We start from the raw sequence: 57,197 nt of genomic DNA, 5'->3' as shown, positions 1-57,197 counted from the left end.
CCAGACGATTGGGGGCTGCCGGTAACATGAGCGCCTGCAGCCCCTTGCGCAGGGCAAGCGACGGGGTGCCAAAGGCATCGTGATAACTGGGAAGATCAAAGTTACGGCTTAGTAAAAGCACAGCCTCCTCGGGCATACAGATCTGGCCTTCGAACCGCGCAGGCGATGTTAAAACGATATCGCGGCCCAGATAATACTGCCCGCGTGGGACCGAAATAATGCGCCCACCTGCGGCAATATTGGCCGCTTCAAAGGCGGCGCTGTCATCGGTTTCACCGTCGCCGATGGCCCCAAAATCGCGCACATCAATTTGCGATATCATCTGCGATGCAAACACGTTGGTGACGTCTTCGATGGTGATCTGATCAACGCGCAGAATGGTGCCTTTTGGGCCCGTGATGTCCAACCCGAACTGCCCATATAACGCGGCGGGGCCCCACGCCATATCGACGCCCAACCGCGTGCCGGGCCCGACGATGGCATGAACCTCGGTGACCTGATCCAACGCAGTTAGACGCACCGCGGGCCCTGTCGATTGGGCGGGGTTCACCGCCACGCCCCCGGCGCCGCCGGCGAATCCGGCAATGCGCACCGACGTAAGCGGCCCGCCGGTGGCCTTGACCCGCGCCGAGATCCGCAAATAACACCCCGGCAGTAGCGGTGTTTCACCCTGATAGCGCAGGCGCAGGTTGCGCTCGGGGCTGTGCAATTCCAGACATGTGCCAAAATCGGGGTCATCCGCGATCAACGTGCCCAATGTGTCGATGGTTGTGGGGGTGCCCACGCCGGTCTCCACAAAATACGCCCCGAACGCCTCGTGAAACGCAGGAGGCATGAGCGCTGCCCCATCGGTGATCGCCTTGTTCATTCTCTACCCTTTGCCGCGCCAATCGCGGGAATGGCAGATGTACTGCGCAAGGGTTAATGCAGCCCTTGACCACCGTGACGGTGCCGGACGGGTCAGACCCCTAAGGGCCCGCTTTCAAGGATCTGGACCCCGTTGATACGCCAGCCCGCATCCGTGGAGATCATGTGATAGTCTAACAGGTGTACCTGGCCTGTCTGGTCGGTAATCTGCACCCGTTGTGTATAGGTTTCGCCCTGTTGGCGCAGGCCCAGAAAGTGGATCTGGCCGGAGCGCCAGACCATAGGGTAGCCCTGCGTCACCATCCGCTCGAAGGTTTGCGGGTCTCGCATTAATCGTTGAATGTTGGGGCTGGCGAATTCAAACGCGGTGTCAAAATCATCAGCCCGAAACGCGTCGAACTGGCGCGTGATTGTCGCCTGAATATCCGCCTGTTGGGCGGGCAGGGCTGTCGCCAGCCCCAGCGCCAGAATTAGCCCGATGAATACCTTACGCATAGCGCCACCCCCTTGTTGCCACCTAGCAAAAGGGTAAGGCGCGCCGGGCCTAAGGCAAGGCACTAGCCTTCGCAGGTCAACGCGCCAGCCAGCGCCTGATCAATCAACGCCACCGTTTCGGTCACGCCGTAAAGCGCGATAAACCCGCCAAACCGTGGCCCTTGGCTGGCACCTAAAAGGACCTCGTAAAGCGCTGTGAACCATGCGCGCAACGGGTCAAACCGTTCGCGACCACAGGCGTAAACAATGGACTGCAAGGCTTCGTCGTCCACGGGGCCATCATAGGCGGCCAGCTGCGTGCGCAGGTCTGTCAGGGCCTCGCGTTCCAGATCACTGGCCGCGCGATAGACTTTGTGGGGTTTCACAAAGTCATTGTAATATCGCACGGCAAACCCAGCTGCCGCATCCATATCGGGGTTGTTTTCTGCTGATGTTTCAGGGGCATAGCGCTGGATGAACCCCCACAAATGCGATTTGTCTTCGGCGGTAGACACACTTGCCAAGTTCAGCAACATTGAGAAAGGAACGACCATGTTTGACGTCGGAACATCGCCCGAATGAATGTGCCACACCGGATTGTTTAACCGTTGAACCACATCCTGCGTCGCATAGGCGCGCAGTTGTTGGTGGTATTCGTCCACCGCCTTGGGGATCACGTCAAAATGCATCCGCTTGGCCGTTTTGGGCTTTTGATACATGAAATACGACAGACTTTCCGTGCTCGCGTAGCTGAGCCATTGGTCAATCGAAATCCCGTTCCCCGAGGACTTGGAGATTTTTTGCCCACTTTCGTCAAGAAACAGCTCATAGCTGAAATGTTCGGGCTTTTTGCCCCCCAAAATCTCGCAGATACGGTCGTAAATCGCGGTGTTGGTGGCATGCTCTTTGCCGTACATCTCAAAATCGACGTCCAACGCAGCCCAGCGGGCGCCAAAATCGGGCTTCCACTGTAGTTTCACGTTGCCGCCCGTCACCGGCAATGTCCATTCGCGGCCGTCGGGGTCGTCAAACGTCACCGTGTGGTTAACCCCATCCACATGTTTCATGGGCACGTATAAAACACGCCCGGTTTCAGGGTGGATCGGCAAAAAAATCGAATAGGTCTGCTGACGCTCTTCGCGCAGACTTTTTAACATGACTTTCATCACTTGGTCATAGCGTTCCGCAGCGCGGCGCAGCACGTCATCGAACTGGCCGGATTTGTAAAATTCGCGGGCCGAATAAAAATCATAGTCGAACCCAAAGGTATCGAGGAACCGTCGCAGCATCGCGTTGTTATGGTCGCCAAAGCTGTCATGGGTGCCGAAGGGGTCAGGCACGCTTGTCAGTGGTTTGTGCATATGTTCGGCCAGCATGTCTTGCTGCGGCACATTGCCCGGAATCTTGCGCATCCCGTCCAGATCATCCGAAAAACACACCAAACGTGTTGGAATATCCGAGATTTGTTCGAACGCACGCCGCACCATCGTGGTGCGCAAGACCTCACCGAAGGTGCCGATATGGGGCAGGCCGCTGGGGCCATAGCCGGTTTCGAACAACACATACCCCTTTTCGGGCGGTGTTTTGGCGTAGCGTTTGAGGATACGGCGCGCCTCTTCAAAGGGCCATGCTTTGCTTGTCATTGCGGCGTCGCGTATCTGAGACATAACTCACCTAAATATAATCCTGGCGCCCATACGCCGGTTGCGCCTGTCCCTATTGCGTTGCAGCATTGGCGTCAATAATCTGGACGCCCAGACCAAATATGAAAGAGCCTGCCCCGTGCAAGATGACGCGCCCCATTCCTTTTCGCCCCAAGACTGCCTCGTGGCCCTGATGATGGCGGTTTCTGCGTCGGATGAAGACATTCGCACGGCCGAACTGGTGAAAATCCAGACGGCCGTACAGTTGCTGCCGATTTTTTCTGAATACGATCAAGACCGTATGAAGATTGTCAGCCAAACCGTATTTGATTTGTTCGAACAAGAAGACGGGTTGGATGCCTTGTTTGGTCTTATCCGCGAAGGTCTACCAGAGCGGTTGTTTGAAACCGGGTATGCGTTGGCGTGCGATGTCGCCGCGGCGGATGGTACGCTGGACGAAGCAGAGCTTCGGTTGCTCGAAGAGATTCGGTATGAGCTTGATCTGGATCGGTTGCATGCCGCCGCCATCGAACGTGGCGCACGCGCGCGGCATTTGACCTGATCGCGGTGTGGAACTGTCGGTTTCGGGCGGGACCATCGCGCATTGGGTAAATGGCGGCACCCCGACTGAGCCGGTCAAAATAACGGGCCGCGACATGCGGCGCTTTTTTTAATGGGCGCTGCATGCCGTTAGGCTGAGAACTGATTGCCCCATCGCTCGAGCAAGTCGCGCTGTAAACGCCGCGCGCGGTTGGCCCAAGGTCGTGCGCCTTTGGGGCGTTCACGGTTGGCGCGGGTGATCGTGGCGCGGATGTCTTCGTTGGCGCAAAAGATTGCAAAGACCATCTCGCGGCCGTTGGGGGCGGTAATGTACCCCGCCAAACCCGATACAAAATTTAGGGTCCCTGTCTTGGCATCGACCTTGATGGGGTGGTTTTTGAGCGGCCGCCCTTTGGCATCGCGCAAGGTGACGGGTTTTAAAATCGGGCGCAACGTTGCATTGCGCCGTGCCGCTGCGAGCCCGCGCACCATGTCTTGCGGGGTGATGCGGCTGGCCGCCCCCAGACCCGAATGATCAACAAAAGCGGGCTTTTGCATCCCTAATTTTTCTATCGCCCACAGGTTCATCTGCCGCGCGGACCCTGCCAATGTATGTGCCCGCCCGGTGCGGGCGCGCGTGGCTGCCAGCCCAACCATTTCGGCGGTTAGGTTGTTGGAGAACTTTAACATGCCGCGCAGGATGTCGCGCAAAGGCGGGCTTTGTATGTGGGCCAATGTGGTCAGGCCTGTCTGGGGCACCGTGGCTGTCAATTCGGGACGGGCCAGCACGATCCCGTGGGACCGCGCTAAGGTCGCGAACACATCCCCGGCGTAAAGCCCGGGCCGCCGCACAGGCAGCCAGCGCGCGCCTTCTTTGCCCAAAGCACCTTTGGCGACGGTCCATTGATCATGGCCTGCGATGTCTTCGTAGGTGAAAATTGGCACGGATCGGTCCACGACTTCCATCTGCGCCATGGTCACATCGGGGCGGTACCCCGCAGTGCGCGCGTCCATCGTGAGCGCGTATTTCCCGGCATTGCGCCGCCATTCAAAATGTACGCGGTTGTAGTTGAGGGCAATGCCCGACACCGCAGGGTTATAGCCTACGTGGTCGGGTTGTCCGGGGTCGATAGACGGCAACGGGCGCAGGGCGTTTTCATACACGATAAATCGGCCACGAACTTCGCGCAGGCCGGACGCTTTGAGCTGTGTGGCCAAATCGGCCAGCCCACGGGTATCAAGCGTTGGATCACAGCCGCCCACCAGAATAAGATCTCCGTCTAGGATGCCATTTGATATGGTGCCGGCGGCGGTCACCGTTGTCGAAAACCGGTGCTCTGCGCCCAAAGTGTCTTGGGCATAGACGGCTGTTATGGCTTTGGCGACGCTGGCAGGGGCTAGCCCGACCTGCGTTAGCCGCCCTTCGAGCACATCGCCGGTGTCTGCGTCTGCGACGGCAAACACGACCTGACCGGTGACCCCTGATTTGCTTAACAACGCATCAAGGCCGGATGAATTGGCACGGCGTAGATCCCGCAAACGGGGCCGTAAAGATACCGTCGGGGCCTGCGCCACTGCGGGCAGGGCCGTGCAGGCGAGTGCGCCTGACAAAAACGCGCGTCGGGGTAGGGATCGGATGTTCATGGTGCAACTAAACCTTAGCGGGGGGCCTGAGACAACCGATTGCCTACCCTACAGTGTTTAAAATTCCGTGAGGTGGCGTGTCTTGGCCCGTCCAGCCGCCCGTTGCGCGGATTGCCGTAGACGATTGCGCGACCATTGGAACGTTCACAAAACACCACGCAGGGGCCTGCGCATGGCCCAACAGCTGCGACGCGCGACCCGCCAACCGCGACGGGGCAAAAAGCCGGGCGGCGGGGCTCGTCCGGGCGGCCATCCGGTCGCCGGGGCGGGCCAAAACGCCAACCGGTACGGACCGCATGATCTGCCGCCAATTGCGCCAATGATGCAGCTGCGCCAGATTATCGGCCCCCATCAACCAGACAAACCGCACACCGGGATAGTATGCGCGCAACCGCACCAACGTCTGCGCCGTATACCGTGTGCCCAATTTTGCCTCAATGTCAGTGATGTTAACGCGGGGGTGGTCGATGACCCAGCGCGCCTGTGCCAAACGCGCGCCCAACGGTGCCGGACCGTGTGATTTCAAGGGGTTGCCGGGACTGACCAACCACCACACCCGTGTCAGCCCGAACCGTTTAAGGGCTTCGCGCGTGATATGGGCGTGGCCGACGTGCGCGGGGTCAAAGGACCCGCCCAAAAGGCCGATAACCTCGCCGGTGCGCGCGATGGGAAAACCTTGCCGCATATCTGATCGCCCTTTGGCTATTGCTGTTCTCTTCAAGATCCCCGCGCGGCGCTTGTCAATGGGCGGGTCATGCGTGCGGTGTCCGCCTGCGGCCCGGATCACGCATTGTGCCCCCGCGCGTGGCCCGGTATCAGGGGGCAAACCTCATCCCACGCGACAGGAGCATCCCATGGCCGCCTATCAATACGTCTATCATATGTCTGGTGTTTCCAAGACCTACCCCGGTGGCAAGAAATGTTTTGAAAACATCCACTTGAATTTTCTCCCCGGTGTTAAAATCGGCGTCGTTGGGGTGAACGGCGCGGGTAAATCCACGCTGATGAAGATCATGGCAGGGATTGATAAAGACTTTCAGGGCGAGGCATGGCACGCCGAAGGCGCAACCGTGGGGTACCTGCCACAAGAGCCCAAGCTGGATGAAAGTCTGTCAGTGCGTGAAAACGTGATGCTGGCGGTAGCCGATAAAAAGGCGATCCTTGATCGGTACAACGAATTGGCGATGAATTATTCGGATGAAACCGCCGACGAAATGGCCCAGTTGCAAGACCAGATCGATGCGGAAAACCTGTGGGATCTGGACAGCCAGATCGACGTCAGCCTAGAAGCGCTGCGCTGCCCCCCAGATGACGCCGAGATCGCCAACCTGTCGGGTGGGGAAGCGCGCCGCGTTGCCCTGTGCAAACTGTTGCTCGAAGCGCCTGATATGCTGTTGCTCGATGAACCGACCAACCACCTTGATGCCGAAACCATCGCGTGGCTGCAAAACCACCTGATCGCCTACAAGGGCACCATTCTGATCGTCACACACGACCGGTATTTCCTGGATGATATCACCACCTGGATCCTGGAGCTGGACCGGGGCAAGGGCATCCCGAACGAGGGCAACTATTCTGACTGGCTGGAACAGAAAGCCAAACGTCTGAGCCAAGAGGCCCGCGAGGATAAATCCCGTCAGAAAACACTGGAGCGCGAGCTGGACTGGATGCGCCAAGGCGCCAAAGCACGGCAAGCGAAATCCAAGGCGCGGATCAACGCCTACAATGAAATGGCCGACGTATCAGAGCGCGAAAAACTCTCGCGGGCGCAGATCGTTATCCCCAATGGGCCGCGTCTGGGCAACAAGGTGATCGAGGTCACTGGGCTGGCCAAACATATGGGTGACAAACAGCTGGTCGAGGGGCTGGACTTTTCGCTGCCACCGGGGGGGATTGTTGGTGTGATCGGGCCCAACGGCGCGGGTAAATCCACGTTGTTCAAGATGCTGACGGGGCAATTGGAGCCGGACGCGGGCACCATTGAATATGGCGATACGGTTGATTTGTCTTACGTGGATCAAAGCCGCGATGATCTGGCCGCAGACGAAAACGTCTGGCAGGCGATTTCGGGCGGGGCCGAGTTGATCCAACTGGGTGATGCCGAGGTGAACTCTCGGGCTTATTGTTCGTCCTTTAACTTCAAGGGCGGCGATCAGCAAAAGAAAGTCGGGCTGTTGTCGGGCGGGGAACGCAACCGCGTGCACATGGCGCGGCTGTTGAAAGAGGGCGGGAACGTGCTGTTGCTCGATGAGCCGACCAACGATTTGGATGTCGAAACGTTGCGCGCCCTAGAGGATGCGTTGGTCGATTTCGCCGGCTGCGCGGTGGTTATTTCGCACGACCGGTTCTTTTTGGATCGGATTTGCACCCACATTCTGGCATTCGAAGGCGAAGCCCACGTGGAATGGTTCGAAGGCAACTTTGAGGACTACGAAGACGACAAAAAACGCCGTCTTGGCGCCGATGCCCTAGAGCCGAAACGCTTGAAGCATAAGAAGTTCGCGCGCTGAGATCCCTTTGAAATCGAGTGGCGGCTAATATGGCCGCCATTCCTGTTGGCTTGATGGGGTCTCCACACCTATCAGCGGATGAACCGCATTGGGTTGGCGCATCGAGCCCGCAAAGTTAGTGCATGTGGACCAGTGCGCCCAACCATAGCCCTATTCCAAAGACGGTATGGGCCAGCAAACCCAACGCCCGTGCACGCCATGGGGCGGGTGTTTGTGATGCGGCCAACCCAAGGCCCATGCCGGGCTGCATCACGAGCCACCCAAAGCCGATCGTCAGAATTGCAAAGATCCACGCGGGCGCAAATGTCGGTGCGGCCAGCCAGTCGGGGCCCATGAGGGTCGCAAGGGCGATGCCGTAAACGAGGCCGACCGCGTAATGGAAAACCCAGCCGATGGGGCGTTCTCCCGGTACCTGATTCGCATCTGCCATGTTGGTGTGGGTAAACTGCCCGCGCGGCATATGCCCCACCCAACGCCCGACCATGGCCCAGTTTGGTGCAGGCACCCCCGCCGTACGTGTCAGAATTTGCGCCCAGATATCCATCATCACGGTTGCGAGCGTGCCCATCACAAGGCCGCTGAGTAATACTGCTGTCACACGATCCCCTTTGCACTGTGTTGGGAGAGTGGTGGCAGCATTCGATGTATTTGACCAGCCACGATTCGCGGACAGAGGGCGCTGTGACTGGGGGGCTTTGGGGGCGAAAAAGACGGGCCAGCGCAAACACCGACCCGTCAAAGACGAGAGAAACACAGGGGGAGAAAAACTGTGCTCCCGGTTGGTTAGAGATCAGCCCAGTCGGTGAAATGCCAAGCAGAAGGGCATGTCGGGCCAGGACGACGGCTGACTGGGCTGCACCCCGTTGCGCGCCAGGAAGAGGTGCGCGGAATTGGGGTAAGATCCGGAACAATAATCCGGCGGTCGTCATGAAATGTTGGTACTGTGGTCACAATCACTACTCCACTTCTGAGAAAGTCACATCTCCTCAGCTCACACCTTAACCTAAAGGTAAACGGGCCTACGGGTCTGTGACCGGGGTCACACTGGTGAATATTTCTGAGCGCTGGCGTGATTTATAAATGCAGGCATGTCTGAATTTTGGTGTAATATTATTTTATATCAATGGCTTACGTTTTTTAGACGTATCGCATGCAAGGCTGATTATTTCCCGAGTGTAAACGGGCGGGGCTATTGCCGTTCATGGCATGGGTCATCCACAGGCCGGTAGATGCCTTGATCTCGGCGAGGACGCCAAACTCATGCGTGATTGTCAGGTGGGTTTGGGGCGGTTACGTGGTTGTTTCAGTCGCGGGTGTCTCGCGCGGATCACCGGCTGATTGGCGATTGCACGCGGGCCGCAGCAGCATTGGGCCTTAAAATACCACGGTTTTGCCGAAACTGGGGTGATCATCTACCATGATCGCACAAAAAAACCGGCGCAGAACGCCGGTTTTCTCGATGAATGTCGCGTCGCTTATGCGAGTGCGATGTTCGATGCACTTTCGCGGCCGTCACGGCCTGCCTCAATGTCGAACGTCACTTTTTGGTTGTCGGCCAAGCCAGTCAAACCTGCGCGCTCAACAGCTGAGATGTGTACAAACACGTCTTTGCTGCCGCCGTCTGGTGCGATGAAGCCGAAGCCTTTTGTGGTGTTGAACCATTTTACGGTGCCAGTGGCCATATCCGTGGTCTCCTTGATTTGCGCCATCCGCATGAGTGCGATGGCCCGGCGTGGTCGGTCTGGATCGAAGACTGACCACCTTTGAAGGGAGACATCAGGTCGAAAAAGAATAACGTTTGCACGGGCGCGTATGACAGAGTTGTCGCGATCTGGCAAGAGAAACGATTACAACGTAGGCGAAACTGTGCTGTGCAAAGCTATAAATTTTGGGTGCTTAGCCGAGGTGTTTTTGTGCCGGGCTATTTGGGCTCAACCGGGTTTGGCAGGTCGCGATGAGGCGCCGCGGCGGCGACCGGTTTGCCATGGTGTACCAGATGTATGTGGTCAGCAAAGCCATGAGCGCAAACCCGACCCCGACCCCAACATACAAGACCAGCGCATACAAAAAGCTGGTGTCGAAAAATATCAATGCAATCAAGAAGGTGAAAAAGCCCAACAGACCGCCGATCAGCGTGGATAAGACTGCCATGTCACCGTTCCTCCTACTGAACGGTACCAAGAGGGTATTGACCAAATGTTAACGCGCGCGTGAAGAACCGCGTTTGGTTAACCTGTGCTTGGGGGTGTCGGCTGCACGGGGGCCTCGACGCCGCCTTTTTTGTCCCACGCGTTTAACAGCGCGGTGGGAACCTCGTCTGCCGCATAGGCATACAGTGTGTTTTGCACCGGTAATTCGCCCAATTGAGGCGCCACAGAGACGAGGTCCCCGCTTTCAAGTTCGCTCTGCGACATGCTTAGCGGGACCCACCCGACCCCGATCCCTTTCAACGCCAACTCTTTGATGCCGTTGGAAAATGCGGTCTCGCAGGCCACGTTGCGCGACTGGGGGCTGGTGCCGAAGGGTTTGGCCCGTTTGCCCAGGATCTCACCGAAATAACTGGTGGTGGGGTAAACAATGGCGGGCAGGTCATCTGGGATCGATCCGTCAGCCGCGACCATATTGCGCAGGTCGCCGCCAAGGACGGGCACGAGATAATCGGTGCCCCATACTGCCCGTTTGATGGCATCGCCAAAAGGCAGCGGGGGGTCACCTTCCGCTTCGTAACACAAAAGGATATCGGTATCGCGGCGCAAAAACATCGACACGCAGTCGCGGTGATCCCCTGCCTGCATCCGAAAACTCACCGTGGGGTACAGATGTTTTGCCCAAACGGCCATGTCGGGGAACGTCGAGTGGATCGGAGCATGTTGCGCGGCGATGGTGATGGTTGACCGGGCGGGTTCAAAATTGGCGATACGACCGCGCAATGCGTAGATGCGTTCGGACAGGGCGCGTATCTCTCGTTCGTTCGCAGCCAAAGCGGGGCTTAGGCCTATGCTGTTGCTGCCACGGTCCAAGACGGGTGTGCCCAGCCAGTCTTCGAAACTGCGAATGCGCCGTGAAAAGGCTGGTTGCGTTATGTTTCTGCGTGCTGCTGCGCGGGTCAAGTTCCGTTCTTCGAGCAACACCAACGCATCATCAAGCCACCGGAGATCCATGGCCATTCCTTCATTTGCCAATACTTTTGGTATGAGCACCCTAGGAAATCGGCAGTATCCAGACAAGCCCACCACGTGCAACGCTTTGGGAAACAGCGCAATGGGGGACGCATCTTGTGACCACAACCGAAGCATTCACCGATCCTATGCATGACGCGTGCAAGGCGCTGGAACGCGCTCTTGGGGCATTTCCACGGGTGAAGTTGGGGCATTGGCCGACGCCGTTGGAACCGATGGACCGGCTGAGCGAGATGTTGGGCGGGCCGCGTCTGTGGGTCAAACGTGACGATTGCACCGGGTTGTCATCCGGGGGGAACAAGACCCGAAAACTGGAATATTTGATGGCGGATGCCCGCGAAAAGGGTGCCACGACCATCATCACCCAAGGGGCGACCCAGTCGAATCATGCGCGTCAAACGGCGGCAGCGGCAGCAAAGCTGGGGCTGGGGTGCGATGTTTTGCTGGAAGACCGGACGGGGTCAAATGACCCAAACTATATTCTGAATGGCAACGTGCTATTGGACCGCCTGCATGGCGCGCGCGTGTCCAAACGGCCTAATGGGGCCGATATGAATGCCGAAATGGAAACATTGGCCGCGCATCTGCGCGACGCGGGCGATGTACCCTACATCATACCGGGGGGCGGGTCGAACCCAATTGGCGCGTTGGGGTATGTGAATTGCGCACGTGAATTGGTCGAACAATCAATGGAAATTGGGCTCGCGGTGGACGCATTGGTTCATGCCACCGGCAGTTCGGGAACGCAGGCAGGTCTGGTGACGGGCCTTGCCGCCCTTCAAAGCGATATTCATCTGCTTGGCATCGGGGTGCGCGCGCCGCGAGAAAAACAAGAACAGATGGTGTATGATTTGGCCACCAAAACCGCCGACCATCTGGGCACGGGCGTGGCCATCCAGCGCAATCAGGTGCGGGCAAATTGCGACTATGTCGGGCCGGGGTATGGGGTGCCGACGGAAGGTATGCGCAAAGCTGTGCGGCTTTTGGCGCAAACCGAAGGGCTGCTGTTTGATCCGGTGTATTCGGGCAAGGGGTTGGACGGTTTGATTGATCAAATCGCCAAGGGGTACTTCGACGGGATGAACAACGTCGTGGTTCTGCATACCGGGGGGAGTGCTGGGTTGTTTGGTTATGCCGATGCGTTCGATCTGCCGGGCTATGCCGGGTAAGGGTGGCAATTTCTGGCAGTTGCGTTGAAAACAACGACCCCAAACCTGCAACGCGGCGATATACTATTGATGAATATGAAGAAATAGAGGAACCTCCCGCAGGACGGTGGTGAACAGGGGGATCATCGGTGCTGCATATGCATGATGTTGTGACACGGCTAAGCCGGTGGATGGCTTGGCTTGCCGGGGCCGTTATCCTCTTTGGATGCGCGCTCCCGATCAGCATCGATGTCGTGTCGCGTGCGGTTGTTGGGCGCACCGTTCTGGAGAGTTTTGAGATCTCTAGTTACGCATTCGCGGCATGCATTGGTTTGGGCATGGGCTTTACCGTCACCAGCAAAGCCAACATCCGCGTGGATATCTTATCGGCGCAACTGCCCCGGCCGCTTCGGTTGGCGTTCGATATGACGGCGGCCATTGCCTTGGCGGTGACGGCGGTCGCATTGGCGTGGTATTCGTTTGATGTCTTGGCGCAAAGCTGGAAACTGGGCGCGCGGTCGCAATCCACGCTGCAGGTGCCCTTGCTGTTGCCGCAGGGTATCTGGTGGCTGGGCTTTGTCTGGTTCGCGACGGTCGCTTGTTTGACGCCTGTTTTTGCGTTGTCGCGATGGGTCGCACGGGACCTGAACGGGGTCGAGACCGTGATGTCCAACCCTGATCTCAAAGACGAGATGGCCGAGATCGGCATTGACCTAGAGGCCCCCAAACCATGATCAAGGCGTCGATTTTCTTGTTGTTGGTTGGTCTGGCCCTGAGCCTGCCGGTTGCGGCAGTGCTGGCGCTGACGGCGTTCTTTTTGTCGGAAAACTACGCGTTTATCCCGCTTACCCGCGCATCCGGCCCAATTTTCTGGAGCCACTCGAACGACTTCATCCTGATCGCGGCGCCGATGTTCATCATGATGGGCGAATTGATGCACCGGTCAGGCGTCTCAGAACGCCTGTTTGACGCGCTTGCACCGTGGTTCGCCCGCGTGCCGGGGCAATTGATCCATACCAATATCGCCTCCAGCGCTGTTTTTGCGGCGACGTCGGGGTCGTCGCTGGCAACGGCGGCCACAATAGGCACCGTCGCTGTCCCCAATATGGACAAGGGCGGCTACAATCGCCCCTTGTTTCTGGGCTCCATCGCCGCGGGCGGGACGTTGGGCATTTTGATCCCGCCGTCCATCAACATGATCGTCTATTCGGTATTGTCGCAAACATCGGTCACCGATCTTTATGCCGCGGGGTTCATTCCGGGTTTGATGTTGGCGATGTTGTTTTCCGGGATCGTATTGGTGGCGGTGCTGATAAAACCATCGCTTGTCGCGGGCGCACCGCAGGCGCGAGGGTCACTTTGGCCTGCGCGCATCGCAGGGTTGCCGCATTTACTGCCGCCGTTGGGGCTGTTTTTTGTCGTCGTCGGGTCGATCTATGTGGGGCTGGCCACGCCCACAGAGGCCGCCGCCCTTGGGTTGATGGCCACCCTGGGTTTGGTCGCGATCAACGGCAAATTGACGGTGCCCGTCTTGCTCAGCGCGTTTGAGGGGACGGTGCGCACCACCTGCATGATCATGCTGATCGTTCTGGCCGCGTTTTTCCTGAACCTTGTGATGGTGTCGATTGGCCTGGTGGATGCGATCACCACATCGCTGTTGGGGTTGGGGTGGCCGCCGTTGGGTATGCTGTTGGCGATCATCGCTTTTTACCTCGTCTTGGGGTGTTTCATGGAGACGATTTCCATGATGATCGCCACCACCCCGATCATCGTGCCGGTCATTGTTGGGCTGGGGTACGACCCCGTTTGGTGGGGCATCGTATTTGTGATTTTGATCGAGGCGGCGTTGATCACACCGCCGGTGGGGTTGAACCTGTATATCGTTCAGGCGGTGCGCAAGGCGGGGTCTATTTCTGACCTGTTTGTGGGGTCGATCCCTTTTTTGATCGCCATGCTGATCATGGTGACGTTGCTGATTATCATGCCGGGGCTCGCGCTTTGGCTGCCCGAAGCTATCAATCCAAAATAAGGCAGGGTGTTCCTGCGCAACGCAATAGAGGGGTTATTATGAAACTGAATTTCACATTGTTTGGCGCGCTTGCGCTGGGTCTGACGACGGCTCACGCCAATGCCCAAGACATCCCGAAAACACAGCTGAATGTCGTTGGGTCCATCGGGATCCTGTCAATGTACAAAGACATGGAATTGCCGTTTTGGACAGACACCATCGTTGCAAACAGTGGCGGTGCGATCACTGCAAATGTCAAACCTTTCAATGAACTCGGCTTCAAGGGTGGCGAGCTGTTTTCGTTGGTCTCCAACGGGACGGTGCAGATGGCGCATCAGGTTTTGGCCTATACATCCGGGTCCGTGCCGATGAACGAGGCAACAGATCTGGTGGGTGTCGTGGCCGATGTTGAGGCCGTGCACACCGCCGCCAAAGCGTTTCGTGCGACCCACGCCGATTACCTCGCAACCAATCACAACATCAAATTGCTGGGCTATGGCACCTATCAAAGTCAGGTCGTGTACTGTCGCGACGCGTTCACCACGCTGTCCGATCTGGCAGGGCGCAAGGTGCGCGCGTCTGGCGCATCGCAGCAGGTGTTTCTAGAATATATCGGCGCATCGCCCATCGGGATGGCGTTTGGCGAAGTGCCCACAGCCATGGCTAACGGCACCATCGACTGTGCGATCACGGGTGCATTGTCGGGGTTCCTTGCGAAATGGCATGAACCGGCCGACTATATTTCGGCGGTGCCGATTAACCACGGCGTTATTGCGCATATCGCGAATATGGACTGGTGGAACGACGTCGACGCTGCTGCGCAGGCGGCGCTCGAAAACGGGTTGATGGCGCTCGAAGAGGACATGTTTGCGCTGGCGTCGACGGAAACTGCCGATGGTTTGGCGTGCAACAGGGGCGGGGCGTGCGATTACGGCACGGCGGCCGATATGACATTGGTGGCCGCCACACCCGCCGATATCGCGTTGATGGCGGATGCCGCGACAAACGCCGTTTTGCCCGCATATAAAGACCGGTGCGGCGACGACTGTACCACCGTCTGGAACGGCACAATCGGGGCTGCGATGGATTTCGAAATCAAATGACACCCCGCGGATGCGCAGGAAGGCTTGCGCATCCGCGAACCGCATGTGGTTTGGCTGTGCGGTCCATAATGACCTGCGCCGCGCGCCATAGACCCGACACCATACACCCACATTGCGGTATCATCCCCCTCAAACTGTCTTGAAAGGTCCAAATATGCTCAGATCTCTCCTACTTTCGATTGCGGTTGCGACGCCCGCGTTGGCTGACCCGATTACCACCGGGCCACGGCCGCTTTATTTGGTTGACCAGATGGAACCGGGGGCGCTGAAGGATAAATTGCTGTCATGCGCCGGTGACCCGGTGGCGCGCACGAATTTTTCCATCGGGCATCGCGGTGCGCCCATGCAGTTTCCTGAACACACGGTCGAAAGCCATGTGGCCGCGGCGCGTATGGGGGCAGGGATTTTGGAGTGCGATGTGACGTTTACGTCGGACAAACATCTGGTGTGCCGCCATGCGCAGGACGATCTGCACACCACAACCAATATCTTGGCCACCGATTTGGCGGCGAAATGCACGGCGGGTTTCACCCCGGCCAACGGCGATACCGCAGCCACCGCTGAATGTCGAACGTCCGATATTACGTTGGCCGATTTTCGCACCCTCACGGGCAAAATGGACGCGGCGGACACAACCGCGCAGACGGTCGACGCCTACATGGATGGAACCGCCAATTGGCGCACCGATCTTTATGCCGCCGATGGGGGCGTGCTGATCAGCCATGCAGAATCGATCGCGTTGTTCAAATCGCTTGGCGTGAAGTTCACCCCCGAACTTAAAAGCCCGGTTGTCGACATGCCTTACGATGGCTTCAGCCAAGCAGACTATGCGCAAAAGCTGATCGATGCCTACAAAGATGCGGGTGTCCCGGCGGCAGATGTCTGGCCGCAGTCATTCAACTTGGAAGATGTGCTTTATTGGATCAACAACGAGCCGGAATTTGGCGCGCAGGCGGTTTATCTGGATGACAGCTATCGTCAGGCTGGATGGGATTCAGAAAAGCCCGCCACTTGGGTGCATCAGTTGGATGCGCTCAAGGAGATGGGCGTGAATTATCTGGCCCCGCCAATCTGGATGTTGTTGACGTTGGAGGAGGGCAAAATTGTCCCCTCGACCTACGCGGTGCAAGCGCGCGAGGCTGGGTTGGAACTCATCGCTTGGACGATGGAACGGTCTGGGCCTTTGCAAAGCGGTGGAGGCTGGTATTACCAATCAATCAGCGATGCGATCACATCGGATGGCGCGATGTATCAGGTGATTGACGTGCTTGCACAAGACGTTGAGGTCGCGGGTATCTTCTCGGATTGGCCCGCGACTGTCAGCTATTACGCCAGTTGCATGGGGTTGGAATAAGATGCGCGCGCCGTCTGGGCCCGGTGATCTAGACGGTGGTTCGCATTGGTTGCGCGCGACTTTCCAACGTATCGTTGACCCGGGTTGATTTTGCAGGCAGCGCGGGGGGTTGTGCAGATTGGTTCAGCTGAGTGAGCCGCCTTTGTACAGGTTCTTGGGCGTATCGGGGATGGTCATCGACCGTTGCGTGTCAATACGTTCTGCGTTGACCAAGGCCTGAGCGTTGGGGAGCGCTTTGCTAAAATACCACCCTTGAATGGTATCGCAGCCCAGATCGCGTACCAAATTCAATTCTTCTGCCGTTTCGACACCTTCTGCCGTGACTTTCAAGTCGAGCCCCTTTGCCAAGCTTACCACCCCGCGCAGCATTTTTCTTTTTTCGGCGCTTGCATGCGCTTTGGATACAAACATGCGATCGATTTTTAAGATGTCAAAGGGCAGGCGGGTCAGATACCCTAAAGACGAATAGCCTGTCCCGAAATCATCAAGCGCAAGGCGGATACCTCTTTGATGCAGCCGGCAAAGGATGCCGTTCAGTCTTTCAATACTGTCTGCCACAAAAACACTTTCCGTCAGCTCAAGACATAATAAATCAGGGCTGAGGCCTGAGGCGTTCAACGCGCTGTCGATGACTTGTTCCAGATCACCATGCCAGATTTGCGCGGGCGAAACGTTGACGGATACCGTGCGCCGAGGTTGGCCCGACGCCACCCAAGATTGCGCATCCTCACAGGCTTTATGTAAAACGAAAGTGCCAAGATCCGCGATCAGGTGCGAGCTTTCGGCAACCGCGATGAATTCTGATGGGGGGATGTATCCGCCATCGCCATTCGGTAGTCTGAGTAAGGCCTCAAAACTGCAGACGGTTTGCGTGCGGATGTCTACCAACGGTTGATAGTGGACTTCGAACCGTTTTTTGTCGATGGCGCGACGTATCTTATTGCCAAGCGATATTCTGGTCTCAAGTGCCGTGCTGAAGTTTTCTGTATAGTAGCAAGCTCTGCCGCGACCTTGCTCTTTGGATGAGTAAAGTGCGAGGTCTGCGAAGCTGAGCAATTCGTCTGGTTCGACAGAATGAAGCGGTGCAAGCGCAACCCCGATGCTTGCGTTGGTTTGCACCTTGCCCAAGGACAGCGAGACCGGCAAGCTGATGTTCGTTATGATGTCTTGGCATAGGCTGTCGATCTTTGCGGTGGAAATATCATGCTCGACGATCACGGCGAATTCGTCTCCGCCCAGTCTCGCGACAAACCCAATGTCTGAAAAAACTTTGGCCAGCCGGTGCCCGACCACCCCGAGGAGTTCGTCGCCAGCTTGATGGCCTAACGTGTCGTTGACCTCTTTGAAATGATCCAAATCGATGAGAAGTAACGCAGCCTGATGCTTGATTTCTGCGCAAGCTTTACTGACACGGTTCAACTCGCGGGAAAAAAGTGTGCGGTTTGCCAATCCGGTCAACCCATCAAAATAGGCCAATTGCTCTAATTCTCGCGCGGCGGCACGTTGTTTGGAAACGTCTTGCAAGGTCCCGAATACCGCAAGGGGTTTTTCATGTTCATCACATTCAAGCTTGAAACGGATGTGCAAATCGACAACTGAGCCATCGCCGCGATACGCCTGAACCGTATCTGATTGGGACTGCCCCGTGGTGATTGCACGTTCCGTAAGTTGGGTCACGCGCCCGAGATCGCCCTCAAGGAATAAACGATTTACGTTATCTATAGATGTCTCAAAACGGGTGGGATCCATGCCCAACAATTCGAATGCGCTCTCGTCCCACTCCAATCTATGTGTTCCGATCACGTGCCGCCATGTCCCTAGCTTGCCCAAACGTTGGGCTTCGACCAAATCATGCGATTTTCGTTCGATCACTTCGTAACTGTCGATCAATGCCTGATCGGCTGCCGTTTCTGATGTGCGGTCCGTTATCACCCCCACAACGGCTACTACATTGCCCGATGTATCGATTTCGGCATCCATGTGGATAACCAATTCCAGATGATCGCCATTGAGTTTTTCGTACGTTGAGCGTGCGATGGAGCGATGGCCCGTTTCCCAAACGTCTTGCAAAGCGGCGGTTGCTGTATCGCGGGCCCCATTTTGAGTGTCGAATTGAAGTACAAAAAGGGGATGCGCGCCCTCTTCTAGATCCAGTTCAAGAAGGTCGATAACCTCTTTCGATAACCATACCTCACTGGATGTTTGATCTGCTATTCGCCAGTGACCAAGCTTCGCGATTGTAAAAGACCGCGAAAGTAAAACTGCCCGGTCGTCAAGTTCGGCGCTTATTGTTCCGACGGCCCGTGCGGCGTCGCGCGCGAGGGGGCGAAACACGAATAGAACCACAAAACCAACCAGCGCGAGCGCGACAGCGATCCAGATGCGGTGCAATTCAATTGCCCTGTCCATTTTCCCTTCGGCCACTTCGGCGTGTAAATCTGCGGCACGTTCGAGCGTAACCATAAGGAAGTTTTCGACATTGACCCGTTCCACATTGATAATAGCCCAATTGGCATCAGGATCTTCGAGGTATTTCTCGTAAGTATCCAGAAACCGACCCACCGTGCGTTCCAGTCGTTGACCACCAGCGAGGTAGAGTTGTTCAAGCGTCTCGGAGGCGCGGGCGGGGGGGGCTATCGAATTGTCGCCGGTCATTAAAAACGCATGACCTGCACGCATTTCTTGAACCACGTCGCGGGCGGCACGCAACATCTGGCTTTTTGTGTAGTTATTGGTTTGCGATGCGATGCGATCAGGGATTAGCACAAGCCGTTGGGCCAACGTGTGTTGTGCGGCCGCGGTGCTGATGACGGCACCTGCACGCCTGTTGAGTTCAAGCACCTGATTGACGTGATAAGCGCCCACGAGAATCGCGCCACTTACCAACGCCATGGCGAATAAGTATCGCCGCGTGTAACGCCAAAACAAACATGTTTCTTCAGTGGCAATTTTATTCGCCATGAATTTTCCCTCGCCGCTTAGTGCGACAATGGGGCTAATTCAATACTATTTAAAATCGTTGAATTGAGGCGATATACCGCCTTAAAAAGTGGCAAGATGGTGAATGAAAAATGAAGGCACCCTTGTGGGAATGGCCTTTGACTTGAAGGCATAAATTGAATTTCATTTTACCTGATTTTTAACCTGTGGTTGCAGCCGGAGCGCCCGAAATCGGTGGATGACAATCTGGTGAGGGTGCGACTTGCTCTTGCAGTATGCGCGTCAACCTTCTAGTAGGTTGATCACAGTCAACACAAATGGAGATTCTCATGATTGGTTATTCAACGATTGGTGTAAAAGACATCGATGTGGCAAAAAAATTCTACTGCGATCTGTTCGACGCCACCGTACACGTGGACATCGGCCGCTTGGCGATGATCGGCAAGACAATGGACGCACCAATGATTGCGGTTTGCGAACCCTTCAACGGTGAAGCGCCATCGTGCGGCAACGGCGCCATGATCGCGTTTTCCGCGTCGTCCAAAGACGAAGTGAACGCGCTGCATGCCAAGGCACTTTCGCTTGGTGCAACAGATGAAGGCGCACCCGGCCAACGTATCGACGACGTCTTTTATGGCGCCTACGTGCGCGACCTAGACGGCAACAAACTTGCCTTCTATATCTTCGGCTAAGCCGATTTATGGTCGCTCAAATATGGGCGGCCATACCACCCTGAGGGCCACGCGCCTGTTCAAATATGTTGGCCATTGATGACCGCGAGATCATCAACGTCGCTTGGACCGTTGGTGCCGCTGTGAGATGCGGGTGTGACACTGCCTGTACGTGCTGCAACGTTAGCCTGTATCGATTGAGAGCATCCGGTGCAGCATTTCTTCCAGATGCGTTTCAGCCCCCGGAAAAGGGTCTGTGTCTTTCAGGATTGCACGCACTTGCACGTCGAAATCGGCGTAGTGCTGCGTGATTGACCAAATCGAGAAAATCAGATGATGCGGCTCTACGGGGCGTATTTTACCCTCTTGGATCCACCGCTCGATGGCGCCGACAAGGCGCCCGACCACGCGGCGCAGTTCCCCGCGTAATGTGTCGCCAATCTGCGGCGCGCCCTGAATAACCTCATTGGCAAACAGGCGACTTTCGCGGGGGTAATGTTGGCTCATGGCCAATTTGCGTTTCGCATAGGCGGTGATTTCCGCAACCGGGTCGCCGTCTTCGTCGATGGTGTAAATCGGCTCCAGCCAATCTTCGAGCAGTTGGTCTAAAAGCGCGCGGTAGATCGCATCTTTGGACGCGAAATAATAGATGAGGTTCGGCTTGGACAGCCCGGCCTCTTTGGCGATCTGATCCAGGGTCGACCCCCTGAAGCCAAATTGCGAAAATACGTTCAAGCCCGCCGCCAATATTGCTGCGTTATTTTTAAGCTGTATGCGGGTCTGCGTCTTTGACATGCGTTTTGTTTGCTCCTGGGGGCGCGGGCCTCATTAAGTGCATTAACTTTTGGCAATTACCACGGGGATTGCGTGGGTTTAGGCAAAATACTTGACACACTCCAGTCCTCTGTTAGCGTTCTTTTTTACCGGTTGGTCAAAATAAATCTACCGGCTCAGGGACCAATGGAGCACCGAATGAGTATTGCTGGAAAGAACCTTAGAATCAACGGCGAACGCTTGTGGGATAGCCTGATGGATATGGCTGCTATCGGTCCCGGTGTGGCAGGTGGCAACAATCGCCAGACCGTCACAGACGAAGACGCCGAAGGGCGCGCGTTGTTTCAAAAGTGGTGCGAGGCGGCGGGCTGCACCATGGGTCTTGACCAGATGGGCAATATGTTCGCGACCCGGCCGGGGACCGACGCAACCGCATTGCCTGTCTATGTTGGCAGCCACCTTGATACCCAGCCGACCGGCGGGAAATACGATGGCATTTTGGGCGTTCTCGGTGGGCTCGAGCTTATTCGCACGTTGAATGATCTGGATATCAAAACCAAACACCCCATCGTGGTGACAAATTTCACCAATGAAGAAGGCACGCGGTTTGCGCCTGCGATGTTGTCGTCGGGCGTTTTCGCGGGGCTGCACACCCAAGATTGGGCCTATGCCCGCACCGATGCCGAAGGAAAGACGTTTGGAGACGAGCTCAAACGTATCGGGTGGCGCGGCGACGAAGAAACGGGTGCGCGTAAAATGCACGCCTTCTTTGAGCTTCACATTGAACAAGGCCCCATACTGGAGGCGGAAAACAAAGAGATCGGTGTCGTGACCCATGGTCAGGGCCTAAGTTGGACGCAGATCACAGTGATCGGCAAAGACAGCCACACCGGGTCAACGCCGATGCCCATGCGCAAAAACGCAGGGCTGGCGATGTCGCGCATTCTTGAAAAAGTCGACGAAATCGCATGGAGCCACGCGCCGCATGCGGTAGGTGCCGCGGGCCACATCGATGTGTACCCCAATTCGCGCAATGTGATCCCCGGTAAGGTGGTTTTTACCGTTGATTTCCGGTCGCCAAGCTTGGACGTGATTTTGGATATGGAAACCCGCCTGCGCGCGGAGGCCACCAAAATTGCGGATGATATGGGCATGGAAATCGCCTTTGAAAAGGTCGGTGGGTTTGACCCCGTCAGCTTTGACGAGACCTGCGTGGCAGCCGTTCGCAACGCGGCTGAAAGCCTGGGCTATAGCCATATGAACCTGATCTCTGGGGCGGGTCATGACGCGTGTTGGGTCAACCGCGTGGCGCCAACTGCGATGGTTATGTGCCCCTGCGTGGATGGTCTAAGCCACAACGAGGCCGAAGAAATATCGCCGCAATGGGCGGCCGCGGGTGCGGATGTGTTGCTGCACGCGGTTTTGGAAACAGCGCAAGTGGTCGGATAAGCCGCGGCTCGAACCACAACGCACAGAATACGAACGGAGACCCAGCATGAGTAAAGTCATCAAAAACGGCACCATCGTCACCCATGACCTGACGTACAAGGCCGATGTCTTGATCGAAGACGGCAAGATCGTTGAAATTGGCCCAAACCTGCAAGGTGATGTCTCGCTGGATGCGACGGGGTGCTATGTCATGCCGGGTGGGATTGACCCGCATACCCATCTCGAGATGCCGTTTATGGGCACCTATTCGTCGGATGATTTCGAGAGCGGCACCCGCGCGGCATTGGCCGGTGGCACAACGATGGTCATCGATTTTGCGCTGCCGTCACCGGGGCAGGGCCTGCATGACGCGCTCAAGATGTGGGACAACAAATCAACCCGCGCCAATTGCGACTATTCGTTCCATATGGCCGTGACATGGTGGGGCGAGCAGGTCTTCAACGAAATGGAAAGCGTGATCAAGGATCGTGGGATCAACACGTTCAAGCACTTCTTGGCCTATAAAGGAGCGTTGATGGTGAATGACGATGAACTATACGCGTCTTTCAACCGCTTGTCTGAATTGGGCGGCATTGCAATGGTGCACGCCGAAAACGGCGATGTGATCGCAGAACTGTCCGCGAAACTACTGGCGCAGGGCAACACCGGGCCAGAGGCGCATGCCTATTCCCGCCCGCCGCAAGTGGAAGGCGAAGCAACCAACCGCGCGATTATGATCGCCGATATGGCCGGGGTGCCGCTTTATGTGGTGCATACCTCTTGCGAGGAAAGCCACGAGGCCATTCGCCGGGCGCGTCAACAGGGCAAACGTGTCTGGGGCGAGCCGTTGATCCAGCACCTCACGTTGGACGAAAGCGAATATTTCAACGCCGATTGGGACCACGCCGCGCGCCGCGTCATGTCACCGCCCTTTCGCAACAAGCAGCACCAAGACAGCCTGTGGGCCGGGTTGCAAGCGGGCAGCCTAAGCGTGGTGGCCACCGATCACTGCGCCTTTACCACCGAACAAAAGCGCACGGGTGTGGGGGATTTCACGAAAATTCCTAACGGCACGGGGGGGCTGGAAGACCGGATGCCAATGCTGTGGACCCACGGTGTTGCAACGGGCCGCCTGACGCCGAATGAATTTGTCGCCGTGACGTCGACGAATATTGCCAAGATCCTCAATTGCTATCCGCGAAAGGGGGCTGTGTTGGTGGGGGCTGACGCCGATCTGGTTGTGTGGGACCCGGAAAAAGAAAAGACCATTCAGGCCAGCAGCCAGCAATCTGCGATTGATTACAACGTGTTCGAGGGGCAGAAGGTCAAGGGGCTGCCACGGTTCACCCTGACACGTGGGCATGTGGCGGTTCATGACGGCGAGATCCGCACCCAAGAAGGGCACGGCCAATTCGTCAAACGCGCGGGCAACGGCACCGTCAACAAGGCGCTGTCATCGTGGAAAGAGCTGACTGCGCCGCGTCCCGTTACGCGGACAGGCATCCCGGAAACGGGTGTCTGATGGTTTCGATTAGTGGTAACGGTGCGCGGACGTCCTGCCTGGGGCGTCTGTTTGTGACAATAAGGACCGCGGTGTGACACTTATCCAAGCTCGAGATCTGGATCTGACGTTTGAGACAAACGATGGCCCGGTTCATGCCCTCAAAGGGGTTAGCCTGACCATCGAAAAGGGCGATTTCGTTTCGTTTATTGGCCCATCTGGGTGCGGTAAAACCACGTTTTTGCGGTGTATTGCGGGGTTGGAAACGCCGACCTCTGGCGAGATCAGTGTCAACGGGATGACCCCCGACGAAGCACGCCGTGCGCGGGCGTATGGCTATGTGTTTCAGGCCGCAGGGTTGTACCCGTGGCGGACCATCGGCGGCAACATCCGACTGCCGCTTGAGATCATGGGGTTTTCCAAATCCGATCAGGCGGAACGGGTGACGCGGGTGTTGGATCTGGTCGATCTGGCTGGATTTGAAAAGAAATTCCCGTGGCAGCTTTCGGGCGGGATGCAGCAGCGTGCCTCTATTGCGCGGGCTTTGGCGTTTGATGCCGATATTTTGCTGATGGACGAACCTTTTGGCGCATTGGATGAGATCGTGCGCGACCATCTGAACGAACAGCTGCTAGGCCTTTGGGCCCGAACAGAAAAAACCATCGGCTTTGTGACCCATTCGATCCCTGAAGCGGTGTATTTGTCCACAAAGATCGTTGTGATGAGCCCGCGCCCCGGTCGGATCTCTGACGTGATCGAAAGCCCGCTGCCGCGTGAACGCCCGCTCGATATTCGCGACAGCCCGGAATTTATCGAAATTTCCCACCGGGTCCGGGATGGGCTGCGCGCGGGGCACACGGATGCGTAACCTGCGCACAACACACGCCGCAGTCCGTGCATCGGTACGCACCAAACGGGCGGGTGATACCACTAAAACCGCAGGGGGGCGTTACAGATGACCCGCATCTTGCCCGTTTTGACCGTGATCCTTGTGATCGTCGCCTTCTGGACGGCCTGCGTTATCCCGATGAACGCACATTTGACCGCAGATCAGGCGGCACGCGACGGTGTCATTGTTACCCCCGAAACGCCTGCCGCACGTCAAGAACTAACCGGTGTGGCACTGGCCGTGATGAACCCGGCGATCATCTCGCAGACCTTTGTGCAAAAACGGCCCCGCTTGCCGTCACCGCATCAGGTCGTGGGTGAGCTATACGACACAGTATTTGCCAAAAAGATAACCTCAAAACGGTCGTTGGTGTTTCATGGTTGGGTGACTTTATCCGCGACCTTGCTGGGGTTTGCGATGGGCACAACGCTGGGGATCGTGCTGGCGGTTGGCATTGTGTACAATCGCACGATGGACAAATCAGTGATGCCGTGGGCGATCACATCTCAGACCATCCCGATCTTGGCCTTGGCGCCGATGATCATTGTGATGTTGGGCGCTATTGGCATTCAGGGGCTTTTGCCCAAATCGATTATTTCGGCTTACCTTAGTTTCTTTCCGGTGGTTGTCGGCATGGTCAAAGGTCTGCGCAGCCCCGATACGATGCAGTTGGACCTGCTGCGTACATATAATGCCAACGCGAACCAAGCCTTTTGGAAACTGCGGTTGCCGGCCTCTACACCCTATCTGTTTGCGTCCCTCAAGATAGGTATTTCTGCGGCCTTGGTCGGTGCGATTGTGGGCGAATTGCCAACAGGCGCACGGGCGGGGTTCGGCGCACGGATGTTGGTGGGCGACCAATATGGCCAGCCGCTCGTGACGTGGGCTGCGTTGTTTGCAGCCGCCCTGACAGCCGCCGCTTTGGTGGCACTACTCAGCCTGATCGAACGGCAGACGCTCAAGCAAATGGGGATGCAGGCAGCATGATCATGGCATGGATATACGCCGGTGCGATCTGGGCGGCCGGATGGTGGTTGAATGCGCGGCTGTCTCACTCGGCGGCGTCTGATACGCGCTCTATCCGGTTTCTGATCCCGCTGATCTTTGGTGTGACTATCATCGCGATGTGGGAAATCTTGGTGCAAATGCTGGACGTTAGTGCGGTGATATTGCCGCCGCCATCGGCGATTATTGTGCGCTTTGCTGGGTCGTTACATCTGCTGTGGGCGGACTTTGAACAGACCATCCTGAAAGGTGCGCTCACGGGGTACGTCGTGGGTATGATCGCAGCCTTTGTGGTGGCGATCCTCGCGGATCGGTCGCCGTTTTTGACCAAAGGTATCTTGCCGGTGGGGGCGTTCATGGCGGCATTGCCCATTGTTGGCACAGCGCCGATTTTCGTTAAATGGCTGGGCAGTGATTGGCAGTCAAAGGCGGCCGTGGTCGGGGTGATGGTGTTTTTCCCGATCCTTGTAAACACGGTTGCGGGTCTCAAAGACACCAGCGTGATGCAGCGCGATCTGATGCGCACCTATGGCGCGGGCTATTGGCCGACCCTTTTCAAACTGCGCCTGCCAGCGGCAATGCCCTTTATTTTCAACGGGCTGAAGCTGGCGACAACCTTGGCCCTGATCGGGGCGATTGTGGCCGAATTCTTTGGCTCTCCGACAGTGGGGATGGGGTTCCGCATTTCGACGTCCGTCGGTCAGTTGGCCATGGACATGGTCTGGGCAGAAATTATCATAGCCGCGATCGCAGGGTCCGCGCTTTATGGTGTGATGGCAGTGATAGAACAACGGGTGACCTTTTGGCATCCATCGCAACGATAATCAGACGGTGACAAACCGCGATAACATGTATTCAACAAGGAGATTACTATGAAAGAACTCGCACTTGCGGCTGCGCTTGCAGCATCACTCGGCGCCACAACGGCACAGGCGGATGGCCATGCCAATACCGTCAATCTGCAATTGCAATGGGTGACGCAATCCCAGTTTGCCGGGTACTATGTGGCCCTCGACAAAGGGTTCTACGCCGAAGAAGAGCTGGACGTGACCATTCTGCCCGGTGGCCCCGACATTGCCCCCCCACAAGTGTTGGCCGGCGGTGGCGCGGACGTGATGCTGAACTGGATGCCATCTGCGTTGGCTGCCCGCGAAAAAGGTCTGCCGGTGGTGAACATCGCGCAACCGTTCAAGACCTCTGGTCTGATGCTGACGTGCTGGAAAGACTCTGGGATCACATCGGTTGATGACTTCAAAGGCAAAACCATCGGTGTGTGGTTTTTTGGCAATGAATACCCCTTCCTAAGCTGGATGTCCCAAGAAGGCATCGGCACGGATGGTGGCGAAGATGGCGTCACGGTTCTGAAGCAAGGGTTTAACGTTGATCCATTGCTGCAACGGCAGGCCGATTGTATTTCAACGATGACGTATAATGAATACGGTCAGGTTTTGGATGCAGGTGTGTCGCCTGATGAACTGGTGACCTTTAAGTACGAAGACCAAGGGGTCGCCACCCTCGAAGACGGGATCTACGCGTTAGAAGAAAACCTCGAGGATCCGGTTTTTGTCGACAAAATGGTGCGGTTTGTGCGCGCGTCGATGAAGGGTTGGAAGTACGCCGAGGCACATCCAGCCGAAGCCGCTAGCATCATCATCGAAAACGACGACACAGGTGCTCAATCTGAAGAAGCGCAGCTGCGTATGATGCAAGAGATCGCCAAGCTGACGGCCGGGTCTGACGGTGCGTTGGATGAGGCTGATTTCAACCGTACGGTTGAAACCCTGCTGGCAGGTGGGTCTGACCCGGTGATTTCAAAAGTACCAGAAGGTGCGTTCACCACGGCGATCACGGACAAAGCGTTGAACTAACCCTTTGCGGTTTTAGTGTGAACCACGACGAAAGAGCCCAGCGGTTGCCGTTGGGCTCTTTGTTTTTGAGGCTGTGCTAAATGGGGGGTGTTTGGTTTTACTGACGCGTGTCTCAAACCGGGCCTGCCTCTTGCGGGGTGGGCCTCTTTGGGGTGGTCTCTGGCGCCAAGGTTACCCCCAGCGCCAGCAATCGCGGTGTTACAGGCGACGGCCCGCGTCGGCGTCAAAGAAGTGCACCGCGTCGGGTTTCAATGTGATCCGTGTGGGCCCTGTTTGCGCGGCTTGATCTTTGGCCACACTCACCGAGAAAGGCTGCCCGCTAAGGCTGCCGTGCAGCAACCGATGTGCGCCCAGTTCTTCGATAATATCGACCTCAAAGGGCAGGGCGCCCGCATCATCAAGGGTCACGTCTTCGGGGCGGATCCCAATGCGGATCTTACCGGTTGCCGTAGGAGCACCGGCGCCGTTCAGTGACAAACCACCGTCCAATGTCGCCTGTTGACCGTCGCTTGTGCCCTCAAAAATGTTCATCGGCGGCGCACCCATAAAGCTTGCCACAAAGGTAGAGGCGGGCTTGCTATAGATCTCTGCGGGCGTGCCGACCTGTTCGATTTTACCGGCGTTCAGCACGATAATGCGGTCAGCCAATGTCATCGCTTCGACCTGATCGTGGGTGACGTACATCGCCGTGACGTCCAACCGTTGTTGCAGCGCACGGATCTCGATACGCATTTGGTTGCGCAGCTTTGCGTCCAGGTTCGACAGCGGTTCGTCGAACAAAAACAGATCAGGCGATCGTACAATAGCGCGGCCCATCGCAACACGTTGACGTTGCCCACCAGACAGCTGGCTGGGCCGGCGGTCTAGGTATTCGGTCAGGTTCAGCATCTTTGCCGCGTCAATGACTTTAGCTTCGATCTCTGATTTGGGCAGCCCGCGGTTTTTCAGCCCGTAGCCCATGTTTTTGGCCACAGTCATATGCGGATAGAGCGCGTAGTTCTGGAACACCATCGCGATATTCCGGTGCGCTGGGTCGGTGTCGTTCATGACCTGATCACCGATGTGCAATGTGCCGCCGGTGATGTCTTCGAGGCCCGCAACCATACGTAGCAGTGTGGATTTGCCGCACCCTGATGGCCCGACCAGCACGATCAATTCACCGTGGGGGATGTCGATGCTGCAGGGTTCCACCGCTTCGACACCGTTTGGGTATACCTTACGGACCCCGTCGAGTTTAACATTTGCCATGTTGATGGCTCCTTACTTATCGGATTCTGTGAGGCCCTTGACGAACCAGTTTTGAAAGAACACCACGATCGCCACAGGCGGCAGCATCGCAATCAGCGACAGCGCCATGGCTTGCCCGTATTCCGGGATCGAGTTGCCATCGCTATAGACCTGAATGATCTGCCGGATGCCCCGCACCAGGGTGAAGAGGTTTTCATCGGTGGTGATCAGCGTGGGCCATAGATATTGGTTCCAGCCAAAGACGAACATAATGATGAACATCGCCGCAATCATTGTGCGGCTCAGCGGCACCAAAATGTCGATGAAAAATTTCACCGGACCGGCGCCATCAATGCGTGCGGCTTCGACGAGTTCCTCAGGGACCGACCGAAAGAACTGCCGGAAGAAGAACGTGGCCGTTGCCGACGCGATCAGCGGAACGATCAGGCCCGTATAGGTGTTGGCCAGCCCCATGCTTTGGATGACCTCGTAAGAGGGCAAGATGCGCACTTCGAGCGGCAACAGCAGCGTGGTGAAGATGATCCAAAAGGCGAATGTCGCAAACCGCAGGCGGAAATAGACGATGCCGTAGGCCGCCATCATGCCGATCAGGATTTTACCAAAGGCAAACCCTATCCCGAGGATAAGCGAGTTCATCAGCATTTTGAAACCGTCGACTTCATCGGTGAAGCCGCCTTTTTCAAACATCGCCTGATGGAAGTTCGCTGCTAGATCGCTGCCGAACCCCCATTGCATTCCGTGACGGTGGATCGTCAGCGGGTCGTGGCTCGAAGAGGCGAACACCAGATAGATCGGCAGCAGCATCAACAATGCCCCCGTGATCAGCACAGCGTGGTCGCCAACCGCTTCCCATTTGATGCGTTTGCGCGCCGTGTCGGGTGCGACGTCGGTGAGGTCTTGTGTAATATCAGCCATGTTTATGCTCCCTCACGTATAGTGGATGCGGCGTTCGAGGAACCGGAACTGGAAGATCGTCAACGCCAGAACCAGCACCATCAAGATCACCGATTGCGCCGAAGACCCACCCAGATCATTGCCACGGAACCCGTCGACGAAGACCTTATAGACAAGGGTCATTGGGTTGTTGCCCGGTTCACTTTTCACCAGTGTGTCGATGATACCGAAGGTGTCAAAGAGCGCATATGTGATGTTGATGATCAGCAAGAAAAACGCGGTCGGTGCCAGCAGCGGGAAGGTGATATCCCAAAAGCGGCGGGTGCCGGACGCATTGTCGATCAGGGCCGCTTCGCGCACCGCGCGGGGGATCGATTGCAGGCCCGACAGGAAGAAGATGAAATTCACCGGGATCTGTTTCCACACGGCGACAACGACCATCGCAGTCGCGGTGTCGCTGTAGTTCACGCCCAGACGGAATTCGTATCCAAAGAACGCGTAGAGCTCGGTTATGGGGCCGTTGCCTTGGTTGAACAACATCACACCCGTCAACCCGGCTACGGGGGGGGCGACGGCGTACACCCACATCAATAAGGTGCGGTATGTCTTGGCACCGCGGATGACCTTGTCGGCCTTCACGGCCAGTAGCAAGGCAATGCCCAGCGACAAAAACGTGACCAGAGCGGTATACCAAAGCGTGAACCACGCCACGCGTTTGTATTCGGAGGATTTCAGGATGTCGGTGTAGTTGTCCGTCCCGACGTAGGTCGAGCCAAACCCAAACGGGTCCTGAAGATAAAAGGATGATTGGATAGCGTAACCCGCCGGCCAATAAAAGAAGACCATAATAATGGCCAGTTGTGGCACCAGCAATAAGAGTGGCAGCCAAGGATGTGTAAACCCAGCGCGTTTCACCTGTTGTCCCCCCAGGGTCGTTAAAAATGTCAGGCGGCCTGCGTGGGCCGCCTGATCGTATTATGGATGGTTAGCCTTGGGTCTTTGCAAAACGTGCAAGCAAAGCGTTGGCTTCTTCTTCGATGGTGGCAAAGGCATCTTCGACGCTTGTTTCGCCGGTCAGGATGCGGCCGTATTCACGGTTCATCACGTCACGGATCTGCACGTAAAAGCCCATACGGTACCCACGGGTCCAATCGCCAGCTGGCAAGGACAGCTGTTGAATGCCAACTTCGGCGGCTGGTTTTTCTGCGTAGTAGCCTTCGGTTTTGGCCAGATCGTAGGCGGCTTCTGTGATTGGCACATAGCCGGTTTCTTTGTGCCACATGACCTGCACTTCGGAGGACGCCATGAATTCAAAGAACTTCGCAGTTGCTTCGTTTTCTTCAGCCGACTGGCCGGACATCGCAAAGAGGGCCGCACCACCAATAAAGGTCTGCTTGGGTTCTTCGGTCACGCCGTTCCAATAGGGTAACATGGTCGCCGAGAAAGGGAATTCGACTTTTTGCGTCAACCCGCCAAAAGACCCGGAAGACCCCAGCCACATTGCGACTTTGCCGTCTTCGAAGGGCTTGGAGTTGTCACCCCAACCGGTGCCGTACCATTCGAACAGACCTGCTTCTTTCCAGTCTGCGAGCGCTTGGAAATGTGCTTTGATCGCCGGGTGGTTCACCAGGATTTCTGTCGCCGGTTCGTCATAGCCGTTGCCGTTGTTGGCAAATTGGATGTCATGGCGCGAAAAGAAGTTTTCGGTAAAGATCCATGGCAGGTGCGATTGGGACAACGGGATGTATCCGGCGTCTTTCAATGCAGGCGCTGTGGTTTCGGCGAATTCTTCCCATGTTTTGGGCGCTGTTACGCCAGCGGCAGTCAGGGCGTCTTCGTTATAATACAGGATCGGAGTGGACGAGTTGAACGGCATGCCGATCATCTTGCCATCTGAATCCGCGTAGAAATAACGTACGCCAGCAATGTAGTCATCGATGTCGAAATCGATTTTATTTTGCTCAAACAGATCCTGAACCGGGATGACCGCGCCTGCGGCACCAATTACGGTGGCGGCACCGGCGTCAAACACCTGCATGATGTTGGGCTGTTCGCCGGCACGGAAGGCCGCGATACCTGCGGTCAGGGTCTCTTCGTAGGTCCCTTTGAACACGGGCGTGATCGTGTAGTCGCCTTGGCTCGCGTTGAAATTTTCTGCGATTTGGTTGACTGTCTCCCCCAACTGTCCCCCCATCGCGTGCCACATGGTGATTTCGGTTTCTGCCAAACTGGCACTGGCCGTCAGGCCAAATGCTGTCGTTGCAGCAATTTTGATTAGTTTCATGTTTTTCTCCAAACCCTTGTCGGTTACGCAAGGCATTTCAGTGTCCTGCGACCCGCCTGCGCGGCGCAGTATTTTATGTGCGACAGCAGGCGATGTTCGATCACGATAGCCGTGATATCAATCGGCTTCAACGGGATTGAGTCCGCACCTGTGCACGGGCGTCCCCTACGCGGCATAGACGACAGTCTTGTGACAACTGCCCGTTTTGAACCTGTTTTTTGAGGGCGCAAATGAGGGTGCTGACGCGGTGTGTAATTTGCACGTAACGCCGCGGGAATTTACAATACATATGCGTATGGTTGAGGCGTGAAACAGATTAACGTTTATCTAAAGCGACTGAAAATAGGTTAATACGGCGTATTTTATTAAATGTTATAGGTTTTGAAGGGCCTCATCCGGTGGCGATTAACCGAATTTCAGAACCCGATTGTTATGAATAAAACCGGGAGATGCGGATATATCGTGTCGAAAAATGGTGGGTGTAACATTGAAATTTCTATTGATTCAATTCTGCGCGTTGGCGGTGCTGTTGAGTGCCTGCGGCGAGGCAGTCACACGTGGCGAATCGCCCCGGATCCTCGCGATGGGTGATTCCATGATGGCCTGGCACGCGGGGAGCGATGAAGGCATCGCTGACGGTGTTGAGCAAATGCTGCAGCAGCAGGTCATTGACCGTTCGGTGGTTGGTGCACGTGTTTTGTACCACTTGCCGATCACGGGTGCGATGGGCCTGAACATCTCAAAGCAATATGTACCCGGACAATGGGATTGGGTGATCGTGAACGGCGGCGGCAATGATTTGTGGCTGGGATGTGGTTGCATCCGGTGCGACGGCAAGATCAACCGGATGATCAGCGCCGATGGTCAATCTGGCAAGATCGCGGCTATGGTGCAGAACATTCGTCAGTCCGGCGCGCGGGTTATTTACGTCGGGTATCTGCGCAGCCCTGGTGTGGGGTCGATCATCGAACATTGCCGCAGCGAAGGAAACGAGCTGGAGCGCCGCATTGGCCGCATGGCGCAAGCCGACAGCGGTGTGCATTTTGTCTCGTTGCAGGGGTTGGTCCCGCATGGAGACAGGTCATTCCACGGGGGCGATCGCATTCACCCGTCCAAAAAGGGCAGCGATGCAATCGCGCGCCGGATTGTGGATGTGATCAACGGTTAACAATCAGAGCGGGGCAGGCGTGACAGGCCCATTTGGGCCAACGTCAGCCCCACCTCTTGTGTCAATAAATCCCAAAGGCGGTGCAATCCGGGCTCACCGCCTGCGGCAATCGCGAATTGCATCGCGCGCCCAAAGAAAACGAAACTCGCGCCCATTTGATACGCCTTAACGACGTCTTCACCAGACCGCAGGCCGCTATCATAAAACAACGGATATGTGTCCCCAACGACGTCGCGAATGGCGCGCAATGCCAAAATCGGGGGCGGTCCGGCATCCAACTGACGCCCTCCGTGGCTCGAAACTTGGATCGCGTCGACGCCTTCTTCTTTTAAGCGCAAGGCATCGCCCACATGGGTGACACCTTTGGCAACCAGCTGCCCGTCCCATTGATCGCGCAGCCGTTTCAAAAACCCCCAGTCAGCGGCGGCCCGGCTTTCGGTGCGATCAAAGGAAAATCCATCTTGGGTGAAATTGGCCAGCACCGGTGTTCCTGCCCGTACCGTTGGGATTGACCAAAACGGATGCAGCGCAAAGTCAATAAATTGCATCGGGCCAATGCGGAAGGGCATCTTGAAACCACGCCGCAGTTCGCGCGGGCGGCGGCCAACTTCGGGGACGTCTAGCGTCACGACCAACGTGCGATATCCGGCCACTTTGGCACGTTCAACAAGCTTTTGTGTCCCGCTGCCATCGCCGCTAAAATACAGCTGAAACCAGGCGTGACCGTTGGCTTCGTCGATGATTTTCTCAAGACTGGTTGACGCCACGGTAGATGCTCCAACCGGTACGTGGTGTTTTGCGGCCATGCGCGCCAACATCAGGTCGGCGCCCGGCGCTGAAAGGTTGCACATCCCCATCGGGCTGATCCCAAAGGGCGCGTGACCTGCATGGTCAAAGACAGGTGCGCTCAAATCGCGGTCCTTGACGTTGACCAAAACGCGCGGCTGCAACTGAATGTCGCGCAGAGCGGCAAGATTGCGGGCCTCGGCCACACCTTCTCCCGCCGCTCCATCAATGTAGTCGAATACCATCCACGGCAAACGTCGGCGCGCCAGGCGGCGGGCGTCTGTATAGCTGTGGATGGCATCCGCACGGCGCACGTGCTTAGGCCTTAACCGACGTCATAAACCGGTCGCGGATCACGACAGGGTCCATGGTGATCACCGGCATCTTGGCGTTGCCACTGTCGCATTTCACGACCATGACCGTCATCTCGCCGCTGTCCAACGCCTCTTGCAGGACGCGCCCGGTATCGACGTCTTTGCATTCAATCACCCGCTCGCATCCGCAGGCTTCGGCCACTTTGGCCAGTGATGTTTTCTTACCGGCATAGGTGGGTTGATCGCCGGTGGATCCATAAGATCCATTGTCGATGATCATCAGGATGAAGTTATTTGCGACGTTGTTGGCGATGGTTGGCAAGGTGCCCATGTTGGTCAAAATCGACCCATCCCCATCGATCGCGATCACGGGTTTGGATTGTGCCAGCGCCACACCAAGACCAATCGACGAGGCCAAGCCCATCGTACCCAGCATGTAGAAATTTGTGGGCTGATCATCGATGGCGTGCAGCTCTTGGCTGGGGATGCCGATGTTACAGATCACCAGTTGGTCGCGCAGGATCGGGGCGATGTCTTTCAGGATTTCAGAACGGATCATTGGTCGCCGTAGCCTCCCCAGAAGGACGCATCCGTCAGGATCGCCACAGGTTTATTGCACATGAAAGAGTATTTCAGGATCTCGGGCAGTTCTTCTGCGTCGGATTCCTTGTGAAAATGATACGTCGGGATCAGCAATTGGTTCAGCAGCGCTTTGGTGTGCACGGCCATTTCCACCTGACAGGCGACCGGCTCGCGCAGTTCACCGCGATAGGAAATCAACATCGGCAGGGGCATCCGGTAGAACTGCGTCAGGGTGACCAATGTGTTGATGGTCACACCGATGGCGGTGTTTTGCATGATGATCGCAGGGCGCTTGCCGCCCATATAGGCGCCGGCGCACAGGCCCATGCCTTCGTCTTCTTTGTTGGACGGAATATGGAAGATCTCTTTGCGGGCCTCAATGTCTTCGATCACGCCGGCCAATTGTTTGCATGGTACAGTGGTGACAAAATCGATGCCGCTGGCAACGAAGTCATCCACAATCTTACTACTGATGGACACCTAAGTACTCCTTGTGGTGAGGCGCTGATGCAGCAGCGCTGTTAACGTATGAAAGGGAAAGGTCGGGGCGCACAGCCCAGAACGCGCCACCCTGCGTGCCCTAAAAAGCAACCGCGTCTTTGGTATGGTGGTGGCAGGATCACCGGGTCCATGTGCATATCAATGGTCTTTCTGGCGCGCATCTGCTAGTTAGTATGCCCGTTGTCACGCGTCGTGTTCGGGGGTCAAAATGACTTTTGGGGCGGGGACATGGCCTGCGCGGATGTCTTTGAAGGCCCTGTGCCCCTTTGACAAGGGGCGCGTTTCGATCCAGTCGAGTTTGCCCAAACGGCCGTCAAATATAGCGGCTGCTGTTTCTGCAAAATCCCGAGCGGTGTAGGTGTAGGTGCCGATGAACGTGATTTCTTGCAAGGTCATCCGCCGTATATCGAGGCCCCCGGTGGCCTCGCCAAGCCCGATGTGCACGATCACCCCACCGGCGCGCGCAATCGTACTGGCCGATGCCCGCGTGGTGGCAAAACCAACGCCATCAATCACAATATCCGCTGACCCTTCGGCAGGCATCGCGGGCTCGTCTGGGCCGCAAACCTCAAACCCTGCGATATCAGCCAGATGCGCACGCCGCGTCTCGTTTGGTTCGATCAAGGTGATATCACCCACCCCTTGTGCGGCCAGCGACAATGCCGCGCCAACGCCAATCGCGCCGCCGCCGATCACCACAGTCCGTGCCGAAGACAGATCGCAGGTCAGAACACCGCGCCCAAGCCGCACCCCGTGCCAGCCGCAGGCGATGGGTTCAGCCAGCGCTGCATGTGTCAGGGGCGTGTGGTCTGGCACAGTGATCAGGTTGCGCGGCGGCATGGTGACATAGTCGGCAAAGGCGCCCTGACGCGGTGGCATCGAGATAATCTGGCGTCTGGCGCATAGGTTTTCGCGACCGGTGTCGCACAACCCGCAGGCTTGGCACGCCACCAGCGGGTTGATCGTCACGCGGCGGCCATCGTCCGGGCCGCCCACCACCACACCTGCGGCTTCGTGGCCCAAGGTCAGCGGCGCGGGGCGGCGGGCGTCATGCCCCAGGTACGCGTGCATATCCGACCCGCAGATGCCAGATGCCATGACCCGAACCAACACCTCATCGTCTTGCGGTTGGGGCATGGGGCGGTCCATATATGACAGCTCTTTGACACCGGTATAAACAAGCGCTTTCATTTTGCGGTGAACCCCCCGTCGACGAACAATGTTTGGCCGGTCACATAAGCAGAGGCGTCAGAACAAAAGAACATAAGCGGGCCGTCTAGGTCTGCTGGTTCGCCGTTGCGCCCGATGCATGTTTGATCGGCGTTGCGTTGCGCCAGAACTGGGTCGGCAAAGACGGGGCCGGTCAATTCGGTGCGGAAAAATCCGGGGGCCAACGCGTTTGCGGTGATCCCGTTGCCAGACCATGCTTCGGCCATGGCGCGGGTCATTTGTTCGACCGCACCCTTTGACGCGCCATAGCTGATGCCGTTTGCAAAGGCGCGTTGCGATTGCAGCGACGCAAAATTGATGATCCGCCCCCATCCGCGCGTTTTCATGCCGGGCACCAGTTTTTGGGCCAAAAAGAAGGGCGCCGCGAGGTTTAGATCGAGCGTTAGATCCCAACCATTGTCGGTGACGTCATCGGCGTGTTGGCGGGTGTTGATACCTGCTGCATTCACCAGAATGTCGATTGTCCCAAAGGGTGCTGACACAGCCGAAGCAACGTCACCCAAAGCAGATCGGTCCGACAAATCCGCGGTCACTGCGGCGGTATCCCCGTTGGTTTGGGATTGCCATTCAGCCAACTGATCGCCGCGCCGTGCCACCCCGACGACCCGGCACCCGGCTTCGGCCAACCGCCGCGCCGCCTGACGGCCAAGGCCGCTGCTGGCCCCGGTCACGCAGGCTGTTTTGCCAGACACATCAAAGAGCGCGGTCATCTGGGTTCAATCCCGCGCTGACAGGTCGAAATTTTCATCCGGGAAGTATTTGTGCAACCGCGCATCCGCCGACCGCGCGTGCCCTTCCATGCCTTCCAACCGCGAAATGCGCGCCGTGGCCTCGGCGATGGGGCGCGCGCCGTCCCGTGTAGATCGCTGCCAAGTGACGATTTTCATGTATTTGTGCACCGACAGGCCGCCGGTATATTTCGCTGATTGCGACGTGGGCAAAACATGGTTGGTGCCAGAGGCCTTGTCGCCAAAGGCCACGGTGGTTTCTTCGCCCAAAAACAACGATCCGTAGCATTGCAACCGGTCTAACCACCAGGGCAGGTTTTCCGCCTGCACGGTCAGGTGTTCGGGGGCGTAATCATCAGAACAGGCTGCCATTTCTTCGGGGGTGTCGCAGATGATGACTTCTGCATAGTCGCGCCAGGCGGCTTCTGCATTGGTGCGGTTCAGTTCTGGTAGGTCGGCGATCAGGTTTGGAACAATTTCCATCACCTTTTCGGCCAGCGCGCGGTTGTCTGTCACCAACCAAACTGGCGAGTTATACCCATGTTCGGCTTGTCCAACCAGATCTGTTGCCACAATGAAGGGGTCGGCGCTGTGATCCGCCAAAATCAGGCTGTCGGTAGGCCCTGCGATCATGTCGATGCCGACGCGGCCAAAAAGAATGCGTTTGGCTTCGGCTACAAACTGGTTGCCGGGCCCGACCAAAATATCCGCCTTGGGAAGGCCAAACAGGCCAAAGGTCATCGCGGCAACGCCTTGCACGCCGCCCATGGACAGGATCTTGTCGGCGCCGCACAGATTGGCCGCATAGATGATCGCGGGCGCGATGCCTTCGCCAGCGCGGGGGGGCGAACAGGCTGTGATGTTTTGGCAACCGGCCACTTTGGCGGTTGTTACCGTCATGATGGCGCTGGCGATGTGGCTGTACCGCCCACCAGGAACATAGCAACCTGCCGCTCGGCAGGGGATGGCCTTTTGACCCGCGATCAGCCCCGGCACGACTTCTAGTTCCACGTCGGTCATCGTGGATTTCTGGACCTCCGCAAAGCGGCGCACGTTGTCATGCGCAAACGCGATGTCATCTTTCAGCTTTTGCGACACAAGGACAGATGCCGCTGCGATCTCTTCCTCGCCCAGCACGGTGCGGCCCTGATAATTGTCGAATTTCTGCGCGTATTTCAGGGCCGTCGCGTCGCCGCCAGCCTCGATATCATCCAGAATGTCCTGAACGGTCGCGCGCACATCGCCCGCATCCGTCATCGCAGTTTTCTGAGCTTTCTTAAGATATGCGCGCGCCATGAAAGGGTCCTATCTGATCATCGGGGTCGTGGGTGTAACCGGCGCCATCCACGAGGGCCGGTCAAATGGCCGACGCCTTTTATGCGGGGGTGTCGCCGTGAAACGAAGTTAAGTGTCTCGCGTTAACTATTTTTGTAAGCGCTTACATAGATTCGCGCAAGATATAAGTTTATTGTTTTAATTCAATATGTTGTGTATTTTTCCGAAAACGGAAGCCATCCGGCACAAAGCACGCTATAAATTGATTATGACCAAAATTACCGCGCCCACTTTAGAAGACGTCGCCCGCATGGCGGGCGTGTCCACCGCCAGTATATCGCGGGCTCTTAATGACCCCGATAAGGTTGCCAAACCAACGCGTGTCAAGATCGAACGTGCGATCGAAACCTTGGGGTATACGCCAAATTTTGGCGGGCGCGCGCTGGCCTCAAACCGGACCAATACAGTTGGCGCGATCATTCCCAGCATGGCAAATGCGATGTTTGCAACGGGGGTCCAAGCCTTCCAGGAGGCGTTGTCCGAGGCAGGTGTGAACTTGCTTTTGGCCACGACTGCAGACGATCCGGATCAGGAATTCCGGCAGATCAAGGCTTTGATTGCCCATGGCGCTGATGGGCTGATGTTGATTGGTCAGGCCCGTCCCCAAGCGACCCGAGATTTCTTGGCCAAGCGACGGGTGCCGCATGTTATTTCATGGTATTTTCGCCCCGATATTGACCAGCTTTGCATCGGTTTTGACAACCACAAGGCGGCTTTTGACGCGACCCGTCGTGTTTTGGGGCTGGGACACCGGCGGATCGCAATGATCTCTGGCCCGCACGCGGGGAATGACCGTGCATCGGATCGGTATCAGGGGGTGATCGACGCTATTGCGGCGCATGATCAGGGCGCCGTTTTGGTGCACTCAGAAGAGGCGAAATATCGGTTGGAATACGGTGCCGAAGCGTTTGAACGCATCATGACATCAGATGCGCGGCCCACCGTCGTGATTTGTGGGAACGACGTTTTGGCGACGGGGGCTTTGATGCGGGCACGAGACATGGGCGTTGATGTGCCGGGGCAGCTGTCGTTGGTCGGGTTCGACGATATTGGGTTGGCCTCTGTTGTCACGCCGCCTCTTGCAACGGTTCGAGTTCCACAGACCGAAATGGGCCGAGCTGCGGCGCGTGCTTTGTTGGCCAAGCTGAACGGTGGCGCGGATGCGGTGTCGGTTGAGCTGCCGACAGAGTTTATCGCTCGGGGGTCTTTGGCAGCACCTTAGGTGGTGCGGCGTGGCCGGGCGACGTGGAAAAACGTTTTAGAATGGGTGTTTCTGTCAAGCTTGGCCATGTTTTCTGGGGATACCTTCGCCCATTGGATTGGAATTCTAACAGCGGTTGCGCCCAGTGTTCAGGGTGACGCGGCGCTTGATGATACCAAACGGCACGCACAGACAGTCAAACCAAGGTAAACGTTGCTACGCCTCGACGAGGCCTAGTCCAGACACCTGACGCAGGGCGTCAATCACCGCGTCTAACCCATCTCCATGTCGAAGCGCCGTAAAGAAAAATGGCCGTCCGGCGCGCATGCGGTCAGCGTCTTGGCGCATCACATCCAGACTGGCCCCGACATGTGGCGCAAGGTCTGTTTTGTTGATGATCAAAATATCCGAGCGGGTGATCGCGGGGCCGCCCTTGCGGGGGATCTCTTCGCCCGCGGCCACATCGATCACATATAGCGTGACATCCGCCAGTTCCGGCGAAAACGTCGCGCTGAGATTGTCACCGCCGCTTTCAATCAAGATCGCCTCAACCTCGGGGTGGCGGGTTTGCATTTCGGCCACGGCGGCCAGATTGATCGACGCATCTTCGCGGATCGCCGTGTGCGGGCAGCCGCCGGTTTCGACCCCGATAATGCGGTCGTGTGGCAGCACCTGCATCCGCATCAAGGCGTCCGCGTCTTCTTGGGTGTAGATGTCATTGGTGATCACGCCGATGGAATGATCCGGGCCCAATGCGCGGGCCAGACAGGCCGTCAAGGTGGTCTTTCCGGCGCCAACGGGGCCCCCGATGCCAATACGAAGTGGACCGTTCAAGTTCATGTACGAAAGACCTTTGAATAGAGTATTTCATGCTGCATCGCCGCAATGTCGGCCGCAAAACACGGCGCGGCAAGATCATCAAGCGCGGTGGCCAAAGCACGTTCGGTTGTGGCGGTGATCAGGGGCGCCAGCGTGGCCAAAAGACGCTGCCCGTCTGTCTGGCCCAAAGGCACCAGCCGCACCGATGCAGAAATCAAATTGGCGGCAAAGGCGTGCAAATACATGCGGGCGGTTACATCCAGCGCGATGTCTTGCGACCGCGCGGCGCGAGCCACCGCAACCGGATATGTCAGGGGCCCCAGATCTGTGCCCCAAACGGCATCGACCGTGCGGGCAAAGGCGGCCCCTTGCTGGTCGGTTTCAAGCAGCCGGTCGGCGCTGGCGGCAAAGGCGCGCGCGGTGGCGTCGATCTGCGCCACTTCAGGTGGACGGGCGCGGTAGGCCGCCGCCAAAATCACCAGATCGGCGTGCCCCCCGCCAAAGGCGACCAGATCTTCGAGCCAATCGCCCAGATCTCCGATTGTTTTCAATTGCATCGTCGCAATCGCAGTTTCCAACCCATGCGAATAGGCAAACGCCCCCACAGGAAACCCAGGCGACAGCCATTGCGTCAACGTCAGGATCGCATCAGTCGTCATCGCTGTGCCCATGACTATGCCCGTGGTCATGCATATGATCTGGCCCGTGTTGCGCAGAATGGTCGTGCCCATGGGTGCGCCCGTGCCCGTAAGCACCGCCTTCGGGGGTGAAAGGTTCCACAACATCAAGCACATGCGCACCCAGTTGCGCCAACATACTGGCCATTACGTGGTCTTGTTGGATCAACAGACGGTCTGTTTCGATCTGGCAGGGGGTGTGCCGGTTGCCGATGTGCCACGCGATGCGGTGCAGGTCCTGTCCGGTGATTTCCAGCAGGGGCTCAGGGGCCGCGACAATGCCGATGAGGGTGCCGTTTGTGGCCTCGAAGGCATCGCCCGCATTCAGGGACGTCGTTTTGGGCAGGTCGACCAGCACATGATCGCCTTTGTCGGTCATCAGCACTTTGCGCCGCAAAAACCGCGCGTCGTAGTCGAGCGTGACGTGATCATCGGCGTCATGAGTGTGGGTGATTTTTTGGGCGGTCAGCATGTTCACTCGCGGTTAAGACGGACAAAAGGCGCTGTATCGAGGGCCAGAAATATAGGGCGCAACTTGTTCCTTTTGCGCGTGGCAAAGACACCGTTGGTTCCTACTCGGACCTCAAAACATGAAATACCGCTGCGCCATGGGCAGCACTTCGGCGGGTTGGCAGGTGAGTAGTTCACCATCGGCACGCACCTCGTAGGTCTCGGGGTTGACCTCGATATGGGGTAGGGCGTCATTTAGGATCAGGTCTTTTTTGCCAATGCCACGGGTGTTTTTCACGGCGACCACCTGTTTGCGCAGGCCCAACGTGTCGCGCAGACCAGCGGCCTCGGCGGCGGCGCTGACAAAGGTGATGGCAGAGTGTTCGACCGACCGCCCAAAGCTACCGAACATGGGCCGGCTATAAACGGGCTGGGGTGTGGGGATCGACGCATTGGGGTCGCCCATTTGCGCGCAGACAATCGTGCCCGCCATCAGGACCATCTCGGGCTTCACGCCGAAAAACGCAGGGTTCCACAACACCAGATCGGCGCGCTTGCCTTCCTCGATGCTGCCGATTTCATGGGACACCCCATGTGCAATCGCCGGGTTAATCGTGTATTTCGCGATGTACCGACGCACACGCAGGTTGTCGTTTTCGCCGGTTTCATCCGCCAGTCGCCCACGCTGTTTCTTCATCTTGTCGGCGGTTTGCCATGTGCGGATCAACACCTCGCCCACGCGGCCCATCGCTTGGCTGTCAGAGGCGATGATCGAAAACGCACCCATATCATGCAGGATATCTTCGGCGGCGATGGTTTCGCGGCGGATCCGGCTTTCGGCAAAGGCGACATCTTCGGGGATCGATTTGTCCAGATGGTGGCACACCATCAACATATCCAGATGTTCTTCTAAGGTATTAACGGTAAAGGGCCGCGTCGGGTTGGTGGACGATGGTAAAACATTCGCGTCGCCGCAGATCTTGATGATATCCGGGGCATGGCCGCCGCCCGCGCCTTCGGTGTGAAACGCGTGGATCGTGCGGCCTTTTAGGGCGGCAACCGTGTTTTCCACGAACCCGGATTCATTGAGCGTATCGGTGTGGATCATCACCTGCACGTCCATGTCATCGGCCACCGACAGGCAGCAATCGATGGCGGCAGGCGTGGTGCCCCAGTCTTCGTGCAACTTCATGGCGCAGGCACCGCCCTCGACCATCTCGACCAATGCGGCGGGTTGGCTGGCGTTGCCTTTGCCTGATACGCCGATGTTCATGGCAAACCCGTCAACGGCCTGTAGCATCCGTCCGATGTGCCAAGGCCCGGGCGTGCAGGTGGTGGCCAGCGTGCCATGTGCGGGGCCGGTGCCGCCGCCCAACATGGTGGTCACGCCGGAATGCAGCGCATCGTCGATCTGCTGTGGGCAGATAAAGTGGATGTGGCTGTCAAAACCACCTGCCGTCAAAATCCGGCCTTCCCCCGCGATCGCCTCGGTGCCAGGGCCAACGATGATATCCACACCGGGTTGTGTGTCGGGGTTGCCCGCCTTGCCGATCTTGTGGATACGCCCGTTTTTCAGGCCCACGTCTGCCTTGTAGATCCCGCTATGGTCCACGATCAGCGCGTTGGTGATGACCGTATCGACAGCCCCACCTGCGCGTGTGACTTGGCTTTGCCCCATGCCATCGCGGATCACCTTGCCGCCGCCAAATTTGACCTCTTCGCCGTAGGTGGTGAAGTCGCGTTCTACCTCAATGATCAGGTCGGTATCGGCCAGACGAACCTTGTCGCCGGTGGTGGGGCCGAACATGGCGGCGTAATTCGCGCGCGAAATGGGTGCTGGCATGATGTACCTTTCTGGTTTCGGGTCGCGGTCAGGCGATATCAAAATAACATGTCTGTGGAGGGGGGCGTTTATAGATCGCCCATCACCTGTTGGTTGAACCCAAAGACCCGGCGCGCGCCGGACAGCGGGATCAACTGCACTTCGCGGCGCTGGCCGGGTTCAAACCGTACGGCGGTGCCTGCGGCGATGTCCAACCGGCAACCGCGTGCGATATCGCGGTCAAAGTCCAACGCGGGGTTGCTTTCGGCAAAGTGATAGTGGCTGCCGACCTGTACCGGGCGGTCGCCGGTGTTGGCGACCATCACAGTGACGGCCACGGCGTCGGCGTTCAGGATGATCTCGCCGTCTTGGGGTATGATTTCGCCTGGGATCATAGCATTATCCTCTTGAAAATAGGTCAGTCCTAGCGGATCGGGTTGTGGACTGTGACCAGTTTGGTGCCATCGGGAAACGTTGCCTCGACCTGCACGTCGTGGATCATTTCGGGCACGCCTTCCATGCATTGATCACGGGTGATCACTTGGGCGCCCGCCTGCATCATGTCCGCGACGGACCGACCATCGCGCGCACCTTCGACGACCGCATCGGTGATCAACGCGATGGCCTCGGGGTGGTTGAGCTTGACGCCGCGCGCCAATCTGGTGCGCGCGACTTGGGCGGCCATCGCCACCAGTAGTTTGTCTTTTTCGCGGGGTGTCAGCTGCATGGGTTACAGTCTCCAGCTTATCGGTAAGGTGTTTTTTGTCAGGTGGTCGAGCAACGGCACAAGCCGTTGGCGCAGGTCAAACCCGTCTGCGGCCAACAGCCGTGCGGCCAATAAATTTGGCTGCAGTAGGCTTGCACCACCGATGGGGCCAATGAGGTCACGCACGATGGGCAGGGCCCCTTCGGCTTCGGGGGCGACCCACACCACATTGGCCATCGCGCGCGCGCCTGCCCCAATCGCGGGGCGGTCCAATGCGGCGGCGATATCCCCGTCGAGGGCCACACCATCGCGGTACACCAGCGCACCGTCCATGCGGATATCGACCCTGTCGCGAAAGCTGGCGCTGTGCAGATCTTCACCCATGGCGCGGCGGCCAAACAGCACCGGTTCGACCATCAAAAACCGACCCGTGGGGGCGATGTCGACGTTCAGCGTGCGTGATAGCGCGGACCCTTCGAATAGGATGGTTTCTTGCGGCAGCCAGTGCAATTGCGCGTCGTCTTCGACGGTCAGCTGTGTGTGCAGTTGGCCGGTTTGGCCGTCCTGTGCGCGATAGGCGCGTTCGGCGGCTTGGGTGGCCAGCGTCAGATGCGATCCCGCGCCGGCGGTGGCTGTGATGTCAAACCGATCCCCCCCGGTGATGCCACCGGCGGTGTTGACCAAAATGCTCTCGACGGTGTGGTGGTTGCGCGGAAAGACGACCTTGAGCGCCCCGGCCTGATACAACCCATCCAGACAGGGCTGCCCGGCGCGCGCTTTGCTGGACACCATCGCAGACCCGATCGCACGTGGCTGATCCAGCAATGTTGCAGGTCGCATCAGCACGTCTTTTTGGTCCTTACCAGCCTCATTTCGGACGCTAATGTCACATGTGGCCTCGCATTTGACCAGAGCAGAGATTTCCCCAAAGCGCGCGAGGCGCAAGGCGCCTGCATTTTGGGCAGTTTTGGGCGGTGCCCCACCCGTCAGGCGGGTAAAAACAGCTCGGGCGCGGTGGGCCCGTGATCCAGACGCCAGATGTGATCGGCCATGGCTTTTGGGTAGGCGCGCGTCACCAGCGGGTCGTGCCCCGGCACGATCAGCGATTTATGCGAGGCCAGCGTTTCCAGCCGGTTAAACCCATCGAGCATATTTTGCAGATCGACGACAATGGGGAACGGTTTGCGCGCAAAGATGTTTTCGTAAAAATGCGTCGCATCAGAGGCCAGAACCAACCAACCCGCAGCGGTGCGCACCCGCACGGCCTGCAAACCACGGCTGTGCCCGCCAATGCAATGCACCGTGACGCCATCCGCGATCTGCGCATCGCCATCGTGAAACACGACCTGCCCCGAAAATAGACGTTTAACCGCCTCGCAGATGTGACCCGCTGTGTAGGGCATGTTTAGCGTGTCATGGCACATGCAGGGGCCCGTGGCATAGGCCATTTCCGCCGTCTGCATGTGTAGTTTGGCGTTGGGGAACAAATGCAGCCCGCCCGCGTGATCATAGTGTAGGTGAGTCACAATCACCGATGTGATTGCCTCGGGGCGCACGCCCAATGGCGCAAGCGACACAACCGGGTCCTGACGAATGGGGCGGTCGCGGCGGGTGGCTTCGTGCATGTCATAACCGGTGTCGACCAAAATGGTTTCGGCCCCGCGCCGCAGCACCCACATGAAATAATCCATCGGATGGGGCACGTCAGGGGTGTCATCAAATACAAAACTGTCACCGCGCGTGCGGGCATTGCGGTCGGCGTATTTGACTGCAAAGACCTCCCAGTCGGTCATTGGACCACCTGTGCGTAGGTCCGCACGGTTTTATCGGCGATCATATGGGCCGTGCTGGTGTCAAAGGTTTTGAAATGCGCGGTGTTCAGATGCACGTCAAAGGCGGCGGCATCGGTGTAAAGTTCGTATAAAAACATCTCATGCGGGTGTGCCGGGTCTGTGGCGACGTCAAATTGGTGGCACCCCGTTTCATCTGCCAGCGACCGTGCAGCGTTCTGGGCCATAAGGGGCACAAAGGTATCCCAATGGGCGGGTGTGATGTGCAGGGTAACCGTGACGGCAAACATATGGATCCTTGTAACTGCCTTGGGGCTCATTTACGCATGCATTAATGTATGCATTAATTTGTGATGCGCTGCTACTGATAATCTTGAGTGATCTTAGGGCACTGCTGCTGAAATACAAAGAGGCACGATAAGTGATGAAAAACACGTTTGATGTTGCGGTGTTCGAAGGCGACGGGATCGGCCCCGAAATCATCCGTCCGACGCTGGATATTTTGGCGGATCTGGCGGTTCAGGGGGGCTATGGCCTAAATTTTATCGGTTGTGCCGCGGGGGCTGCGCATTATGCGAACACGGGGCACTCTTTGCCAGACACGTCTATGCAGATCGCGCGCGGAGCGGATGCGATTTTGTTATCTGCCATGGGGTTACCATCGGTGCGCTATCCCGATGGGACGGAAATCTCGCCGCAAATTGATCTGCGCAAGGCGCTAAACCTCTTTGCTGGTGTGCGGCCTGTGCGGATTTTTCCGGGCCAAAAGACCCCGTTGAACCTGCCGGATGACAAACCCGTAGATTTCGTGTTGATCCGCGAAAGCACCGAAGGGTTGTTTCACACCCAAGGCTGCGGCGAGGTCACCGAAAACGAAGCGCGCGAGACGCTGTTGATCACGCGCAAAACGTCTGAACTGTTGTTCAAGTTCGCCTTTGATATGGCGCGCACCCGAAAAGACACCGGGCGCGGGCCGGGGCACGTGACCTGCGTCGACAAGGCGAACGTCTTTCGCGCCTTTGCATTCTTCCGCGAGATTTTCGATAAAGAGGCGACGCAGCACCCCGACCTGACCAGCGATCACGCCTATGTGGACGCGACAGCGCTTTGGTTTGTGCAAAAACCATGGGATTTTGACGTGTTGGTGACGGAGAATATGTTTGGCGATATCCTGTCTGATCTGGGCGCTGGGCTGATGGGGGGCTTGGGCGTTGCACCATCGGCGGACATCGGGCTGGATCATGCGGTGTTTCAACCCTGCCACGGGTCCGCGCCCGATATCGCGGGGCAGGGGGTGGCGAACCCCTTTGCGATGATCTTGTCGGGGGCGATGATGTTGGACTGGCTAGGGACACGGTACGACAATGCCGCGCTGGGCGCTGATGGCGTGCGCCTGCGGGCCGCGACCGAAGCCGCGATTGCCCAAGGCGGCGCTTTGACGCGCGACCTTGGCGGTGCGGCTACGACGGATCAGGCGGCAGATGCGGTGCGCGCTGCCTTAAGGGCTGTGTGATGTCAGACGGTGCGCTGCGCGTTGCCTGCGTTGGTGCGGGGTATTTCAGCCAGTTTCATTATGACGCATGGGCGCGCATTGCGCAGGTTACTTGCGTGGGGGCCGCAGATCGCAATATCGAACTGGCGCAGGCCACGGGGCTGCCCGCCTTTGAGGATGTGCACGCCATGTTGACGCAGGTGGTGCCTGATATCCTTGATATCATTCTGCCTCCCGAAGGCCATCGCGACACAATCCGGGCCGCTGTGGCCGCCGGTGTGAAAACCATCATCTGCCAAAAACCGTTTTGCCTAGATATCGACACGGCCACCGCTCTGGCAGACCTGGCCGAAACCGCGGGCGCAACGCTGATCATACACGAGAATTTCAGGTTTATGCCGTGGTACCGGTGCATCAAATCGCAACTGGATGCAGGCCGCATTGGCACCCCGCTTCAGGCGTGTTTCAGGGTGCGGCCCGGTGACGGGCAGGGGCCAAACGCCTATCTGGACCGCCAGCCCTATTTCCAGCAGATGCCTCGGTTTTTGATCCACGAAACCGGGGTGCATTGGGTCGATACCTTCCGGTTCCTGTTTGGCAACCCAAGCGCCGTCTATGCGGATTTGCGCCAGATTAACCCAGCGATTGCAGGCGAAGACGCGGGTTTTGTGATCTTTGACCACCCGCATGGCGTGCGCACGGTGCTGGATGGCAACCGCCATTGCGACCACCCCGCCGATAACCACCGCCGCACCATGGGCGAGGCGTTGTTTGAAGGATCCAAGGGGGTTTTGACCCTGACAGGGGACGGCGCGGTGCAGTTTCGGGCGCAGGGCGATCAGGCCCATGTGATGGTATCGCCGCCTGACACGTGGGGCGGTTTCGGCGGCGATTGTGTGTATCATCTACAAAACCACGTGGTGCAGGCGGTGTTGCACGGGCACGCGGTTGAAAACCAAGCGCATGATTATCTGACCGTCATTCGGATCAAGGATGCGATTTACAGATCTGCGGCATCTGGCCAAAAGATATCGCTGGCCGCGCGTGTTGCCGAGGGCCCATAGGGCGGGGTGCGAACCCCCGGTGGCTCGTCGCCAAAGGCGCGTGCGATTGCGTCATGTTCCGTGCGGGTTTCGGGCAGGGCATGCGACGTCACGTCCTTGGGGAAAGTCTTTTGAATCTAACGGAATATAGCACATAGTGCCTATGAATGCTGATGCGCCATATGGTGCAAGGGTCTGGGAGGACGCAGGTATGGTGCAAAAGACAGCCGTGATTGGTTTGGGCTCGATGGGATATGGCATCGCGCAGTCCGTTTTACGCGAAGGGCATGCGACGTTCGGGGTCGACTTAGACCCGGATCTATGTGCCAAATTCATCGCCGAAGGGGGCGCTGAGGGGGCATTGCCCGACGTCGCCGCAGATCTGGACACGGTTGTTGTGGTGGTCCTGAACGCCCAGCAAACCCAAACGGTGTTGTTTGGGGCGGACGGCGTGGTGCCCTTGCTGAAACCCGGCGCTGTGGTTGTGTCGTGTGCGACGGTCCCGCCCGATGTCGCGCGTGATCTGGGCGCGCGGTCGGCCGAATATGGGGTGCACTATCTTGATGCACCGATTTCAGGCGGTGCGGTTAAGGCCGCGTCAGGGCAGCTGTCGGTGATGGCAGCGGGGTCAAAAGACGCCTTTGCAGCCGCGGCAGCGGTCCTTGATGCCTGTGCCGAGACGGTGTTTCAGCTGGGCGATGTGGGGGCGGGGTCCGCGATGAAGGCGGTCAATCAGCTGTTGGCTGGCGTGCATATCGCGACCATGGCCGAAGCGCTGACCTTTGGCATGACGCAAGGTGTGAAACCCGAAACCTTTGTCGATGTGATCAGCAAATGCGCGGGCACCAGTTGGATGTTGGAAAACCGTGCGCCGCATATTGTTGCGGGGGATTATACCCCCCATAGCGCGGTTGATATTTGGCTAAAAGATCTCGGGATCGTGCTCGACATCGCCAAGGCAGACAAGTTTAGCGCGCCATTGACCGCCGCAGCGTTGCAGCAATTTGTGGCGGCTGCGGGCCAAGGTCTGGGTGCAGAAGATGATGCGGCGGTGGCCAAGGTTTATGCGCGCAATGCAGGGCTTGTCCTGCCGGGGGATGCATGACCCGGTGCCGCGTGCAGACGGTGGCTGGGGTATGACCACCGTGTTGGGCTGTATCGCCGATGATTTCACCGGGGCAACGGATCTTGCCGGGCTGTTGGCGCGCAGCGGGGTCAAGGTTTCGCTGCGGATCGGGGTGCCCGACGCCCCGCCCACCGACGCGGCGGCCTTTGAGGTGATTGCCCTGAAATGCCGCACCAGCCCTGTGGCCGACGCCGTGGCCGAATGCCGCGCGGCTTTGGCGTGGTTGCAGGCCGCAGGGGCCAAGCGATTTTTCTGGAAGTATTGCTCTACCTTCGACAGCACGCCTGACGGCAATATCGGCCCGGTGGCCGAGGCCCTGATGGCCGATTTGGGGGTGGCACAAACGATCTATTGCCCCGCGTTCCCCGAAAACGGGCGGTCGATCTTTATGGGTCACCTGTTTGTGGGGCAGCAGCCCTTGGCCGAAAGCCCGATGAAAGATCACCCGCTGACGCCGATGCGTGACAGCAGCCTGATGCGGTTGCTGGCGCCGCAAGTCACGGGGCAAACCGGTCTGGTGGACCGGCTGACCGTGGCGCAGGGCGCAGATGCGATCCGGGCGGCGCTGGGGCAGTTGGCCTTAGACGGTGTCGGGCATGTGGTGGTGGATGCGGTCGCCAACGCCGATCTGGATCTGATCGCGTCTGCCTGCCGGGATATGCCCTTGCTAACAGGGGGCAGTGCGGTCGCTGCGCCCTTGCCCGCGTTATACATGGCGGATGGGATGTTAACGGGCGATACCGCTAAATCTGCGCCGCCCACTGCGGGGGGGGGTGGGGTCGTCTTGTCGGGCAGTTGTTCTGCGATGACACGGGCGCAGGTGGCGGCCTACGCCAAGGTGGCCCCCAGTTACCGGCTGGACCCTCTGACGCTCTTTCATACCGGTAGCACCGCCGCCGAAGACTGGCTGCGCGACCAAGACCTTGCCGCGGCGCCGCTTGTCTATGCAACGGCCGAACCCGATGCGGTGCGCGCCGCCCAGTCAGAATTGGGCGCGGGTGCGGCGGGGGCATTGGTGGAACGTGCGCTTGCCAGTCTGGCGCTGGTCGCCCGAGACTGCGGCGCACGCCGTTTTGTGGTGGCGGGGGGCGAAACGTCGGGCGCAGTGACGCAGGCGTTGGGCGTGTCGCGCCTTGACGTCGGCGCCGAAATCGCGCCCGGTGTTCCTTGGACGTATTGCCACAGCGCGGGGCATATGATTGCCTTGGCGCTTAAATCGGGGAATTTTGGCGCCGAAGGGTTCTTTGCCCAAGCCCTTTCAAAACTGGATCTGACATGACCGCCGACGTGACCCTGCGCGAAGATATCTGCCTGCTGGCCAAATCGATGTTTGACCGTGGCCTCACGGGGGGCAGCACGGGGAATATTTCGGCGCGCACACCGGATGGCGGGTTGTTGGTGTCGCCCACAGGCACCAGTTTTGGCCGGCTCGACCCCGCACGCCTGAGCCGGTTTGACGGGCAGGGGCGGTTGATTGACGGCGACCCGCCCACCAAAGAAATGCCCCTGCACACCGCGTTTTACGACACCCGCAGCAACGCGGGTGCGGTGGTGCATTTGCATGCATGTCATTCGGTCGCGTGGTCGATGATGCCAGACGTGGATCCCGATAATTTTCTGCCCCCACTTACCCCTTACGCGATTATGAAACTGGGCAAGGTCAAGCTGTTGCCGTTTTTCCGGCCGGGCGACCCTGCCATGGGCGATGCGGTGCGGGGGCTGGCGGGCAAACGCAGCGCGGTGATGTTGGCCAATCACGGGCCGGTTGTCGCGGGCAAGGACGTGCACGCCGCCTGCAATGCCATCGAAGAATTAGAAGATACGGCGCGATTGGCGATGTTGATGCGGGGCTATGACGCGCGGATGCTGAGCCCCCAACAGGTCACCGATATCGTGACGCATTTTGACGTGGAATGGGACGCATGACGCAGTTTTCAGCGAATTTGGGGTTTCTCTGGACGGACCGCCCCCTGCCCGATGCCATTCGTGCGGCCAAGGCTGCGGGGTTTGACGCGGTGGAATGTCATTGGCCATACGAGGTGCCTGTGCAGGATGTCGTGGCGGCGCTGGCCGAAACGGGGTTGCCGATGTTGGGGTTGAACACCCGGCGCGGGGACGTGGCGGCGGGCGACAATGGCCTGTCGGCGTTGGTTGGGCGCACATATGAGGCCCGCGCCGCGATCGACGAGGCGGTGCACTATGCGGCCCAGATCGGGGCCGCAAACATACATGTGATGGCCGGTTTTGCCCAAGGCGCTGCGGCCCATGCGTGTTTTGTCAGCGCGCTGCGATACGCCTGTGAAGCCGCGGGCCACCATGGCATTTCAATATTGATTGAGCCGTTAAACCATTATGACGCGCCGGGATATTTCCTGACGACAACGGCGCAAGCCCAGCAGATTATCGAAGAGATCGGCGCGCCGAACCTTAAGCTGATGTTTGATTGTTACCACGTTCAACTGATGGAGGGCGATCTGAGCCGCCGCCTTGAACGTTTGCTGCCGTTGATCGGGCATATTCAATTTGCCAGTGTCCCTGACCGTGGGCCCCCGGATACCGGCGAAATCAACTATGCACATATCTTTCGGTTGGTGGATAAATTGGGGTTTCGCGGGCCTTTGGGGGCGGAATACAAGCCCACCGCACCCACAGACGAAACCCTAAGCTGGATGGCGCGCACCTGACGGGAGACACCGGGGTTTGATGCTGGCGCGTGGGAATATGGTTGCACATGGAGCCCGGTCGCGAAACAGTTCGCCTTAGGATTCGGCATCACCAGGCGCGGGTCCCGGCCCAACAGCGCGCCTGACATTTACATGGGGGTTTCATGAATAAAATCTATGACACGGCGGCATTGGCGCTAGAGGACGTTTTGCAAGACGGCATGTTGATTGCGGCGGGTGGATTTGGCCTGTGTGGCATCCCAGAGCTGCTGTTGCAGGCGATCAAAGACGCGGGCACCAACGACCTGACCTTTGCGTCAAACAACGCGGGTGTGGATGATTTCGGCATCGGCATCTTGTTGCAATCCAAACAGGTCAAGAAAATGATCTCTTCCTATGTTGGGGAAAACGCGGAATTCATGCGGCAGTACCTATCAGGAGAACTGGAGCTGGAGTTCAACCCACAAGGCACGTTGGCCGAGCGCATGCGTGCGGGGGGCTGCGGTATTCCGGGATTCTACACCAAAACGGGTGTCGGGACGGTGATTGCTGAGGGCAAAGAGCACAAAGATTTTGGCGGCGAGACCTATATCCTGGAAGAAGGGATCTTTGCAGATCTGTCCATCGTCAAAGCATGGAAGGCGGATCCGTCGGGCAACCTTGTGTTCCGCAAAACCGCGCGTAATTTCAACCCGCCGGCCGCCATGTGTGGGCGCATCTGCGTCGCTGAGGTCGAAGAAATTGTGCCCATGGGCAGTCTTGACCCCGATGGCATCCATTTGCCCGGCATCTATGTAAACCGCGTGATTCAGGGAACACACGAAAAACGTATCGAACAACGGACAGTCCGCCAGAAGGAGACGACATAATGTCTTGGGATCGCAACCAAATGGCCGCACGTGCGGCACAAGAGCTCGAAGATGGCATGTATGTGAACCTTGGCATCGGCATTCCGACGTTGGTCGCGAATTACGTGGGCGACAAAGATATTACGTTGCAATCCGAGAACGGCATGTTGGGCATGGGCCCCTTTCCTGTCGAGGGTGAGGAGGACGCGGATCTGATCAACGCGGGCAAGCAGACCATCACCGAATTGGACCGGACTGCCTATTTTGACAGTGCGACCAGCTTTGGCATGATCCGTGGTGGCAAGATTGCAGCGGCGATTTTGGGCGCTATGGAAGTGGCCGAAAACGGTGATCTTGCGAATTGGATGATCCCCGGGAAGTTGGTCAAAGGCATGGGGGGCGCGATGGATTTGGTCGCCGGTGTTGGGCGTGTGATTGTGGTGATGGACCACACCAATAAACATGGCGATAGTAAATTGCTGCCGGCCTGTACGCTGCCGTTGACGGGGCAGGGGGTGGTGGACCGGATCATCACCAACCTTGGTGTTCTGGATGTGGTCGAGGGCGGTTTGCGGATCGTTGAGACGGCAGATGGTGTGACCGAGGACGCGCTGCGCGCCGCAACGGCCGCGACGATCGTTTAACCCCCAAGTCTCAGACATTGGCGGCCCCGGTGTTTCGGGGCCGCTGCGTTGGCGCGGCCGTTGAAGGTGGCGGCATAGCGCCTCTGGTGAGCGCCAGAGGATGCCCCTGTCGGTCTATCGGCGCGGACGGATGTTGGCGCATGCCGATAGCATGGCGGGGCGTGTCCCTACCGTTTCGTACCCGCAGGAACGGGGTGAAATCGGTACAAATCGACTAATTTTTTATTTGATAACGCGCCCTTAAAGCTCAACCTGCTATGACCAAGGCTGGGTTTAAGCGCGAGGGCCTTATGAGCCGTGGGGGCAATGCCGACGGATTTTCTTTGTTTGACCCGCTGGTGGAGGCGCTGGCGGGGCCTGCATTCGTCGTGTCTGTCGATCTGAAAATACACAGATGCAATGCGCTGTGCCGGTCCTTGCAGGTGCAGGGCACGAATGATTTGCAGAGTGGTGCGGATTTACGCGCATTTTTACCTCATCCACAATCGCAGGCGGCCAGCAACCATCTGGAGGCTATGCGGCATAATCACGCGGCGTTGGATGTGGCTCTGGTGCCGCTTAAGCTGGGTGATCAGGTTCATCTTTTTTCGATAAAACCCATGGCCGATAGTGATGGCGTAGTAACCGGATTTCTGGGGCAATACGTTGACATTATTGTACGTCGCGACGACATGGCCGAGGTGTTGCCCGTTGGATCGCCCGCGCGGCGTTGGGTGTTTGCGGTCGAGGGCGGGGCGTGCAGCGTGCCGGAAGAGGGACAGGCAGGCCTTCCCGAACTACCGCATCTATGGGTGGCGGAGTATTTAAAAACCGTTCATTCACAAGATCTTGGCATGGTGCAAAACGCGATTTCCGCAATGATATCGATGGTGGAGGACCGGCTGTGTTTGCCCTACCGGGTGACAACGACAGGCGGGGATATGACGCTGCTCGGGGAGGGTCACGTTAGCCTGCGTGCCAGCGATGGCACCCCGCTGGAAATCACCATTTCAGAGACAGACGTCACGGATGAGATGGAAACACCCGTTGGCCGTACGATTTTCGCCGAAAATGAAGAGCTTTTGAGGACAACGGTGCTGCGTGCCTATCAGGGTATTTGGGACCATGATTTTGAACGAGGACGCCATTTTTTATCACGTACCTGGCGGCAATTGAGAGGGTATAGCCCAAACGATGTGGTGCCTGAGACGGGCGACACCTGGTTGGCAACAGTGCATCCACAAGATGTAGGATATCTGCGCGACTACCGGCGGCGGCTCGATCTGGGTGAGACGGATATAATTAACTACAAGTTTCGTCAGCGCCACAAAGAGGGTCATTGGGTCTGGATCCTGACGCGGGGGCGGGTGATCCGCCGCAACGCTCAGGGCAGGCCCGTGCGGATCATCGGGATAGATACAGACATCACCGATATCAAAACCGTTGAGATTGAAAGCAGGCGCATGGCGGAACGTTTGGATGTTGTCATGGGCGCCGGCGGAATGGCGCGATGGGAATATAGCCTGAACGAAAACCAGGCGTTTTGGGATGACCGATTGCTGGCGATGTTGGGCATCACAGATGGGGAAAACCATAGGGCCGGTGACGCGTGGGCCAGTTTCATTCACCCTGATGACCGCGCGGGCGTCGTGGCTCATAGTGAGGAATGTCTAGAGCAGGGTAAAGATGTGGCGCGCGATTACCGAATGGTGACCGCTGACGGGGCGGTGATTCATGTGCGCAGCCGGGGGAAATACGTCGAAGATGAAGAAACCGGGCCGCGTTACTACGGCGTGAATTTTGATATCACAGAGGATAAATTGCGCGCGCAAGAGCTGGAAATCGCGCGGGCCGGTTTGGAACATGAGAGCCGCCATGATGCGCTAACCGGTTTGGCAAATCGCAGGCGTTTGGATGAGGTCTACACGGAACATATTGAAATAATGTCCGAAAAATCAGGGCGGCTTGCCGTGCTGCATTTTGATGTCGATCTGTTCAAACAAATCAATGATACGATGGGGCATGATGCGGGCGATGCGACATTGCGCCATGTCGCGACTATTTTGCAGAAAAACACACCCGACTCGGCGCTTGTATCGCGCGTTGGTGGGGATGAGTTTGTTGCGCTGCTTTTTAATGCGCCGGAAGATGCTCTTTTGGACGAGATGGCCGCGCATATCATCCGCGAGGTGTCGCGCCCGTTTTATTATGGCCCGCAGGAGTGCAACATCGGGACGAGTATCGGTATCTCAGTTGTTGACGGTTTGCCGACCGCAGGGACCAATTTGTTTATCAACGCAGACCTTGCTTTGTACGAAGCAAAAAAGGCGGGGCGTGGGCGGCATCGGTTTTATGACACCACAATGAGCGAAGACGCGAGGCGTCGTAAAAATTCGTCAGACGCCTTACTTGCGGGTTTTGATCAAGGTGAAATCACGTGCTATTATCAACCTCAGTTTGATGCAACCACACTGGAGGTGACCGGCTTGGAAGCGCTGGTGCGTTGGGAAAGTGCGAAATACGGGCTGATGATGCCGGATGAGTTTTTGCAAACGGCCGGGGATATGGGGTTGATTGCGCAATTTGACGATCTGGTGCTGCGTCGGTCTCTTTATGATGTGGGGGTCTGGGAAAAAGCCGGGCTGGTGGTGCCGCGTGTTTCTGTAAATGTTTCGGCGAACCGTCTCAATGACCCGGAACTTGGCGCCCATCTTTCGCGGTTAAATTTACCTTCGCGTAAGATAACATTCGAGCTCTTGGAATCTGCTTTTCTTGATGCGCGCAATGACGTGATCGAGCGGAACCTAAAGATAATAGGTGAAATGGGCATCGATATTGAGATCGATGATTTTGGCAGTGGTCATGCCTCTATTGCGAGCCTTCTCGAAATCGCGCCAAAACGTCTGAAGATTGACCGGTCATTGGTTGCGCCGATCGTTGATCATCAGCGCCAAAGAGATTTGGTGAAAATCATTATTGGCATTGGCCGTATGCTTGATATTCGAGTGGTAGCGGAAGGTGTGGAAACGGCCGCACATGTTCCGATTCTGCAAGAACTGGGGTGTTGCTATTTGCAGGGGTTTGGCTTGGCTCGTCCGATGGATGCACAAGCGACGGAGATGTTTTTATCTGGTCTTGCCGAAACAGGCGGTGTGCTGAAACTTGCGTAAGCTGCGCCAATTTTGTCCTAAATAAAAGGGCGTGAATGTCGTGATCAGCACGTGCGCCACGCCATTTTGGGCGGTGCGGGCCGGAAATCTACGAATGTACGAGCAGCGAAGAGCATCCCGGGCGTCCTTTGTTTGTGATCAAGAACATACC

Annotated in this window: 55 protein-coding genes (1 of these 55 running past the window's edge); 25 read left to right on the top strand and 30 right to left on the bottom strand. The window is 57.6% G+C overall.

The features are described 5' to 3' along the window. The 3 genes from ABJH13_RS15745 to ABJH13_RS15735 form a co-directional block, all read right to left on the bottom strand. A protein-coding gene (locus ABJH13_RS15745) for a glycosyl hydrolase family 28-related protein (protein ID WP_348407170.1) crosses the window boundary here: on the bottom strand, positions 1–868 show its 5' portion. The gene continues 887 nt to the left of window position 1, outside the view; 868 of the gene's 1,755 nt are visible here — the first part of the coding sequence; the start codon lies at positions 866–868; its stop codon lies off the left edge, out of view. 92 nt (positions 869–960) lie between these two features. Next, positions 961–1,362, bottom strand: coding sequence for a DUF4864 domain-containing protein (locus tag ABJH13_RS15740; RefSeq protein WP_348407169.1), 402 nt, complete (start codon positions 1,360–1,362; stop codon positions 961–963). Between the two features lie 62 nt (positions 1,363–1,424). Beyond that, complete coding sequence (locus tag ABJH13_RS15735) at positions 1,425–3,008, bottom strand: lysine--tRNA ligase (protein WP_348407168.1); 1,584 nt, start codon at positions 3,006–3,008, stop codon at positions 1,425–1,427. A 169-nt stretch (positions 3,009–3,177) separates the two neighbouring features. Between ABJH13_RS15735 and ABJH13_RS15730 the strand changes: the two genes are divergently transcribed. Then, a complete protein-coding gene (locus ABJH13_RS15730) occupies positions 3,178–3,546 on the top strand; it encodes a tellurite resistance TerB family protein (RefSeq protein WP_348407179.1) in 369 nt (122 codons plus the stop codon). Between the two features lie 128 nt (positions 3,547–3,674). Here ABJH13_RS15730 and dacB read toward each other — a convergent pair whose 3' ends face one another. Beyond that, positions 3,675–5,168, bottom strand: coding sequence for a D-alanyl-D-alanine carboxypeptidase/D-alanyl-D-alanine-endopeptidase (dacB, locus tag ABJH13_RS15725; protein ID WP_348407167.1), 1,494 nt, complete (start codon positions 5,166–5,168; stop codon positions 3,675–3,677). A gap of 43 nt (positions 5,169–5,211) precedes the next feature. Further along, positions 5,212–5,853 carry a nicotinate-nucleotide adenylyltransferase gene (locus ABJH13_RS15720; RefSeq protein WP_348407166.1) on the bottom strand — a complete coding sequence of 214 codons (642 nt, stop codon included), beginning with the start codon at positions 5,851–5,853 and terminating at the stop codon, positions 5,212–5,214. Positions 5,854–6,022: 169 nt separating this feature from the next. On the opposite strand from ABJH13_RS15720, the gene ettA reads away from it, so the two are divergent. Then, entirely contained in the window at positions 6,023–7,678 is a 1,656-nt protein-coding gene (ettA, locus tag ABJH13_RS15715; RefSeq protein WP_348407165.1) for an energy-dependent translational throttle protein EttA, read from the top strand. 115 nt (positions 7,679–7,793) lie between these two features. Here ettA and ABJH13_RS15710 read toward each other — a convergent pair whose 3' ends face one another. The 4 genes from ABJH13_RS15710 to ABJH13_RS15695 form a co-directional block, all read right to left on the bottom strand. Next, positions 7,794–8,276, bottom strand: coding sequence for a DUF2938 domain-containing protein (locus ABJH13_RS15710; protein WP_348407164.1), 483 nt, complete (start codon positions 8,274–8,276; stop codon positions 7,794–7,796). 877 nt (positions 8,277–9,153) lie between these two features. Further along, positions 9,154–9,360 (bottom strand): cold-shock protein, encoded by a 207-nt coding sequence (locus tag ABJH13_RS15705; RefSeq protein ID WP_005851393.1) that lies wholly within the window; start codon positions 9,358–9,360, stop codon positions 9,154–9,156. A 214-nt stretch (positions 9,361–9,574) separates the two neighbouring features. Beyond that, positions 9,575–9,829 (bottom strand): hypothetical protein, encoded by a 255-nt coding sequence (locus tag ABJH13_RS15700; RefSeq protein ID WP_348407163.1) that lies wholly within the window; start codon positions 9,827–9,829, stop codon positions 9,575–9,577. Positions 9,830–9,906: 77 nt separating this feature from the next. Continuing rightward, positions 9,907–10,839, bottom strand: a complete 933-nt coding sequence (locus tag ABJH13_RS15695; RefSeq protein ID WP_348407162.1) for a LysR substrate-binding domain-containing protein — start codon at positions 10,837–10,839, stop codon at positions 9,907–9,909. Positions 10,840–10,985: 146 nt separating this feature from the next. On the opposite strand from ABJH13_RS15695, the gene ABJH13_RS15690 reads away from it, so the two are divergent. The 5 genes from ABJH13_RS15690 (at position 10,986) to ABJH13_RS15670 (ending at position 16,470) form a co-directional block, all read left to right on the top strand. After that, complete coding sequence (locus ABJH13_RS15690) at positions 10,986–12,026, top strand: D-cysteine desulfhydrase (protein WP_348407178.1); 1,041 nt, start codon at positions 10,986–10,988, stop codon at positions 12,024–12,026. A 137-nt stretch (positions 12,027–12,163) separates the two neighbouring features. Then, complete coding sequence (locus ABJH13_RS15685) at positions 12,164–12,739, top strand: TRAP transporter small permease (protein ID WP_348407177.1); 576 nt, start codon at positions 12,164–12,166, stop codon at positions 12,737–12,739. Further along, positions 12,736–14,034, top strand: coding sequence for a TRAP transporter large permease (locus tag ABJH13_RS15680; RefSeq protein ID WP_348407161.1), 1,299 nt, complete (start codon positions 12,736–12,738; stop codon positions 14,032–14,034). The genes ABJH13_RS15685 and ABJH13_RS15680 overlap by 4 nt, the downstream gene beginning before the upstream one ends. A gap of 38 nt (positions 14,035–14,072) precedes the next feature. After that, positions 14,073–15,116, top strand: a complete 1,044-nt coding sequence (locus ABJH13_RS15675) for a TRAP transporter substrate-binding protein (RefSeq protein ID WP_348407160.1) — start codon at positions 14,073–14,075, stop codon at positions 15,114–15,116. Positions 15,117–15,270: 154 nt separating this feature from the next. Continuing rightward, entirely contained in the window at positions 15,271–16,470 is a 1,200-nt protein-coding gene (locus ABJH13_RS15670) for a glycerophosphodiester phosphodiesterase family protein (protein ID WP_348407159.1), read from the top strand. A gap of 123 nt (positions 16,471–16,593) precedes the next feature. Here ABJH13_RS15670 and ABJH13_RS15665 read toward each other — a convergent pair whose 3' ends face one another. Further along, positions 16,594–19,182: a bifunctional diguanylate cyclase/phosphodiesterase gene (locus ABJH13_RS15665; RefSeq protein WP_348407158.1), complete on the bottom strand. Its 2,589-nt coding sequence runs from the start codon at positions 19,180–19,182 to the stop codon at positions 16,594–16,596. Between the two features lie 557 nt (positions 19,183–19,739). On the opposite strand from ABJH13_RS15665, the gene ABJH13_RS15660 reads away from it, so the two are divergent. Beyond that, on the top strand, positions 19,740–20,102 hold the full coding sequence (locus tag ABJH13_RS15660; RefSeq protein WP_348407157.1) for a VOC family protein: 363 nt from the start codon (positions 19,740–19,742) through the stop codon (positions 20,100–20,102). Between the two features lie 162 nt (positions 20,103–20,264). Here the strand turns inward: ABJH13_RS15660 and ABJH13_RS15655 are convergent, their stop codons facing one another. Beyond that, on the bottom strand, positions 20,265–20,876 hold the full coding sequence (locus ABJH13_RS15655) for a TetR family transcriptional regulator C-terminal domain-containing protein (RefSeq protein WP_348407156.1): 612 nt from the start codon (positions 20,874–20,876) through the stop codon (positions 20,265–20,267). 177 nt (positions 20,877–21,053) lie between these two features. Here ABJH13_RS15655 and ABJH13_RS15650 point away from each other — a divergent pair, with 177 nt between their 5' ends. The 6 genes from ABJH13_RS15650 to ABJH13_RS15625 all read left to right on the top strand — a co-directional run bounded on the left by ABJH13_RS15650 (position 21,054) and on the right by ABJH13_RS15625 (position 27,546). After that, positions 21,054–22,304 carry a Zn-dependent hydrolase gene (locus ABJH13_RS15650; RefSeq protein ID WP_348407155.1) on the top strand — a complete coding sequence of 417 codons (1,251 nt, stop codon included), beginning with the start codon at positions 21,054–21,056 and terminating at the stop codon, positions 22,302–22,304. Between the two features lie 46 nt (positions 22,305–22,350). Beyond that, complete coding sequence (gene hydA, locus ABJH13_RS15645) at positions 22,351–23,805, top strand: dihydropyrimidinase (protein ID WP_348407154.1); 1,455 nt, start codon at positions 22,351–22,353, stop codon at positions 23,803–23,805. 73 nt (positions 23,806–23,878) lie between these two features. After that, entirely contained in the window at positions 23,879–24,652 is a 774-nt protein-coding gene (locus tag ABJH13_RS15640) for an ABC transporter ATP-binding protein (RefSeq protein ID WP_348407153.1), read from the top strand. 87 nt (positions 24,653–24,739) lie between these two features. Beyond that, a complete protein-coding gene (locus ABJH13_RS15635) occupies positions 24,740–25,660 on the top strand; it encodes an ABC transporter permease (protein WP_348407152.1) in 921 nt (306 codons plus the stop codon). A 2-nt stretch (positions 25,661–25,662) separates the two neighbouring features. Next, on the top strand, positions 25,663–26,502 hold the full coding sequence (locus tag ABJH13_RS15630) for an ABC transporter permease (RefSeq protein ID WP_348407151.1): 840 nt from the start codon (positions 25,663–25,665) through the stop codon (positions 26,500–26,502). A 48-nt stretch (positions 26,503–26,550) separates the two neighbouring features. Continuing rightward, complete coding sequence (locus tag ABJH13_RS15625; RefSeq protein WP_348407150.1) at positions 26,551–27,546, top strand: ABC transporter substrate-binding protein; 996 nt, start codon at positions 26,551–26,553, stop codon at positions 27,544–27,546. Between the two features lie 198 nt (positions 27,547–27,744). Here ABJH13_RS15625 and ugpC read toward each other — a convergent pair whose 3' ends face one another. From ugpC to ABJH13_RS15605, 4 genes are all read right to left on the bottom strand, one after another. Beyond that, on the bottom strand, positions 27,745–28,794 hold the full coding sequence (gene ugpC, locus ABJH13_RS15620) for a sn-glycerol-3-phosphate ABC transporter ATP-binding protein UgpC (protein WP_348407149.1): 1,050 nt from the start codon (positions 28,792–28,794) through the stop codon (positions 27,745–27,747). 12 nt (positions 28,795–28,806) lie between these two features. Beyond that, on the bottom strand, positions 28,807–29,709 hold the full coding sequence (gene ugpE / locus ABJH13_RS15615; protein WP_348407148.1) for a sn-glycerol-3-phosphate ABC transporter permease UgpE: 903 nt from the start codon (positions 29,707–29,709) through the stop codon (positions 28,807–28,809). Positions 29,710–29,721: 12 nt separating this feature from the next. Then, on the bottom strand, positions 29,722–30,603 hold the full coding sequence (locus tag ABJH13_RS15610; protein WP_348407147.1) for an ABC transporter permease subunit: 882 nt from the start codon (positions 30,601–30,603) through the stop codon (positions 29,722–29,724). A gap of 70 nt (positions 30,604–30,673) precedes the next feature. Continuing rightward, positions 30,674–31,972 carry an extracellular solute-binding protein gene (locus ABJH13_RS15605; protein WP_348407146.1) on the bottom strand — a complete coding sequence of 433 codons (1,299 nt, stop codon included), beginning with the start codon at positions 31,970–31,972 and terminating at the stop codon, positions 30,674–30,676. A 487-nt stretch (positions 31,973–32,459) separates the two neighbouring features. Here ABJH13_RS15605 and ABJH13_RS15600 point away from each other — a divergent pair, with 487 nt between their 5' ends. Then, positions 32,460–33,140 carry an SGNH/GDSL hydrolase family protein gene (locus tag ABJH13_RS15600; protein WP_348407145.1) on the top strand — a complete coding sequence of 227 codons (681 nt, stop codon included), beginning with the start codon at positions 32,460–32,462 and terminating at the stop codon, positions 33,138–33,140. On the opposite strand, the gene ABJH13_RS15595 is transcribed toward ABJH13_RS15600, so the two are convergent. From ABJH13_RS15595 to hisD, 6 genes are all read right to left on the bottom strand, one after another. Beyond that, positions 33,137–34,240, bottom strand: coding sequence for an alpha-hydroxy acid oxidase (locus tag ABJH13_RS15595; protein ID WP_348407144.1), 1,104 nt, complete (start codon positions 34,238–34,240; stop codon positions 33,137–33,139). The genes ABJH13_RS15600 and ABJH13_RS15595 overlap by 4 nt on opposite strands. Positions 34,241–34,244: 4 nt before the next feature. Then, a complete protein-coding gene (comE, locus tag ABJH13_RS15590; protein WP_348407143.1) occupies positions 34,245–34,799 on the bottom strand; it encodes a sulfopyruvate decarboxylase subunit beta in 555 nt (184 codons plus the stop codon). Beyond that, on the bottom strand, positions 34,796–35,302 hold the full coding sequence (comD, locus tag ABJH13_RS15585; RefSeq protein ID WP_348407142.1) for a sulfopyruvate decarboxylase subunit alpha: 507 nt from the start codon (positions 35,300–35,302) through the stop codon (positions 34,796–34,798). Before comD ends, comE begins: the two co-directional genes overlap by 4 nt. Positions 35,303–35,506: 204 nt before the next feature. Next, positions 35,507–36,514, bottom strand: coding sequence for an alcohol dehydrogenase catalytic domain-containing protein (locus ABJH13_RS15580; RefSeq protein WP_348407141.1), 1,008 nt, complete (start codon positions 36,512–36,514; stop codon positions 35,507–35,509). Next, positions 36,511–37,263 (bottom strand): SDR family oxidoreductase, encoded by a 753-nt coding sequence (locus ABJH13_RS15575; RefSeq protein ID WP_348407140.1) that lies wholly within the window; start codon positions 37,261–37,263, stop codon positions 36,511–36,513. Before ABJH13_RS15575 ends, ABJH13_RS15580 begins: the two co-directional genes overlap by 4 nt. 6 nt (positions 37,264–37,269) lie before the next feature. Beyond that, positions 37,270–38,577, bottom strand: a complete 1,308-nt coding sequence (gene hisD, locus ABJH13_RS15570) for a histidinol dehydrogenase (RefSeq protein ID WP_348407139.1) — start codon at positions 38,575–38,577, stop codon at positions 37,270–37,272. Positions 38,578–38,824: 247 nt separating this feature from the next. Here hisD and ABJH13_RS15565 point away from each other — a divergent pair, with 247 nt between their 5' ends. After that, complete coding sequence (locus ABJH13_RS15565) at positions 38,825–39,838, top strand: LacI family DNA-binding transcriptional regulator (RefSeq protein ID WP_348407138.1); 1,014 nt, start codon at positions 38,825–38,827, stop codon at positions 39,836–39,838. Positions 39,839–40,033: 195 nt separating this feature from the next. Here ABJH13_RS15565 and ureG read toward each other — a convergent pair whose 3' ends face one another. The 9 genes from ureG to ABJH13_RS15520 form a co-directional block, all read right to left on the bottom strand. Continuing rightward, complete coding sequence (ureG, locus tag ABJH13_RS15560) at positions 40,034–40,657, bottom strand: urease accessory protein UreG (protein ID WP_348407137.1); 624 nt, start codon at positions 40,655–40,657, stop codon at positions 40,034–40,036. After that, positions 40,654–41,325: an urease accessory UreF family protein gene (locus ABJH13_RS15555; protein WP_348407136.1), complete on the bottom strand. Its 672-nt coding sequence runs from the start codon at positions 41,323–41,325 to the stop codon at positions 40,654–40,656. Before ABJH13_RS15555 ends, ureG begins: the two co-directional genes overlap by 4 nt. Then, positions 41,285–41,785 carry an urease accessory protein UreE gene (gene ureE / locus ABJH13_RS15550; RefSeq protein WP_348407135.1) on the bottom strand — a complete coding sequence of 167 codons (501 nt, stop codon included), beginning with the start codon at positions 41,783–41,785 and terminating at the stop codon, positions 41,285–41,287. Before ureE ends, ABJH13_RS15555 begins: the two co-directional genes overlap by 41 nt. Before the next feature lie 111 nt (positions 41,786–41,896). Beyond that, positions 41,897–43,606, bottom strand: a complete 1,710-nt coding sequence (gene ureC, locus ABJH13_RS15545) for an urease subunit alpha (RefSeq protein WP_348407134.1) — start codon at positions 43,604–43,606, stop codon at positions 41,897–41,899. A gap of 68 nt (positions 43,607–43,674) precedes the next feature. Further along, on the bottom strand, positions 43,675–43,980 hold the full coding sequence (locus ABJH13_RS15540) for an urease subunit beta (protein ID WP_348407133.1): 306 nt from the start codon (positions 43,978–43,980) through the stop codon (positions 43,675–43,677). A 29-nt stretch (positions 43,981–44,009) separates the two neighbouring features. Next, a complete protein-coding gene (locus ABJH13_RS15535) occupies positions 44,010–44,312 on the bottom strand; it encodes an urease subunit gamma (protein WP_348407132.1) in 303 nt (100 codons plus the stop codon). A gap of 3 nt (positions 44,313–44,315) precedes the next feature. Continuing rightward, positions 44,316–45,131 (bottom strand): urease accessory protein UreD, encoded by an 816-nt coding sequence (locus ABJH13_RS15530; RefSeq protein ID WP_348407131.1) that lies wholly within the window; start codon positions 45,129–45,131, stop codon positions 44,316–44,318. A 146-nt stretch (positions 45,132–45,277) separates the two neighbouring features. Then, the gene (locus tag ABJH13_RS15525; RefSeq protein WP_348407130.1) at positions 45,278–46,084 is read right to left on the bottom strand and encodes an N-acyl homoserine lactonase family protein; all 807 of its coding nucleotides are present in this window, start codon (positions 46,082–46,084) and stop codon (positions 45,278–45,280) included. Then, complete coding sequence (locus ABJH13_RS15520) at positions 46,081–46,371, bottom strand: putative quinol monooxygenase (protein ID WP_348407129.1); 291 nt, start codon at positions 46,369–46,371, stop codon at positions 46,081–46,083. Before ABJH13_RS15520 ends, ABJH13_RS15525 begins: the two co-directional genes overlap by 4 nt. 134 nt (positions 46,372–46,505) lie before the next feature. Between ABJH13_RS15520 and ABJH13_RS15515 the strand changes: the two genes are divergently transcribed. From ABJH13_RS15515 to ABJH13_RS15475, 9 genes are all read left to right on the top strand, one after another. Further along, on the top strand, positions 46,506–47,594 hold the full coding sequence (locus tag ABJH13_RS15515) for an isocitrate/isopropylmalate family dehydrogenase (protein ID WP_348407128.1): 1,089 nt from the start codon (positions 46,506–46,508) through the stop codon (positions 47,592–47,594). Further along, the gene (locus ABJH13_RS15510; RefSeq protein ID WP_348407127.1) at positions 47,594–48,637 is read left to right on the top strand and encodes a Gfo/Idh/MocA family oxidoreductase; all 1,044 of its coding nucleotides are present in this window, start codon (positions 47,594–47,596) and stop codon (positions 48,635–48,637) included. Before ABJH13_RS15515 ends, ABJH13_RS15510 begins: the two co-directional genes overlap by 1 nt. A gap of 190 nt (positions 48,638–48,827) precedes the next feature. Further along, complete coding sequence (ltnD, locus tag ABJH13_RS15505; RefSeq protein WP_348407126.1) at positions 48,828–49,721, top strand: L-threonate dehydrogenase; 894 nt, start codon at positions 48,828–48,830, stop codon at positions 49,719–49,721. A 31-nt stretch (positions 49,722–49,752) separates the two neighbouring features. Continuing rightward, positions 49,753–51,021, top strand: a complete 1,269-nt coding sequence (otnK, locus tag ABJH13_RS15500; protein ID WP_348407125.1) for a 3-oxo-tetronate kinase — start codon at positions 49,753–49,755, stop codon at positions 51,019–51,021. Then, positions 51,018–51,668, top strand: coding sequence for an aldolase (locus tag ABJH13_RS15495; RefSeq protein WP_348407124.1), 651 nt, complete (start codon positions 51,018–51,020; stop codon positions 51,666–51,668). Before otnK ends, ABJH13_RS15495 begins: the two co-directional genes overlap by 4 nt. Beyond that, positions 51,665–52,426: a TIM barrel protein gene (locus ABJH13_RS15490; protein WP_348407123.1), complete on the top strand. Its 762-nt coding sequence runs from the start codon at positions 51,665–51,667 to the stop codon at positions 52,424–52,426. The genes ABJH13_RS15495 and ABJH13_RS15490 overlap by 4 nt, the downstream gene beginning before the upstream one ends. Positions 52,427–52,569: 143 nt before the next feature. Beyond that, positions 52,570–53,274: a CoA transferase subunit A gene (locus ABJH13_RS15485; protein ID WP_348407122.1), complete on the top strand. Its 705-nt coding sequence runs from the start codon at positions 52,570–52,572 to the stop codon at positions 53,272–53,274. Next, entirely contained in the window at positions 53,274–53,897 is a 624-nt protein-coding gene (locus ABJH13_RS15480; protein WP_348407121.1) for a 3-oxoacid CoA-transferase subunit B, read from the top strand. The genes ABJH13_RS15485 and ABJH13_RS15480 overlap by 1 nt, the downstream gene beginning before the upstream one ends. Before the next feature lie 257 nt (positions 53,898–54,154). Then, entirely contained in the window at positions 54,155–57,046 is a 2,892-nt protein-coding gene (locus ABJH13_RS15475; protein ID WP_348407120.1) for an EAL domain-containing protein, read from the top strand. Positions 57,047–57,197: the final 151 nt, after the last annotated feature.

Origin of the sequence: Roseobacter sp., from assembly GCF_039970775.1 — a bacterium.
GTDB lineage: Bacteria > Pseudomonadota > Alphaproteobacteria > Rhodobacterales > Rhodobacteraceae > Roseobacter.
This window is presented reverse-complemented; position numbering and strand designations above follow the sequence as displayed.

Bases quoted from the DNA above. Each gene is read 5' to 3' on its own strand.
- ABJH13_RS15740 (WP_348407169.1), bottom strand. From the start codon at position 1,362: ATGCGTAAGGTATTCATCGGGCTAATTCTGGCGCTGGGGCTGGCGACA.
- ABJH13_RS15735 (WP_348407168.1), bottom strand. From the start codon at position 3,008: ATGTCTCAGATACGCGACGCCGCAATGACAAGCAAAGCATGGCCCTTT.
- ABJH13_RS15730 (WP_348407179.1), top strand. From the start codon at position 3,178: ATGATGGCGGTTTCTGCGTCGGATGAAGACATTCGCACGGCCGAACTG.
- dacB (WP_348407167.1), bottom strand. From the start codon at position 5,168: ATGAACATCCGATCCCTACCCCGACGCGCGTTTTTGTCAGGCGCACTC.
- ABJH13_RS15720 (WP_348407166.1), bottom strand. From the start codon at position 5,853: ATGCGGCAAGGTTTTCCCATCGCGCGCACCGGCGAGGTTATCGGCCTT.
- ettA (WP_348407165.1), top strand. From the start codon at position 6,023: ATGGCCGCCTATCAATACGTCTATCATATGTCTGGTGTTTCCAAGACC.
- ABJH13_RS15705 (WP_005851393.1), bottom strand. From the start codon at position 9,360: ATGGCCACTGGCACCGTAAAATGGTTCAACACCACAAAAGGCTTCGGC.
- ABJH13_RS15700 (WP_348407163.1), bottom strand. From the start codon at position 9,829: ATGGCAGTCTTATCCACGCTGATCGGCGGTCTGTTGGGCTTTTTCACC.
- ABJH13_RS15695 (WP_348407162.1), bottom strand. From the start codon at position 10,839: ATGGATCTCCGGTGGCTTGATGATGCGTTGGTGTTGCTCGAAGAACGG.
- ABJH13_RS15690 (WP_348407178.1), top strand. From the start codon at position 10,986: ATGCATGACGCGTGCAAGGCGCTGGAACGCGCTCTTGGGGCATTTCCA.
- ABJH13_RS15685 (WP_348407177.1), top strand. From the start codon at position 12,164: ATGCATGATGTTGTGACACGGCTAAGCCGGTGGATGGCTTGGCTTGCC.
- ABJH13_RS15680 (WP_348407161.1), top strand. From the start codon at position 12,736: ATGATCAAGGCGTCGATTTTCTTGTTGTTGGTTGGTCTGGCCCTGAGC.
- ABJH13_RS15675 (WP_348407160.1), top strand. From the start codon at position 14,073: ATGAAACTGAATTTCACATTGTTTGGCGCGCTTGCGCTGGGTCTGACG.
- ABJH13_RS15670 (WP_348407159.1), top strand. From the start codon at position 15,271: ATGCTCAGATCTCTCCTACTTTCGATTGCGGTTGCGACGCCCGCGTTG.
- ABJH13_RS15665 (WP_348407158.1), bottom strand. From the start codon at position 19,182: ATGTTGCGTGCCGCCCGCGACGTGGTTCAAGAAATGCGTGCAGGTCAT.
- ABJH13_RS15660 (WP_348407157.1), top strand. From the start codon at position 19,740: ATGATTGGTTATTCAACGATTGGTGTAAAAGACATCGATGTGGCAAAA.
- ABJH13_RS15655 (WP_348407156.1), bottom strand. From the start codon at position 20,876: ATGTCAAAGACGCAGACCCGCATACAGCTTAAAAATAACGCAGCAATA.
- ABJH13_RS15650 (WP_348407155.1), top strand. From the start codon at position 21,054: ATGAGTATTGCTGGAAAGAACCTTAGAATCAACGGCGAACGCTTGTGG.
- hydA (WP_348407154.1), top strand. From the start codon at position 22,351: ATGAGTAAAGTCATCAAAAACGGCACCATCGTCACCCATGACCTGACG.
- ABJH13_RS15635 (WP_348407152.1), top strand. From the start codon at position 24,740: ATGACCCGCATCTTGCCCGTTTTGACCGTGATCCTTGTGATCGTCGCC.
- ABJH13_RS15630 (WP_348407151.1), top strand. From the start codon at position 25,663: ATGGCATGGATATACGCCGGTGCGATCTGGGCGGCCGGATGGTGGTTG.
- ABJH13_RS15625 (WP_348407150.1), top strand. From the start codon at position 26,551: ATGAAAGAACTCGCACTTGCGGCTGCGCTTGCAGCATCACTCGGCGCC.
- ugpC (WP_348407149.1), bottom strand. From the start codon at position 28,794: ATGGCAAATGTTAAACTCGACGGGGTCCGTAAGGTATACCCAAACGGT.
- ugpE (WP_348407148.1), bottom strand. From the start codon at position 29,709: ATGGCTGATATTACACAAGACCTCACCGACGTCGCACCCGACACGGCG.
- ABJH13_RS15605 (WP_348407146.1), bottom strand. From the start codon at position 31,972: ATGAAACTAATCAAAATTGCTGCAACGACAGCATTTGGCCTGACGGCC.
- comE (WP_348407143.1), bottom strand. From the start codon at position 34,799: ATGATCCGTTCTGAAATCCTGAAAGACATCGCCCCGATCCTGCGCGAC.
- ABJH13_RS15580 (WP_348407141.1), bottom strand. From the start codon at position 36,514: ATGAAAGCGCTTGTTTATACCGGTGTCAAAGAGCTGTCATATATGGAC.
- ABJH13_RS15575 (WP_348407140.1), bottom strand. From the start codon at position 37,263: ATGACCGCGCTCTTTGATGTGTCTGGCAAAACAGCCTGCGTGACCGGG.
- hisD (WP_348407139.1), bottom strand. From the start codon at position 38,577: ATGGCGCGCGCATATCTTAAGAAAGCTCAGAAAACTGCGATGACGGAT.
- ABJH13_RS15565 (WP_348407138.1), top strand. From the start codon at position 38,825: ATGACCAAAATTACCGCGCCCACTTTAGAAGACGTCGCCCGCATGGCG.
- ureG (WP_348407137.1), bottom strand. From the start codon at position 40,657: ATGAACTTGAACGGTCCACTTCGTATTGGCATCGGGGGCCCCGTTGGC.
- ABJH13_RS15555 (WP_348407136.1), bottom strand. From the start codon at position 41,325: ATGACCACGGGCATAGTCATGGGCACAGCGATGACGACTGATGCGATC.
- ureE (WP_348407135.1), bottom strand. From the start codon at position 41,785: ATGCTGACCGCCCAAAAAATCACCCACACTCATGACGCCGATGATCAC.
- ureC (WP_348407134.1), bottom strand. From the start codon at position 43,606: ATGCCAGCACCCATTTCGCGCGCGAATTACGCCGCCATGTTCGGCCCC.
- ABJH13_RS15540 (WP_348407133.1), bottom strand. From the start codon at position 43,980: ATGATCCCAGGCGAAATCATACCCCAAGACGGCGAGATCATCCTGAAC.
- ABJH13_RS15535 (WP_348407132.1), bottom strand. From the start codon at position 44,312: ATGCAGCTGACACCCCGCGAAAAAGACAAACTACTGGTGGCGATGGCC.
- ABJH13_RS15530 (WP_348407131.1), bottom strand. From the start codon at position 45,131: ATGCGACCTGCAACATTGCTGGATCAGCCACGTGCGATCGGGTCTGCG.
- ABJH13_RS15525 (WP_348407130.1), bottom strand. From the start codon at position 46,084: ATGACCGACTGGGAGGTCTTTGCAGTCAAATACGCCGACCGCAATGCC.
- ABJH13_RS15520 (WP_348407129.1), bottom strand. From the start codon at position 46,371: ATGTTTGCCGTCACGGTTACCCTGCACATCACACCCGCCCATTGGGAT.
- ABJH13_RS15515 (WP_348407128.1), top strand. From the start codon at position 46,506: ATGAAAAACACGTTTGATGTTGCGGTGTTCGAAGGCGACGGGATCGGC.
- ABJH13_RS15510 (WP_348407127.1), top strand. From the start codon at position 47,594: ATGTCAGACGGTGCGCTGCGCGTTGCCTGCGTTGGTGCGGGGTATTTC.
- ltnD (WP_348407126.1), top strand. From the start codon at position 48,828: ATGGTGCAAAAGACAGCCGTGATTGGTTTGGGCTCGATGGGATATGGC.
- otnK (WP_348407125.1), top strand. From the start codon at position 49,753: ATGACCACCGTGTTGGGCTGTATCGCCGATGATTTCACCGGGGCAACG.
- ABJH13_RS15495 (WP_348407124.1), top strand. From the start codon at position 51,018: ATGACCGCCGACGTGACCCTGCGCGAAGATATCTGCCTGCTGGCCAAA.
- ABJH13_RS15490 (WP_348407123.1), top strand. From the start codon at position 51,665: ATGACGCAGTTTTCAGCGAATTTGGGGTTTCTCTGGACGGACCGCCCC.
- ABJH13_RS15485 (WP_348407122.1), top strand. From the start codon at position 52,570: ATGAATAAAATCTATGACACGGCGGCATTGGCGCTAGAGGACGTTTTG.
- ABJH13_RS15480 (WP_348407121.1), top strand. From the start codon at position 53,274: ATGTCTTGGGATCGCAACCAAATGGCCGCACGTGCGGCACAAGAGCTC.
- ABJH13_RS15475 (WP_348407120.1), top strand. From the start codon at position 54,155: ATGACCAAGGCTGGGTTTAAGCGCGAGGGCCTTATGAGCCGTGGGGGC.